This window comes from Actinopolyspora mortivallis (genome assembly GCF_003001495.1).
Lineage (GTDB): Bacteria > Actinomycetota > Actinomycetes > Mycobacteriales > Pseudonocardiaceae > Actinopolyspora > Actinopolyspora mortivallis_A.
Map to the genome: position 1 here is coordinate 1 of NZ_PVSR01000014.1, position 57,671 is coordinate 57,671.

General features: G+C 69.7%; 45 protein-coding genes (1 of these 45 running past the window's edge). 17 read left to right on the plus strand and 28 right to left on the minus strand.

The features are described 5' to 3' along the window. Positions 1-99 precede the first annotated feature (99 nt). On the minus strand, positions 100-900 hold the full coding sequence (locus CEP50_RS10105) for an ABC transporter permease (protein WP_106113694.1): 801 nt from the start codon (positions 898-900) through the stop codon (positions 100-102). 2 nt (positions 901-902) lie between these two features. Then, positions 903-1,931 (minus strand): ATP-binding cassette domain-containing protein, encoded by a 1,029-nt coding sequence (locus CEP50_RS10110; RefSeq protein ID WP_106113695.1) that lies wholly within the window; start codon positions 1,929-1,931, stop codon positions 903-905. A 210-nt stretch (positions 1,932-2,141) separates the two neighbouring features. Between CEP50_RS10110 and CEP50_RS10115 the strand changes: the two genes are divergently transcribed. Beyond that, positions 2,142-3,986, plus strand: a complete 1,845-nt coding sequence (locus CEP50_RS10115) for an acyl-CoA dehydrogenase (RefSeq protein ID WP_106113696.1) — start codon at positions 2,142-2,144, stop codon at positions 3,984-3,986. Positions 3,987-4,217: 231 nt separating this feature from the next. Here CEP50_RS10115 and CEP50_RS10120 read toward each other — a convergent pair whose 3' ends face one another. From CEP50_RS10120 to CEP50_RS10140, 5 genes are all read right to left on the minus strand, one after another. Next, complete coding sequence (locus tag CEP50_RS10120) at positions 4,218-6,392, minus strand: VanW family protein (RefSeq protein WP_258175138.1); 2,175 nt, start codon at positions 6,390-6,392, stop codon at positions 4,218-4,220. 263 nt (positions 6,393-6,655) lie between these two features. Then, on the minus strand, positions 6,656-6,976 hold the full coding sequence (locus tag CEP50_RS10125) for a GroES family chaperonin (RefSeq protein ID WP_019856183.1): 321 nt from the start codon (positions 6,974-6,976) through the stop codon (positions 6,656-6,658). Positions 6,977-7,103: 127 nt separating this feature from the next. Next, on the minus strand, positions 7,104-8,981 hold the full coding sequence (locus CEP50_RS10130; protein ID WP_106113698.1) for an NHL domain-containing thioredoxin family protein: 1,878 nt from the start codon (positions 8,979-8,981) through the stop codon (positions 7,104-7,106). A gap of 355 nt (positions 8,982-9,336) precedes the next feature. Then, positions 9,337-9,540: a hypothetical protein gene (locus tag CEP50_RS10135; protein WP_106113699.1), complete on the minus strand. Its 204-nt coding sequence runs from the start codon at positions 9,538-9,540 to the stop codon at positions 9,337-9,339. 570 nt (positions 9,541-10,110) lie between these two features. Beyond that, a complete protein-coding gene (locus CEP50_RS10140; protein ID WP_106113700.1) occupies positions 10,111-11,388 on the minus strand; it encodes an acetyl-CoA C-acetyltransferase in 1,278 nt (425 codons plus the stop codon). 124 nt (positions 11,389-11,512) lie between these two features. On the opposite strand from CEP50_RS10140, the gene CEP50_RS10145 reads away from it, so the two are divergent. The 5 genes from CEP50_RS10145 to purL all read left to right on the plus strand — a co-directional run bounded on the left by CEP50_RS10145 (position 11,513) and on the right by purL (position 17,190). Further along, positions 11,513-12,853, plus strand: coding sequence for a 3-oxoacyl-ACP reductase (locus CEP50_RS10145; protein WP_106113701.1), 1,341 nt, complete (start codon positions 11,513-11,515; stop codon positions 12,851-12,853). A gap of 52 nt (positions 12,854-12,905) precedes the next feature. Beyond that, the gene (locus CEP50_RS10150) at positions 12,906-13,772 is read left to right on the plus strand and encodes a MaoC/PaaZ C-terminal domain-containing protein (RefSeq protein WP_106113702.1); all 867 of its coding nucleotides are present in this window, start codon (positions 12,906-12,908) and stop codon (positions 13,770-13,772) included. Positions 13,773-13,958: 186 nt separating this feature from the next. Next, positions 13,959-14,198, plus strand: coding sequence for a phosphoribosylformylglycinamidine synthase subunit PurS (gene purS / locus CEP50_RS10155; RefSeq protein ID WP_026449390.1), 240 nt, complete (start codon positions 13,959-13,961; stop codon positions 14,196-14,198). Next, positions 14,195-14,881 carry a phosphoribosylformylglycinamidine synthase subunit PurQ gene (gene purQ, locus CEP50_RS10160; protein WP_106113703.1) on the plus strand — a complete coding sequence of 229 codons (687 nt, stop codon included), beginning with the start codon at positions 14,195-14,197 and terminating at the stop codon, positions 14,879-14,881. Before purS ends, purQ begins: the two co-directional genes overlap by 4 nt. After that, the gene (purL, locus tag CEP50_RS10165; RefSeq protein ID WP_106113704.1) at positions 14,878-17,190 is read left to right on the plus strand and encodes a phosphoribosylformylglycinamidine synthase subunit PurL; all 2,313 of its coding nucleotides are present in this window, start codon (positions 14,878-14,880) and stop codon (positions 17,188-17,190) included. Before purQ ends, purL begins: the two co-directional genes overlap by 4 nt. Positions 17,191-17,317: 127 nt before the next feature. Here the strand turns inward: purL and CEP50_RS10170 are convergent, their stop codons facing one another. Then, on the minus strand, positions 17,318-18,139 hold the full coding sequence (locus tag CEP50_RS10170; RefSeq protein ID WP_181188318.1) for a lysozyme: 822 nt from the start codon (positions 18,137-18,139) through the stop codon (positions 17,318-17,320). Positions 18,140-18,510: 371 nt separating this feature from the next. On the opposite strand from CEP50_RS10170, the gene CEP50_RS10175 reads away from it, so the two are divergent. Further along, positions 18,511-20,700 (plus strand): putative bifunctional diguanylate cyclase/phosphodiesterase, encoded by a 2,190-nt coding sequence (locus CEP50_RS10175; protein WP_106113705.1) that lies wholly within the window; start codon positions 18,511-18,513, stop codon positions 20,698-20,700. A 139-nt stretch (positions 20,701-20,839) separates the two neighbouring features. Here CEP50_RS10175 and CEP50_RS10180 read toward each other — a convergent pair whose 3' ends face one another. Then, positions 20,840-21,697: a GGDEF domain-containing protein gene (locus CEP50_RS10180; RefSeq protein WP_106113706.1), complete on the minus strand. Its 858-nt coding sequence runs from the start codon at positions 21,695-21,697 to the stop codon at positions 20,840-20,842. Positions 21,698-21,990: 293 nt separating this feature from the next. Here CEP50_RS10180 and CEP50_RS10185 point away from each other — a divergent pair, with 293 nt between their 5' ends. Beyond that, positions 21,991-23,313 (plus strand): glycosyltransferase family 87 protein, encoded by a 1,323-nt coding sequence (locus tag CEP50_RS10185; protein ID WP_106113707.1) that lies wholly within the window; start codon positions 21,991-21,993, stop codon positions 23,311-23,313. A 206-nt stretch (positions 23,314-23,519) separates the two neighbouring features. Here the strand turns inward: CEP50_RS10185 and CEP50_RS10190 are convergent, their stop codons facing one another. Further along, positions 23,520-24,959, minus strand: a complete 1,440-nt coding sequence (locus tag CEP50_RS10190) for a hypothetical protein (RefSeq protein ID WP_146134787.1) — start codon at positions 24,957-24,959, stop codon at positions 23,520-23,522. Between the two features lie 207 nt (positions 24,960-25,166). After that, complete coding sequence (locus tag CEP50_RS10195) at positions 25,167-26,210, minus strand: hypothetical protein (RefSeq protein ID WP_106113709.1); 1,044 nt, start codon at positions 26,208-26,210, stop codon at positions 25,167-25,169. A gap of 429 nt (positions 26,211-26,639) precedes the next feature. Between CEP50_RS10195 and CEP50_RS10200 the strand changes: the two genes are divergently transcribed. Continuing rightward, complete coding sequence (locus CEP50_RS10200) at positions 26,640-27,797, plus strand: AI-2E family transporter (protein WP_106113710.1); 1,158 nt, start codon at positions 26,640-26,642, stop codon at positions 27,795-27,797. A gap of 47 nt (positions 27,798-27,844) precedes the next feature. Here the strand turns inward: CEP50_RS10200 and CEP50_RS10205 are convergent, their stop codons facing one another. Further along, on the minus strand, positions 27,845-29,041 hold the full coding sequence (locus CEP50_RS10205; protein ID WP_106113711.1) for a GGDEF domain-containing protein: 1,197 nt from the start codon (positions 29,039-29,041) through the stop codon (positions 27,845-27,847). Between the two features lie 429 nt (positions 29,042-29,470). On the opposite strand from CEP50_RS10205, the gene macS reads away from it, so the two are divergent. Both macS and CEP50_RS10215 read left to right on the plus strand, forming a co-directional pair. Further along, positions 29,471-30,784, plus strand: coding sequence for a MacS family sensor histidine kinase (gene macS, locus CEP50_RS10210; RefSeq protein ID WP_106113712.1), 1,314 nt, complete (start codon positions 29,471-29,473; stop codon positions 30,782-30,784). Next, positions 30,781-31,455, plus strand: coding sequence for a response regulator (locus CEP50_RS10215; RefSeq protein WP_019856165.1), 675 nt, complete (start codon positions 30,781-30,783; stop codon positions 31,453-31,455). The genes macS and CEP50_RS10215 overlap by 4 nt, the downstream gene beginning before the upstream one ends. Before the next feature lie 39 nt (positions 31,456-31,494). Here the strand turns inward: CEP50_RS10215 and ptsP are convergent, their stop codons facing one another. After that, positions 31,495-33,132 (minus strand): phosphoenolpyruvate--protein phosphotransferase, encoded by a 1,638-nt coding sequence (gene ptsP, locus CEP50_RS10220; protein ID WP_106113713.1) that lies wholly within the window; start codon positions 33,130-33,132, stop codon positions 31,495-31,497. Positions 33,133-33,366: 234 nt separating this feature from the next. Between ptsP and CEP50_RS19865 the strand changes: the two genes are divergently transcribed. Further along, entirely contained in the window at positions 33,367-33,657 is a 291-nt protein-coding gene (locus CEP50_RS19865) for a hypothetical protein (RefSeq protein WP_146134788.1), read from the plus strand. Positions 33,658-33,911: 254 nt separating this feature from the next. Here CEP50_RS19865 and CEP50_RS10225 read toward each other — a convergent pair whose 3' ends face one another. Then, positions 33,912-34,277: a glutaredoxin family protein gene (locus tag CEP50_RS10225; protein ID WP_106113714.1), complete on the minus strand. Its 366-nt coding sequence runs from the start codon at positions 34,275-34,277 to the stop codon at positions 33,912-33,914. A gap of 93 nt (positions 34,278-34,370) precedes the next feature. Then, positions 34,371-36,530 carry an MMPL family transporter gene (locus CEP50_RS10230; RefSeq protein WP_106113715.1) on the minus strand — a complete coding sequence of 720 codons (2,160 nt, stop codon included), beginning with the start codon at positions 36,528-36,530 and terminating at the stop codon, positions 34,371-34,373. Positions 36,531-36,652: 122 nt separating this feature from the next. Between CEP50_RS10230 and CEP50_RS10235 the strand changes: the two genes are divergently transcribed. Further along, positions 36,653-37,399 (plus strand): TetR/AcrR family transcriptional regulator, encoded by a 747-nt coding sequence (locus tag CEP50_RS10235; RefSeq protein WP_106113716.1) that lies wholly within the window; start codon positions 36,653-36,655, stop codon positions 37,397-37,399. Positions 37,400-37,439: 40 nt separating this feature from the next. Here CEP50_RS10235 and CEP50_RS10240 read toward each other — a convergent pair whose 3' ends face one another. The 11 genes from CEP50_RS10240 to CEP50_RS10285 form a co-directional block, all read right to left on the minus strand. Next, positions 37,440-38,264, minus strand: a complete 825-nt coding sequence (locus CEP50_RS10240; RefSeq protein ID WP_106113717.1) for an ESX secretion-associated protein EspG — start codon at positions 38,262-38,264, stop codon at positions 37,440-37,442. 88 nt (positions 38,265-38,352) lie between these two features. After that, positions 38,353-39,717 carry a hypothetical protein gene (locus tag CEP50_RS10245; RefSeq protein WP_258175139.1) on the minus strand — a complete coding sequence of 455 codons (1,365 nt, stop codon included), beginning with the start codon at positions 39,715-39,717 and terminating at the stop codon, positions 38,353-38,355. Between the two features lie 18 nt (positions 39,718-39,735). After that, complete coding sequence (locus CEP50_RS10250) at positions 39,736-40,302, minus strand: DUF3558 domain-containing protein (RefSeq protein WP_219905422.1); 567 nt, start codon at positions 40,300-40,302, stop codon at positions 39,736-39,738. 60 nt (positions 40,303-40,362) lie between these two features. After that, positions 40,363-40,695, minus strand: a complete 333-nt coding sequence (locus CEP50_RS19870) for a hypothetical protein (protein WP_146134789.1) — start codon at positions 40,693-40,695, stop codon at positions 40,363-40,365. Between the two features lie 364 nt (positions 40,696-41,059). After that, complete coding sequence (locus tag CEP50_RS10255; protein WP_106113719.1) at positions 41,060-41,521, minus strand: DUF4333 domain-containing protein; 462 nt, start codon at positions 41,519-41,521, stop codon at positions 41,060-41,062. Between the two features lie 11 nt (positions 41,522-41,532). Then, positions 41,533-42,207 (minus strand): hypothetical protein, encoded by a 675-nt coding sequence (locus CEP50_RS10260; protein WP_146134790.1) that lies wholly within the window; start codon positions 42,205-42,207, stop codon positions 41,533-41,535. A gap of 21 nt (positions 42,208-42,228) precedes the next feature. Next, positions 42,229-42,882 (minus strand): hypothetical protein, encoded by a 654-nt coding sequence (locus CEP50_RS10265; RefSeq protein ID WP_106113721.1) that lies wholly within the window; start codon positions 42,880-42,882, stop codon positions 42,229-42,231. Next, positions 42,879-43,970, minus strand: a complete 1,092-nt coding sequence (locus CEP50_RS10270; RefSeq protein ID WP_146134791.1) for a hypothetical protein — start codon at positions 43,968-43,970, stop codon at positions 42,879-42,881. Before CEP50_RS10270 ends, CEP50_RS10265 begins: the two co-directional genes overlap by 4 nt. Before the next feature lie 608 nt (positions 43,971-44,578). Continuing rightward, on the minus strand, positions 44,579-46,540 hold the full coding sequence (locus tag CEP50_RS10275; protein WP_106113723.1) for an acyl-CoA dehydrogenase family protein: 1,962 nt from the start codon (positions 46,538-46,540) through the stop codon (positions 44,579-44,581). 150 nt (positions 46,541-46,690) lie between these two features. Continuing rightward, complete coding sequence (locus tag CEP50_RS10280) at positions 46,691-47,761, minus strand: hypothetical protein (protein WP_106113724.1); 1,071 nt, start codon at positions 47,759-47,761, stop codon at positions 46,691-46,693. A 157-nt stretch (positions 47,762-47,918) separates the two neighbouring features. After that, entirely contained in the window at positions 47,919-50,834 is a 2,916-nt protein-coding gene (locus tag CEP50_RS10285; protein ID WP_106113725.1) for a leucine--tRNA ligase, read from the minus strand. A gap of 462 nt (positions 50,835-51,296) precedes the next feature. Between CEP50_RS10285 and CEP50_RS10290 the strand changes: the two genes are divergently transcribed. After that, positions 51,297-51,824, plus strand: coding sequence for an SdpI family protein (locus tag CEP50_RS10290; RefSeq protein WP_106113726.1), 528 nt, complete (start codon positions 51,297-51,299; stop codon positions 51,822-51,824). Positions 51,825-51,858: 34 nt separating this feature from the next. Here CEP50_RS10290 and CEP50_RS10295 read toward each other — a convergent pair whose 3' ends face one another. Continuing rightward, the gene (locus CEP50_RS10295) at positions 51,859-52,431 is read right to left on the minus strand and encodes a YqgE/AlgH family protein (RefSeq protein ID WP_106113727.1); all 573 of its coding nucleotides are present in this window, start codon (positions 52,429-52,431) and stop codon (positions 51,859-51,861) included. 103 nt (positions 52,432-52,534) lie between these two features. Then, positions 52,535-53,974 (minus strand): CCA tRNA nucleotidyltransferase, encoded by a 1,440-nt coding sequence (locus tag CEP50_RS10300; protein WP_106113745.1) that lies wholly within the window; start codon positions 53,972-53,974, stop codon positions 52,535-52,537. Positions 53,975-54,299: 325 nt separating this feature from the next. Between CEP50_RS10300 and CEP50_RS10310 the strand changes: the two genes are divergently transcribed. The 3 genes from CEP50_RS10310 to murJ form a co-directional block, all read left to right on the plus strand. Then, positions 54,300-54,833 (plus strand): NUDIX hydrolase, encoded by a 534-nt coding sequence (locus tag CEP50_RS10310; protein ID WP_181188319.1) that lies wholly within the window; start codon positions 54,300-54,302, stop codon positions 54,831-54,833. Continuing rightward, positions 54,830-57,262, plus strand: a complete 2,433-nt coding sequence (locus tag CEP50_RS10315) for a DUF6049 family protein (protein WP_106113730.1) — start codon at positions 54,830-54,832, stop codon at positions 57,260-57,262. Before CEP50_RS10310 ends, CEP50_RS10315 begins: the two co-directional genes overlap by 4 nt. Positions 57,263-57,440: 178 nt before the next feature. Continuing rightward, a protein-coding gene (murJ, locus tag CEP50_RS10320; protein WP_106113746.1) for a murein biosynthesis integral membrane protein MurJ crosses the window boundary here: on the plus strand, positions 57,441-57,671 show its 5' end (the start). It continues 1,653 nt past the right edge of the window; 231 of the gene's 1,884 nt are visible here — the first part of the coding sequence; the start codon lies at positions 57,441-57,443; its stop codon lies beyond the right edge, outside the window.

The following is a 57,671-nucleotide window of genomic DNA, read 5'->3' on the forward strand; positions in this document are numbered from 1 at the left end:
ACCCCCACCCCACCACAAAACACCAGGACAACGCGGAAACTTCCGCCCGCCGACGGCGAATCCGGCCTCACCCCGTCCCCTGAGGACGAAAGCTCGCGTTCACCGACTCGCCACCTTGCGATAGCGCGCCACCGCCAGCGGGAGGAACACCAGGACGATCGCCACCGAGGAACCGACCGAGTACACCAGGGCGTGTTCGGCGGGCCAGCTCGTCGGCGGCGGCATCCCCACCCGCACCGGGTTGCCGAACAAGGCGCGGAGCACGTCGGCGTTGACCGTGATCGGGTTCCACTGTGCGAAGACCCGCAGTGGGGTCGGCATCGCCTCGGCGGACACGAAGGCCGAGGAGATGAAGGTGACCGGGAACAGCCAGAGCAGCCCCGCGCTCTGTGCCACCTCGACACTGCGGGAGATCAGTCCCACGAACGCGCCCACCCAGGACATGGCGAAGGCGAACAGCAGCAGAACCAGATAGGCCAGCACCACCTCGGACAGTTCGCCCCGCAGCCGCCATCCGACCAGCAACCCGCACAGCGACATGATGATCACCGACAACACGCTGACGGCGAGGTCGGAGACGGTCCTTCCCAGCAGTACGGCCACTCTGGACATGGGAAGGGCACGGAACCGTTCGACGACGCCCCGCTGGAGGTCGTTGGCCAGACCGACCACGGTGAACGAGGAGTTGAAAGCCACCGTCTGTGTGAAGATCCCGGCTATCAGGAACTCCCTGTAGCGCTCCCCGCCCAACGATCCGCCGAACACGAAGGCGAACAGCAGCACGAACATGATCGGCTGCACCGTTCCTTCGAGCAACCAGTCCGGGTTGCGCTTTATGTTGAGCAGGTTGCGCCGGGCGATCACTCCGCTGTCCCGCAGGCTCCTCGGAACCCTCGACATGGTCACCGCCCTCCCGCGGCACGGCTGGGGGTCCCCGCCGTCCCGTCGTCGTCCGCGCTCTCCTCGGCTCGCCCGGAGTCCTCGGTGACCCGACCGGTCAGGGTGAGGAACACGTCGTCCAGCGTGGGACGGTGCAGTCCGACGTCCTGGACCTCCACCTCCAGGGCGTCCAGACGGCGGACGGCGGCGATCAGCGCTCTCGATCCGGTCTCGACCGCGACCCGTGCGCGCAGACTCCGCTCGTCCACCGCGACCTCCCCCGATCCGACCCCTTCGAGCGCGGAGACGAGGGCGGGGAGGTCCCGGGCCCGGGCGGCCACCACGTCGAGCCGTTCCCCTCCGAGCAGGGACTTGAGTTCCTCCGAGCTTCCCTCGGCGATGACCCTGCCGTGGTCGATGACGACGATGTCGTCGGCGAGCGCGTCGGCCTCCTCCAGGTACTGGGTGGTCAGCAGCACCGTGGTGCCGTCCCCGACGAGTTCGGAGACCACCTGCCAGGTCTCCATGCGTCCTCGGGGGTCCAGGCCGGTGGTGGGTTCGTCGAGGATCACCACGGAGGGTCGGGAGACGAGTGCCGCCGCCAGATCCAGTCTCCGCCGCATTCCCCCCGAGTAGCCCTTCGCCGGCCGGTCGGCGGCCTCGCGCAGCCGAAAGTGTTCCAGCAGATCGCGTGCGCGCTCGCGCGCACGCGCGTGGGACATGTCGTGCAGCCTGGCGACCATGTGGAGGTTCTCGTAACCGGTGAGGTTGTGGTCCACCGCCGAGTACTGTCCGGACAGTCCGATCGAGCGGCGGACCGCGTGGGGCTCGGAGCGCACGTCGTGTCCGGCCACCCGGGCTTCGCCCGCGTCGGCGCGCAGCAGGGTGGCCAGGATGCGCACGGCCGTGGTCTTGCCCGCCCCGTTGGGTCCGAGCACTCCGAGCACCTGGCCTCGTTCGGCCCGCAGGTCCAACCCGTCCAGGGCACGATGGGGCCCGAAGTTCTTGACGAGTCCTTCGGTGCTGATCGCTGGGGGTGACGCCGCCGTCATCGCGCCTCCGCCGGTGTCTCGTCGTGGGGAACCGTGTTCGGAGTCACCGACACTACTCCGCTCGATGACAGCTCGATGCGCTGCGTGGTTTCCGCTCGGCAACACTGTTTTCTTGGCACAAGTTACCGATAGGTAATATACTTGGGTTACCGATGAGTAAGGGCGTGGTGCTTGGCCCGCCCGCACGATTCAGCACGAGGGAGCCACGCCATGGGCCACTACAAGAGCAACATCCGCGACCTCGAATTCAACCTCTTCGAGCTGTTCGAAGTGCAGAAGTACCTGGGCACGGGAGCTTTCGAACAAGCCGACGAGGACTCAGCTCGCGGCGTGCTCACCGAACTGAACACCCTCGCCACCGGGCCGCTGGCCGAATCCTTCGAGGAGGGGGACCGGAACCCGGCCCACTTCGACCCGAAGACGCATTCGGTCACCCTGCCCGAAGGGTTCAAACAGTCCTACCAGCAGGTCATGGAAGGCGAGTGGTGGCGCCTCGGCCTGCCGGACGAGCTGGGTGGCTACGGCATCCCGCCCTCCGTCCAGTGGGCCGCCGCCGAACTGATGCTCGGCTCCAACCCGGCCATCTTCATGTACATGGCCGGCCCGAGCTTCGCCACCATCCTCTGGAACAACGGCACCGAGCAGCAGCGCCGCTGGGCCGAGCTCATGATCGACCGCGGCTGGGGCGCGACCATGGTGCTGACCGAACCCGACGCGGGCTCCGACGTCGGCGCGGGCCGCACCAAGGCCGTCAAGCAGGAGGACGGAAGCTGGCACCTCGACGGGGTCAAGCGCTTCATCACCTCGGCCGACCAGGACATGACCGAGAACATCATGCACCTGGTGCTCGCCCGCCCCGAAGGACCGGGAATCGAGCCCAAGCCGGGCACCAAGGGGCTGAGCCTGTTCCTCGTGCCGAAGTACCACTTCGACGACGAGACCGGCGAGCCCGGCGAGCGCAACGGCGCCTTCGTGACCAACGTCGAGCACAAGATGGGGCTCAACGTCTCGGCCACCTGCGAACTGACCTTCGGCCAGCACGGCACCCCCGCCAAGGGCTGGCTGCTCGGTGAGGTGCACGACGGCATCGCGCAGATGTTCCAGGTGATCGAGTACGCGCGGATGATGGTGGGCACCAAGGCCATCGGCACCCTGTCCACCGGCTACCTGAACGCCCTGGAGTACGCCAAGGAGCGCGTGCAGAGCGCCGACATGACCCGGGCCGCGGACAAGACCGCCCCGCGCGTGACCATCACCCACCACCCGGACGTGCGCCGCATCCTGATGCTGCAGAAGGCCTACGCGGAAGGACTCCGCGCGGTCTACTGCTACACCTCCACCTACCAGGACCGCATCGCCCAGGCCAAGGCCTCCGGCGAGGACGCCACCCTCTACGACCAGGTGAACGACCTGCTGCTGCCCATCGTCAAGGGCGTGGGCTCGGAGCGGGCCTACGAGATGCTCACGCTGTCGCTGCAGACCCTCGGCGGTTCCGGGTACCTGCAGGACTACCCGATCGAGCAGTACATCCGCGACGCCAAGATCGACAGCCTCTACGAGGGCACCACGGCGATCCAGGCCCAGGACTTCTTCTTCCGCAAGATCGTGAAGAACAACGGGCAGGCGATCGGTCACGTCGCCAACGAGATCCAGCAGACCCTGGGCGCCTCCGACGCCGACGACCGGCTGAAGGAGGAGCGGGAGCTGCTCAGCCAGGCCCTGGACGACGCCCAGGCCATGCTCGGCACGATGATCGGGTTCGCCACCTCCGCCCAGGAGGACCTCACCGAGATCTACAAGGTCGGTCAGCAGGCGGTGACGCTGCTGATGAGCATGGGCGACCTGATGATCGGGTGGCTGCTGCTGCGTCAGGCCGAGCAGGCGCTGCGTTCCCTCGACAAGGGCGTCTCCGGCAAGGACGAGGCGTTCTACAACGGCAAGGTGGCCGTGGCCCGCTTCTTCGCCAAGAACGTGCTTCCGGAGCTCTCCGCCAAGCGCAGGATCGTCGAGTCCACGGACAACTCCCTGATGGAGGTCGACGAGTCCGCGTTCTGAGCGGTTCCACCCGACGACTCCTGCCGGACGTCGACGCCGCCCCTTCCCGGAGCACCGGGGAGGGGCGGCGTTCTGTTTCCGCTCGGGAACAACCCCGGCCGGGACCGGGAGCAACGGGCCGTTCGGGGCACGGGCCACCGGCACCGGGCCGCTCTCCGCGACGGTGGCCCCCGAACCTCGGAGGAACGGGGGCGCGCAAGGCCCCGACGGCGGTTTCCGGGTGGGCCCTCGCTACTGCTCGGCGTCCTCCGCGCACTTCACGATCGGCTGGGCCTCGTACACCGTCTTCTGTTTGGTTCGGGTGACCTCACCGGTCTTCAGGTTCTTGCGAATCCTGGTGTCGTGCACCGTGAAGCCCTTCTTCCCCTCGGTGGGGATGCACTCCTCCCCGGCGGGGATCACTTTCTCCTCGGGCTCGACCACATCGGTCTTGTCGCTGGTCTTGGACTTGACCTCGTACTGTTTGGTCCCCCAGAAGGTGACCGTGATCGAATCCGGGGTCCAGTCGGTGGTGATCAGGATTCCGCTGTCGGAGACGTTCTTGAACTTGACGTCGATGACGCTGGTGCCGTCCGGCCGCTGGAAGACCGTGGCCTCCCGCCCCATCGGGTAGCGACTGATGTAGTAGCTGTGCGCGGAGTGCTCGACGTCCTTCATCCCCGCGAAGTAGGAGGCGTTGTACAGCGTCGTCGCGAACTGGGAGATACCGCCGCCCACCGCCTCGGAGGGTCGGCCGTTCTTGATGATGCCCGAGGCGATGTAGCCCTGCTCCTTCTGACGGGTCCCGGTGTGGCCGTTGAGGCTGAACGTCTCCCCCGGTTTGACGAGCGCCCCGTCGACCTCCTCGGCGACCCTGCGGATGTTCACCCCGGAGTCCTTGCTGAACCCCCCCGTGGTGAAGGTGCTCACCTTCTCCTTGATCCCCAGGGACTCGGCCTGCTCGGTGGTCAACTCCGCCGGGACGTCCTTGTAGACCGCCTCGACCGTGTCCGAGCCGGACTCGGTCAGCTTCTCGTCCAACGGCGCGAGGGTCTTCTTCCAGTCGACCGCCCGTCCCTTCTTCGAGGGCTGGACCACGGGCTTGCCGTCCTCGAACTCGAAGGAGGCGCTCTCGGCCTCCTTCAGGGTCGACTTCAGCTGCGGGCGGGCCACCTCCTCGACACTGGGGATGTCCAGGTGCCACTTCAACCCGCCCGAGTCGTTCGGCTCGAAGCGGAGCGCGGCGGCGATGTCGGTCGGGGAGAGCGTGGCCTGCACCCCGTCACCGTTGATGGTCACCGGTCCGGAGACGGCGGGCTTGGCCACGTTCTCCATGGCCCGGCGCACACCGTCCCGGGTGGTGCTGACCTCCCGGGTGGTGAAGGGCAGCTCCACCGGATCCGTGCTCGCCCACTCGCGGACGACCACGTCCATCGCCCTGTCGATGTTCACGTCCCGCCCGGTCACGGGATAGACCGCGACGGGTTCGGCGCCGTCGAACCGCACGGTTCCCTCCACGGGGTCACGGTGCAGGTCGGAACGCGCCCCCTCCAGCTCCGCGCGGAGCTTCTCGCGGTCCACGTTGCTCACCGGAGGAACCTCACGGGACACGAAGAAGGAGGTCAGCCGGGTTATCGGGTTGAGCGGCTGTGAACCGGCCCGGTCCAGGGTCGCCTCCCAGTCCATCGACAGCCCGGCCGCCTTCGGGTCGATGCTGCTGCTGGCCTTGCCGACCCGCAGCTCGACGGGTTCGCTCAGCCCGGAGTCCAGTTCCGAACGCAGCTTGCGCTCGGCGGCGGCCCGGTCGAGCCCGCCGACGTCGACCCCGGCCACCGTGGTCCCCCGAGGCACCGCGCCGCTGCTGAAGGCCAGGTCCCCGAGGTAGAGCAGCACGAGCACTCCGAGGGTGAACCCGGCGGTCACCAGGGTGCGTAACAGCACCTTCCGGTTCCCCAGGCCCCCTGCCGAGGAAGCAGCTCCGTCGCCGCCGTTCCGGGGAGCCCAGGCCATGCCGAAGGGAGGTTCCCCGGCGCGGTCACCGGCGGAGCCGTCGTGCGGACCACCCGGCCACTCGGTGGGCGTGTGCTCGGGCAGGGACTGGGTGGCCATCGACACCGGCGCGCCGGGGAGTGGTTCGTTCACCACCGGGATGGACTCGGTGCGTTCGCCGTCCTGCTCCTCGACGACGGCGGGGATGACGTCGGTACGCTCACCGTCGGCCTCGGAGGTGGAGCCGGTCGGCACGTCGAGGGACCGCGTGGAGTCGGACTCCCCCTCGGTCGGGGCGGACCCGTCGAGCCGCGGCGGTTCCATGCGGGGGTCGGTGGACCGTTCCGAGAGTTCGGTGTGCTCCGGGGCACCCCGGTCGTCCCTCCCGGACTCGGCGGAGACCGTCGTCCCCTCGTCCTCGGCGGGCCCGGAAGCCACGCCGTCACTGAGATCACCGGAAAGGAAACGGATACGTTCGGTGGGTTCTTCCGCTCGCCGATCCCGATCAGCTTCGGGACGTTCGTGGTCTTCCGGCACCGCGTCCTCTTCTCCTCGGTCGTGCGGTGGGGTCGGCGACGAGCAGCAGCCAGCCGACCACCATCACCGGTACAGCCCGGCTGCTGGGGCATTCCACTGCTTTCCGAGCCGATCCTACGTGCGGCGGGCCGCACGCCGGCCGCATCGAACCGGGCGCACCTCGCTCAAAGGTACAGGCCCGTGCCCTGCTCGGTTCTCTCGGAGGCCACGGCGTGCAGGTCACGCTCGCGAAGGACGACGTAGATCTCTCCCTGGACCTCGACCTCGTACTGCTCCTCGGGATTGAACAGCACCTGGTCGCCGGCCTGGACACTCCGCACGTGACTGCCCACGCCGAAGACCTCTCCCCACAGCAGCCTCTTGGCCACCTGGGCGGTCGCCGGGATGACGATGCCGCCGCTACTGCGACGTTCACCGGACTCTTCGGAGACCCGGACCATGACCCGGTCATGCAGCATCTGGATCTCAAGCTTGGCATCGGTCACCCGGAAAGTTTACGCGTTCCGTCGAGTCCGTCCGGAACGCAGGGCTGAACCGTGCCCGGCGCGTGGGACCCCGGCCTCCCGGAGGAAGCCGGGGTCGACGGGTTCACCACGGTGCGTATCCGCACGGTCACCCCGCGTCCATGCCACCCATCACCAGTGGGAGCCTGGCGGCCCCGTCCGGGGTGAGGCGGATCGGAACACCCCAGTCCTGCCTGGTCAACCGGCAGGCCGGGTGCTCGACCCCGGAGTCGTCGTCGCAGCTGGCCGCCTGGGCCACCACGTGCAGCACGCCGTGCTCGAACCCCTCGGCCAGCACCAGCCTCCTGGTGAGCTCGGTGCCGTCGCCCTCCCCGGACACCAGCAGCCCCTCGGGGGAGGAACTGACCTCCAGGCGGGTGGAGGGGCCGTAGCGCTCGTCCAGTTTCTGCCCCGGCGGGGGTTGGAACACCACGGTCAGCTCCACCTCTCCCGGAGCGATCTCGGTGGCCGGGCGGCTCACGCGATGGGCGGCTCCCTCGACCAGTTGGGCGGTCACCCCGGGAGGAACCGGACGCTCCAGGCGGTGCGCGGTACTGGCCACCACCACGAGTTCCCCCTCCACCGTGATCGCCCCGGAGGGTTCGGCGACCTCTCTCGCCAGGGTGGACATCACCCCGGCCTCCGGGTCGTAGCGCCGCACGGCCCCGTTGTAGGTGTCACAGACCGCCACGGTGCCGTCGGGCAGCATCGCCACTCCGAGGGGGTGCTGCAACAGCGCCTCCGCCGCCGGCCCGTCGGCGTGCCCGAAGTCGAACAGCCCCCTGCCCACGGCGGTGTGCACCTCGAAACCCCGTTCCCCGGGGCGTATCCAGCGCAGCGCCGAGGTCTCCGCGTCGACGAGCCAGAGGCGGGGCTCACCCCGCTCCTCGGCGGCCTCGTCCACGGCGAGCCCGGAGGTCTGGGCGAAGAAGGCCTCCTCGACCGGCCCGTCGCGCAGTCCCTCCACCGTGGTTCCGGCGAATCCGGCGACGGTCCCCGCGACGGGGTCGAACAGGCCGAGGGTGTGGTTACCGGCCATCGCGATCACCACCCCACCGGCCGGTTCCCACCAGGCCACGTCCCAGGGGCTGGTCAGGGCGGTCTCCGCGGCGGGGCCGCCCCGGGCCTCGTCACGCCACTGCGCTCCGGTTCCCGCCACGGTGGTGACCGCGCCGTCGGCCAACCGCACTCCGCGCAGCAGGTGGTTGACCGTGTCCGCCACGACCACGTCGTAACCCACCCGCTCGGCGACGTGCCGGGGCAGCAGGGTCATCCCGCCGGGCTCGCGGAAGGAGGCCGTGTCCGGGTCCCCGTCGGCGGCTCCGCGGGTCCCGCTGCCGATGCGACGCAGCAGTGTCTCCCCGTCGGGGGCGAACTCCACCAGGGAGTGGTGCGCCGAGTCGGCCACCAGCACGGTGCCGCCTTCGAGGCCGAGCGCCTTGCTCGGGTAGCGCAGGGTGGTGTCCGCCTGTCTGGGGGGCACGCGGGGGCCACCGCCCCGGTGCAACGTGCCGCGGCCCTCGTGCTCGGTCACCAGTTCGGAGATGATCCTGCGCAGTGCCTCGACGTGCCCTTCACCGGCGGCTTCGTGCACCACGTAGCCCTCGGGGTCGATCACCACCAGCGTCGGCCACGCCTTCACCGCGTAGTCGCGCCAGGTGGCCAGTTCCGGGTCGTCCAGCACCGGGTGGTCGACCTCGTAGCGTTCGACGGCGGCGGCGAGCGCCTCGGGGTCGGCCTCGTGCTCGAACTTGGGGGAGTGCACCCCGATGGTGACCAGCTCCTCGGCGAACTCGCGTTCCAGCGGCCGCAGTTCGTCGAGCACGTGCAGGCAGTTGACGCAGCAGAACGCCCAGAAGTCCAGCAGCACCACCTTGCCGCGCAACTCGGACAGTCGCAGCGGCTGGCCGCCGGTGTTCAACCATCCGCGTCCGGTCGGTTCCGGTGCGCGCACCCGGGCGCGCTTGGGCTTGTGCTCGCTACTCACACTCCGAGTCAACAACACCTCCGCCGGAGGGTGTTCCCGGCACCCGGGCGAGGAGGGTCACCTCTTCCCCGACACGGAACCTCTCGCGGGTCCCGGCGTCCGGTGTGCCCCTCGGCCCCACCCCGAGGAAGCGCCGTTTCCGGGAGTGGACGTGAGGCCACGGAAGGGTTTCCGCGACGCGTTCACCCGTGTTTCGGGAAACGGGAATTCGAAAACGTTCTGAGAACGTTTTCGGCGATTTCTCAGCAAGGAGGGTGTGCACCGACGTGGCGTGCTCCAGCACCGTGGAGCACGGCACGTCACCGTTCGGTGAAGGAACCCCGCCCGACCGCACACCACCTCGGCAGGGCTCTGTTCAGCGGCCTTCGGAGCGGGTCGAGTCCCCGTCGGCGCCCGCCGCCGTCTCCACGAGCTCCCCGGCGGAACGGGAGTTCTCGTGTCCGGCCGTCTCCGGAGGAACACGGGTTCCCTCGGGAGAAACCCGGCGATCACTCATGTAGAACATGCTCGCCGCGAGAACGGGCAGTAGCGCCCCCATCATCACGATCGCGGTGTTCATGGTGCCTCTCCTTAGAGCTGTCCGAGACCGACAGTGACTTCTTGATCACTTTCGGTGACAACGCTGGGGCTGCGACACCACCCCGCCGCACGGGGGATGCCGGTTATCGGACTCGTCGCTGTCGCGACGAAGAGACACCTCGTCCTATGGCGTGGAAACCACCCGTCGGGCGAGGGAGTTTCGAGGAGGTCCACCCGCCGAACGGCGAGCGGACGAAGGGTTTGGTGAACTCCGCGATGCTGCCAGGTCGGGGGTCCGACAGCATCGCGGAGTCACCCCGTTCATCGTGCCTGTACATCAAAGCGTTACACCGTCGACATGATGTGATCCGCCCCACATCTGGTTGTCGATGTGCAACGCCGGTCACGCCGCTTCCGAACATACGCCACCGCGCGCACCGAGGCACGTCCGGAGAGTAATCCGAAGTGGTGAGAACCGGAGCGTCACGTCGGCGGCGGGAGCGAAACGACCCGGGAGGAACAGCACCGTCCGGAACGGAAACCTCCCAGCGGGACCGGGACGCCGCGGACGGAAACACCACCCGCGGCACACGCGTCCTCCCGCGCCCGCTCACCTGCCGACGATCGCGGTGATCCCCTGCCCTCCGGCGGCGCAGATCGACACCAGTCCGCGCCCGGAACCGCGTTCGGACAGCAGCTTGGCCAGTGTGGCCACGATCCGGCCGCCCGTGGCCGCGAAGGGGTGCCCGGCAGCCAGCGAGGAACCCACCACGTTCAGCCGCTCGGGGTCCAGCTCCCCCAACGGCTCGGACCTGCCGAGCCTGCGGGAACAGAACTCGGGGTCCTTCCACGCCTCGATCGTGCACAGCACCTGGGCCGCGAAGGCCTCGTGGACCTCGTAGAAGTCGAAGTGGTCGAGTGTGAGCCCGGCACGGTCCAGCAGCTTCGGCACCGCGTAGACCGGAGCCATCAGCAGCCCCTCGTCACCGCTGACGTAGTCCACGGCCTCGGTGGCGAAGTCCTCCAGGTAGGCGAGCACGGGCAGCCTGTGGTGGGCGGCCCACTCCTCACTGGCCAGCAGCACCGTGGCGGCACCGTCCGACAACGGGGTCGAGTTGCCCGCGGTCATGGTGGCCTGCTCACCACTGCCGAAAACGGGCTTGAGCTTGGCCAACTTCTCCGGAGTGGAGTCGGGACGCAGGTTCTGGTCCCGGGACAGCCCCTGGAACGGGGTGAGCAGATCGTCGAAGAAACCCCGTTCGTAGGCCGCGGCGAGCCGCTGGTGACTGCGGGCGGCCAACTCGTCCTGGGCGGCCCGGCTCACCTGCCATGAGGCGGCGGTCTTCGCCGCGTGCTCGCCCATGGACAGCCCGGTGCGCGGCTCGGCGTTGCGCGGTATTCCCGGTATCACGTGCCTCGGACGCACCCCGGCCAGCGCCCGCAGCCGACCGCCGAGGGTTCTGGCGTGGTTGGCGCGCAGCAGCACGCGGCGCAGCTCGTCGTTGAGCTCTATCGGCGCGTCGCTGGCCGAGTCCACCCCACCGGCGATACCGGACTCGATCTGCCCGAGCGCGATCTTGTTGGCGATCGAGACCACCGTCTCCAGGCCGGTCGCGCAGGCCATCTGCACGTCGTGGGCCGGGGTGCGCGAATCGAGCCCGGAGCCCAGCACCACCTCCCGGGCGAGGTTGAAGTCGCGGCTGTGCTTGAGCACCGCGCCCGCCGCGAACTCACCGACCCTGCTTCCGGAAAGCCCGTACCTGGCCACCAGGCCGTCGAGCGCCGCGGTGAGCATGTCCTGGTTGGACGCGTGCGCGTACGGCCCTCCCGAGCGGGCGAACGGGATCCGGTTCCCTCCGACGATGGCGACCCGGCGAGTTGTGGACATACCCGACTCCTTGGCACGGCTGGTCGACGGACTGCGGCACCCAACGGGTGCTGGCTAGCAACTTAACCTACCGACGGGTAGCTTATGCGTCGAGTACTGGACCACGCGCGTTGAGGAGTTCGTGATGGCGGATCCGTACAGCAAGCTCGTCACCTCCCGATTCGGACGGCAACTGACCGCCCGGCTCGGGCTGCCCACCCCCACCCCGTTGCGCAGGTACCGGCCGGGGGAGCCCGTGGTGTCCGGCCCCGTGCTCACCGGGGCGGCCGAGGGATCCCGCCTCGGGGACAGCATCGCCGAAACCCTCCGCGGGCTGCACGCCGAGGTGCGTCACACCCCTGGGGAGGACACCCGCTACGCCGCGCTGGTCTTCGACGCCACCGGCATCACGAGCAGCCCCGAACTCGGACAGCTGCACGACTTCTTCTCCCCCGTCATCCGGCGAACCGAGCGCTGCGCCCGGCTGATCGTGCTCGGCACCCCGCCCGAGGAGATCACCGACCCCGCCGAGCGGACCGCGCAACGCGCGCTGGAGGGCTTCGTGCGCACGGCGGGCAAGGAACTCCGCGGCGGAGCCACCGCACAGCTGGTCCACGTCTCCCGTGGCGGAGAACAGGCGGTGGACTCCACGCTGCGGTTCCTGCTGTCCGCCAAGTCGGCGTTCGTCTCCGGCCAGGTCATCCGTGTGGGAGCCACCCGGGCCCGCAAGCCCGAGGACGAACAGCACCCGCTGCGCGGCAGAACAGCCCTGGTCACCGGAGCCTCCCGGGGGATAGGGGCCTCGATCGCCGAGACACTCGCCCGCGACGGGGCCCACGTGGTGTGCCTGGACGTCCCCGCCCAGGGCGAGGACCTGGCGAAGGTGGCCAACCGGATCGGCGGCTCGGCACTACAGCTCGACATCACCGGGGAGAACGCGCCGCGACAGTTGATCGACCACGTCACCGAACGGCACGACGGCCTCGACGTCGTGGTGCACAACGCGGGCATCACCCGGGACAAGACCATCGCCCGGATGAGCCGGGACAAGTGGGACGCGGTGCTGTCGGTCAACCTCACCGCCCAGGAACGGATCAACAACGCGCTGCTGGAGGACTCCTCCCCGCTGCGCGCGGGCGGCAGGCTCGTCGGCGTGGCCTCGATCAGCGGCATCGCCGGCAACGTGGGGCAGGCCAACTACGCCACCTCCAAGGCCGGCGTCATCGGTCACGTGCAGGCGATGGCCGAACGGGCCGCCGAACGGGGCGTGACGATCAACGCGGTCGCCCCCGGGTTCATCGAAACCGCCATGACCGCCGCCGTCCCGCTGGCGATCCGGGAGGCCGGACGCAGGATGAACAGCCTCTCCCAGGGCGGGCTGCCCGTGGACGTGGCCGAGACCATCGCCTTCTACGCCGACCCCGGCTCCGACGGGGTGAACGGCAACGTCATCCGCGTGTGCGGACAGAGCCTGCTCGGGGCGTGAAAGCCCCGCCGAACCGAGGTCCCTCCCACCCCCGAGGAAAGGCAGAACAGCTGTGCCCACCACGGAACTCGACCGCCTGCCGGGACTCGGCCCGCTGTATCTCAGGGCCGCGGCCACGACGCCGTTGCGGCGCACCGACCCCTCGCGGGCGAGGCTGCCGGACACCGAGTACGTCCGTTCCGAGATCACGGTCGACCGGCAGCACCTCGCCGAGTACAACCGGATCTGCGGGTTCGACAACCGGGACGAACTGCCGCTCACCTATCCGCACATCACCGCGTTCCCCCTCGCCGTCACACTGATGACCGACCCGGGGTTCCCCTTCCCGCTCGTGGGGCTGGTGCACGTGGCCAACAGCATCACCCGGCACGAACCTCTGTCGGTGACCGACTCGTTGACCCAGCGGGTACGCCTGTCCGGGCTGCGTGCCCACCCCAAGGGCACCCAGTTCGACGTGGTCACCGAGACCCTCGTCGACGAACGAACGGTGTGGACCGAGACCAGCACCTACCTGCGCCGCGGGACGGGCGATCCGCAGGCCCCCGGAACCTCCGAACTCGCCGAACCCGAGACCACGGAACCGACCGCCCGCTGGAAACTGCCCCGTGACCTGGGGCGGCGCTACGCGACCGTCTCCGGCGACCGCAACCCCATCCACCTGAGCGCGGTCACCGCCAAGGCCTTCGGGTTCCCCCGGGCCATCGCGCACGGCATGTGGTCGGCCGCGCGCTGCCTGGCCGCCTTCGCGGGCCGGCTTCCGCGGTCCTGCACGGTGGACGTGGAGTTCGCCAAGCCGGTGCTGCTGCCCTCCCGGGTGGAGTTCACCGAGGAGGCGGGCGAACAACCGGGACGGCGGCTGTTCGCGCTGCGCTCCTCCTCCGGCAAAGCGCACCTGAGGGGCTCGCTGCGAACCCTGTGACCCGGGCACGGCGTCCCCCTCCCGACACCGCCGGGGAGGTCCCGGCGTGGCCCGAGGTGAGCCACGCCCCAGCACCTCCCCGGCCGTCGGGAAGGAACTCGCAGCTCAGTTACGCTTTGCCCGTAACGCCGACCATCCGCGCCGCGAAACGCGGAGCGGATCCGCACAGTTCCGGGAGCGACGCCCGTGGCCCGAGTCGTTGTCGACGTCATGCCGAAAGAGGAGATTCTCGACCCGCAGGGCCAGGCAGTGGCCAACGCGCTGCCTCGCCAGGGGTTCGAAGGAGTCTCACACGTCCGTCAGGGGAAGCACTTCGAGCTGGAGGTCGCCGACGATGTCGACGACGACACGCTCGAACGGATCGCGGAGAACTTCCTCGCCAACCCCGTGATCGAGGACTGGTCCGTGCGCCGGGTGGAATCATGAGCGCCGCCGGGGCCAGCATCGGGGTGATCACCTTCCCCGGGTCACTGGACGACGGCGACGCCAGGCGCGCGGTGCGCCGCGCCGGAGCCACCCCCGTGGCGCTGTGGCACGCCGACGCGGACCTGCACGGGGTGGACGCCGTGATCGTGCCCGGCGGGTTCAGCTACGGCGACTACCTGCGCTGCGGCGCGATCGCCAAGTTCGCCCCGGTGATGACCGAGGTGCTGCGCGCGGCCGAACACGGCATGCCGGTGCTCGGGGTGTGCAACGGGTTCCAGGTGCTGTGCGAGGCGGGGCTGCTGCCCGGGGCGCTGACCCGCAACGCGGGGCTGCACTACGTCTGCCGCGACCAGTGGCTGCGTGCCGAGAACACCACGAGCGTCTGGACCACGCGCTACGAACCCGGTGCCGAACTGCTGATCCCCGTCAAACACGGGGAGGGCCGCTACGTGGCCGAGGAGTCCACCCTCGACGAGCTGGAGGGGGAGGGCCGCGTGCTGTTCCGCTACGTGGAGGACAACCCGAACGGTTCGAGCCGGGACATCGCGGGCGTCACCGACGCCCGGGGCAGGGTCGCCGGGCTGATGCCCCACCCCGAGCACGCGATCGACCCGCTCACCGGCCCCACCGACGACGGCCTCGGCATGTTCCTGTCCGCCCTCGACACCCTGGTGCCAGCATGACCGAAACCACGCACGACACCGTCACGAGCCCCGAGCGAGTGGACAGCACCGAGTACGCGGCGCGGACGCCGGAACTCGCGCAGCCCTACCGCGAACTCGGGCTGGCCGAGGACGAGTACCAGCGGATCCGGCAGATACTGGGCCGCCGCCCCACCGAGGCCGAGCTGGCGATGTACTCGGTCATGTGGAGCGAGCACTGCTCCTACAAGTCCTCCAAGGTGCACCTGAGGTACTTCGGGGAGACGACCACCGAGGAGATGCGCGCCAAGATGCTGGCGGGCATCGGCGAGAACGCCGGTGTGATCGACATCGGGGACGGCTGGGCGGTCACCTTCAAGGTGGAGAGCCACAACCACCCCTCCTACGTCGAACCGCACCAGGGAGCGGCCACCGGGGTCGGGGGCATCGTCCGCGACATCATGGCCATGGGGGCGCGGCCGGTCGCGGTGGCCGACCCGCTGCGTTTCGGTCCCGCCGAGGCCGCCGACACCGCCCGGGTGCTTCCCGGGGTGGTCGAGGGGATCGGCGGCTACGGCAACTGCCTCGGGCTGCCCAACATCGGCGGCGAGGTCGTCTTCGACGAGTCCTACGCGCGCAACCCCCTGGTCAACGCCATGTGCGTGGGGGTGCTCAAATCCGACGAGTTGCAGCTCGCCCACGCCAGCGGGACGGGCAACAAGATCGTGCTCTTCGGTGCCCGCACCGGCCTGGACGGCATCGGAGGGGTCTCCGTACTGGCCTCGGAGAGCTTCAGCGGAGACGAGACCGGCAGCGGGCGCAAGAAGCTGCCCAGCGTGCAGGTCGGCGACCCCTTCACCGAGAAGGTGCTCATCGAGTGCTGCCTGGAGCTGTACCGCTCCGGTCTGGTGGTCGGTGTACAGGACCTCGGAGGGGCTGGGCTGTCCTGCGCCACCTCCGAGCTGGCCTCCGCCGGTGACGGCGGAATGTGGATCGACCTGGACGCGGTGCCGCTGCGCGCCGAGGGGATGACCCCCGCCGAGATCCTGTCCAGCGAGTCCCAGGAACGGATGTGCGCGGTCGTGCGCCCCTCCGACGTGGAGGCCTTCATGGAGGTCTGCCGCAAGTGGGACGTCACCGCCACCGTCATCGGCGAGGTCACCGACGGCGAGAACCTGCGGGTGGACTGGAGGGGCGAACGGGTCGTCGACGTCCCGCCGAGGACGGTGGCCGACGAGGGCCCGGTGTACCAGCGCCCGGTGCGCCGCCCCGCCGAACAGGACCGGCTCGTGGCCGACGATCCGGGCGCGCTCCCGCGCCCCGGCAGCGCCGGGGAACTGCGCGAGACGCTGCTGCGGATGGCGGCCTCCCCCAACCTGTGCTCCCGCGAGTGGGTGACCAGTCAGTACGACCACTACGTGCGCGGCAACACGGTGCTGGCCCAGCCCTCGGACGGCGGGGTGCTGCGCATCGACGAGGAGAGCGGACGCGGGATCGCCGTCGCCACCGACTGCAACGCCCGCTACACCCGCCTCGACCCCTACCAGGGGGCGCGGTTGGCGCTGGCCGAGGCCTACCGCAACGTCTCGGTGACCGGGTCGAAGCCGGTGGCGGTGACCAACTGCCTCAACTTCGGTTCCGCCGAGGACCCCGGGGTGATGTGGCAGTTCCAGCAGGCTGTGCGCGGACTGGCCGACGGCGCCGCCGAACTGGGCATCCCGGTGACCGGCGGCAACGTGAGCTTCTACAACCAGACCGGCGGCGACCCGATCCTGCCCACCCCGGTGGTCGGGGTGCTCGGTGTGATCGACGACGTCACCCGCAGGATCCCCACGGGGATCGGTGCCGCTCCGGGGGAGGCGCTGCTGCTGCTCGGCGAGACCCACGACGAGTTCGGCGGATCCGAGTGGAGCAGGGTGGTCCACGGCCACCTGGGCGGTACTCCGCCGCGCGTGGACCTCTCCCGGGAGAAGCTGCTCGGCGAGATCCTCGCCCTGGGCGCCCGCGACGGCCTGGTCTCGGCGGCACACGACCTCTCCGAGGGCGGTCTGGCCCAGGGGCTGGTGGAGATGGCGCTGATCGGGGAGACGGGAGCCCGGGTCGTGCTGCCCGAGGAGGCCGACCCGTTCGTGTGGCTGTTCTCCGAGTCCGCGGGACGTGCGGTGGTGTCGGTCCCGCGCGGGGAGGAACTGCGGTTCACCGAGCTCTGCTCCGCCCGGGGACTGCCGTGCACCAAGATCGGAGTGGTCGACACCGAGTCGCGGAGCCTGGACATCCAGGGAGTCGGTGAGCTGCCGCTGACCGAACTGCGGCAAGCCTGGGAGGGCACTCTGCCGGCGCTGTTCGGCTGAGCACCACCCCGGCACGCGGAGTTTCGCCGCGACGGTGGCCGTGTTCTCCACGAAGAGGACCGCCGGGAACACGGCCGCCGTCCGGTGTGTCGCGGCCCCGGGCGTCATCCGTGGGTTCCTCCACGGGTCAACGCCCCAACGCCAGTCTTTCGAGCTGCTCGTACGTGCCGTTGAACAGGTTCTTGTCCAGCGGTTTCGAGGTGTACTGCCAGAACGTGTGGTACCCCCAGTCGTGGGGCAGCTCTCCGATGAAGTCGTTGTACCTGGCGATCCACAACGGGTTCGTCGAGCTGAAGTCCCCGTCGACGCAGTCGTTCCACCAGCGCGTGCTGGTGTAGATGGTGGGGTACCTGCCGGTCAGTCTGTGGTAGGTGTCGCTGAAGTCCCGGATCCAGGCCGTCATCCGCCCCGGGGTCTTCCCGTAGCACTTCGGCCCGTACGGGTTGTACTCGATGTCCAGGGCACCGGGCAGTGTCCTGCCGTCGGCGGACCATCCGCCCCCGTTGCGGACGAAGTAGCGCGCCTGGGCCGCTCCGCTGGAGCGGTCGGGCAGGGCGAAGTGGTAGGCACCGCGGATCATGCCCACCCGGTAGGAGCCGGTGTACTGGTGGTTGAAGTCGGGGCTGGTGTAGCCGGTCCCCTCGGTGGCCTTCACGTAGGCGAACCGCATCCCCTGGTTCCACCAGTAATTCCAGTCGACCCTGTTCTGGTGTCCACTGACGTCCATGCCGTGGACCGAGGGTCTGTTCGACAGGTGCGGAGCCCGCCGCCCGGGCGTCGTCTCGTTCTCCCGGATCTGTGAGCCCATCGCGTGGTCGGAATCCGGCGCACGCCCCTGTGGGGCCTCGGCCGCGTACGCGGAGGGGCCGAACACCAGAACCACGCCGAAGATCAGTGATAATCCGTAGGTCAACAGGCCGGAGGTACCGAATCTACCCGAACGATGCATGCGCTTCCCCTTGGTACGTGCGTCGGAGCTTGCCGTGTGGTGCCTGAGCGCTCAGGCGGTTCCGCGGGTGGCTGCCGTTGTCGAACACCGATCGTGTGATCAAGGAAACGATCGTTTCACCGCTTCCGGTAGGTATCGTGTTACCTTCTGCCCACAATGAGGCAAAACGGACACCGCTCAAACGACAAAACTCGACCCGGTCGGGTGACATGAACATCGCTTTCGATCTTGGTCCGCGTCTCCTGCCAATCCACTTCCGGTAGCTACCCTGGGTGACAGCAGGTTCCGCGTTCGACCGAAGGGCGGCATCGACCGTATGCTCCCCGAGTACCTTGCGCGGGCGACTACGACGAGCGGAGGGCGCCGCAGGCATGACCGGCTGGACAGCGCCTGTATCGAGCGCTCATGACGTGACGGATGTGGACAGACGACACAAGCGGGAGTTCGCCGCGGCCTGGACCCGGGCACTGGTCGGCACCAGCTATGTGCCGATGACCGGGGCCGAGGTCGAGGAGCAGTTGGAAGGTTACACCGACCGCCTGGCCGAGGCGCTGCTCAGCTCTCCCCAGGACACCGAAGGCGCCCGCGCCGTCGGTGCCGATCTGGTGGCCATCCACTTCACCGGGGCCGAGTCCCTGGCCAAGACGATCGAGAGCGTCGGCGAGCACATGCTCCCGCTGTTCGGGCTCACCGAGACCCCGGAACTGCGCACCCGGGTCTCGGCCGTGCAGGCGGCGATCTGCGGCGGCTTCATGCAGGCCGCGCGCAAACGCACCCTGGACGAGCAGGAGGCGATCCGCCAGGCCGTCCTGGACGCCAGGGACTCCGTCGAGCAGGCCCTGCGCACCAGCGAGGCCCGCTTCCGCGCCATCTTCTCCGAAGCGGCCATCGGCATCGGCATCGCCGACACCGAGGGACTCATCCTGGAAGCCAACGCCTCGCTGCGCCGCATCCTCGGACGCAGCGCCGAGGAGATGCACGGCCTGCGGGTCTACGACCTCATGGACCCGCAGGACACCGACACCGTCTGGCAGGTCTACGAGGAACTCGTCCGCGGCGAGCGCGAGCAGTACCGCATGGAGAAACGGTTCACCCGCCCCGACGGGACCAAGTCCTGGACGGAACTGATCGTCTCCCTGGTACGCGACGAGAACGGTCTGCCCCTCTACCAGGTCGCCCTGATGGAGGACGTGACCGACCGCAAGATGTTGCAGGACCGGCTGCGCCACCAGGCCCTGCACGACCCGCTCACCGGACTGCCGAACCGCGCCCTGTTCCTCGAACGGATCACCGAGGCGCTGAACGAGGACGCCGGCTCGGAACAACCCAGGCGGGTGGCGCTGTGCTACATGGACCTGGACGGTTTCAAGGTCATCAACGACAGCCTCGGCCACCACGTCGGGGACGACCTGCTGGTCACCGTGGCCCAACGCCTGGCGGAGACCGTCCGGGGAGAGGACCGCCTCGTCGCCCGCATGGGCGGGGACGAGTTCGTGATCCTGATCGAGGGCTCCCGGGGAACCCAACAGGCCGTCGACATCGCCGAACAGGTGCTCGACACGCTGAGTTCCCCCATCAGGGTGGGTAACCAGGAGCTGTTCGTCTCGGCGAGCATCGGGATCCTGGAACGCCCCGTGACGGGTCAGACCCCGGCCGAGCTGATGCGCGACGCCGACGTCACGCTCTACTGGGCCAAGGCCGAGGGCAAGAACCAGTGGGCCCTGTTCGACACCGAGCGCAACGCCAGCGAGGTGGCCCAGTTCCGGCTGTCGGCCACCATGCCGGCGGCGTTGGAGCACAACGAGTTCTACGTCGACTACCAGCCGCTCGTGGGACTGGACCACTACCGGGTCTCCGGGGTGGAGGCGCTGGTGCGCTGGTGGCATCCCGAGCTGGGACGCCTGGGGCCCGACCGGTTCATCGGGCTGGCCGAGGAAACCGGCATGATCGTGTCCCTGGGACGCTGGGTGCTGCGCCAAGCGTGCAAGCAGGCCCGGCTCTGGCAGGACGAGTTCGGTTCCGCGGCCCCGTTCATGAGTGTCAACCTGGCGGTACGCCAGTCCCGGGACCCCAACCTCGTCTCCGACGTGGCCGAGATCCTGGACGAGACCGGGCTGGAACCGGGGATGCTCCAGCTGGAGCTGACCGAAAGCGCGATCATGAGCACGGCGGACGAGCCGCTGGAGGCCCTGCGCACACTCGCGCGGATGGGGGTGCGGATCGCGATCGACGACTTCGGCACCGGTTACTCCAACCTCGCCTACCTCCGGCACCTGCCGGTACACGAGCTCAAGATCGCCGGCTCCTTCATGGAGGGGGTGGGCGAGGACCAGAACCTCGACCCGGTCGACGCCAGGATCATCGGGACGGTGGTGGACCTGTCCCACGCCCTCGGACTGACGGTCACCGCGGAAGGGGTGGAGACGCGGGCCCAGGCGACACGTATGAGGGAGATCGGCTGCGAGACCGGCCAGGGATGGTTCTTCGCCAAACCCGGACCGCCGGAGGACGTCCGCACGCTGCTGGAGGCGCCGCAGGACGCCGAGTGGTGGAGGAAGTAACCCGTCGGGCCACAGTGGGACACGACACCGGATTCGCCGGATTCGTCGCGGGAACCCGCCTCGACGCGGACGGGGGAGCCGCCGGAACGGCGGTCACGCCTCGTCCGCTCCTCGGGGGCTCACCCCCGGCGAAACACCCTCACTCCTTGGCCCGTAGTTGCTGCTCGGCACGGTGGACCACCGAGTGCACCGAAGCCTTTCCGTCGCTGGTCACCCAGGAAACCCGCACACTCGGCCGCACCTGCCTGCCTTCCAGCCGCATCGGTCGGACCACCGCCCTGCGGGCTCCCTCCGCGATCTCGGCCCCGTTCCCACTGGGGTGTTCCACCACGAGGGCGAACTCGTCCCCGCCGAAACGGGCCACCGTGTGCTCGTCGCTGAGACTCTGGCGCAGCCGTCCCGCGATCACGGTCAGCAGTTCGTCCCCCTGGGCGAAACCGTGCTCCACGTTGAACTGTTCGAGCCTGCGCACGTCGACCAGCACCAGCGTGCTCACGGTGCCCCGGCACCGTGCCCGCGCCAGCGCCTGGTCCAGCCTGTCGAGCAGCAGCACGCGTCCGGGAAGGCCGGTCAGCGGATCCACCATCCCCCGGGAATGGGGGACGTCGGTGTCCACCGGTTGCAGGAACATCAGCACACGTTGTTGCGCGTACATGCGGACGGGCTGGTAATCCATCCACAGGTGTCCGCTCGGCTTGCCGTGCTGGGTGATGACCACGGGGGTGGACATGCGAGTACCGGTACGCAGCACCTGGCTGGTCAGATCCGACCAGTCCGGCAGGTGCGCACCCGTGCTGTCCTGCATCGCCCAACCACTGGGACGCGAGCCGGTGAGCAGATCGGTGCGGTCGAGTCGCATCAGATCCGCGGCGGCGTCGTTGGTGGCCAGCACCTGGCCACGCTCGTCGGTGAGCATGAATCCGGCGGTCAGTCCCATGATGAGTTCATCCCACACTCCGGTGAGCTGGGATGCGCCAGTGGCATAGACAACACTCATTCGGAGCTACCCTCCCCACCAGATGGAGCAGTGGTTGTGAGCCTCCCCTTGTGGCGGGATCAAATTCAAGAGTGCGACTACCACACGTCATGGTGTTTTTTCAGTGTGTCACTTACGTAGCGTCAACACATATGGCGAAAAGGACTCCGATTGATCGACTCACCCGCCCCGGACAACAGTTCGACAACGAGTCGATGAATACGGTGGGGAGCCTGGAGAAGGAGCTGACCTCCTAATCTGGTGTCGTTCCCGACAACCGACAACCAGGTCGTAGCCGACAGGACGGTTCAAGAGTGCAGCCCACCGCCCCTCCCCCGAACAGGGGATCCCTCATCGGAGTTCTCCGGCAACACCGCAAACTGATCATCGTGTTCGCCCTGTGCGAGTTCTGCGCGCTCGTCATGGTTTCGGCGATCAATCCGCACGGGCACATAGACGGGGAGGTGTACCAGCTCGGAGCCCGCGCCTGGCTCCAGGGAATGCCGATCTACCAGGACCTCCCACCGACCGAGTCCGGACTGCGACTTCCCTTCATCTACCCGCCGTTCGCGGCGTTCGTCTTCGCCCCACTGGCCGTGGTGTCCAAGACCAAAGCCGTCGCCGCGATCATGCTGGTCAGCCACCTGGCCCTGCTGAGCACGCTCTACGTGGTGCTCCGCGCCTGCCCCCTGGGGGAGCGCACCCGCCGACGCGCCCTGCTGTTCACCGCAGTGCTCCTGCCCCTGGCCACGGTCACCGAGCCGGTGCTCGAAACGCTCACCTACGCCCAGATCAACCTGGTGCTCATGGCGCTGGTCGCCGTCGACTCCCTGTGGCGCGTCGACGGCACCCGGAAACCGCCCTACCCGCGCGGCCTGCTGATCGGCATAGCCGCGGGGATCAAACTCACCCCCGCGGTCTTCCTGTTGCTTCCCCTGCTGCGCCGCGACGTGCGCACGATCCTCACCGCCGTGACCACCCTGCTCGGCACCGTCGCCCTCGGATTCCTGCTCGCCTTCGAGGACGCCGTCCACTTCTGGACCCGGCAGGTCTTCAGCAGCGGCAACGTGTCCTTCGGCCCCCAGTTCGAAGGGGACGCCTCCATCTACGCCGGCAACGTCTCCCTGCGCTCCCTGTTGGCCAAACTGGCCGTCCCCGAACCGTGGCAGACCCTGGGGCTGGGGGTGCTGGTGCTGCTGGCGGCGGCGCTGACCGTGTTCGGAATGTGGACCGCCCTGTACCCGCGCTCCGGCAGGCGCGACCTGCCCACCGCGCTCGTGCTCAACGCCGTGTTCGGCCTGCTGATCTCACCGATCTCCTGGTCCCACCACTGGGTGTGGATCGTTGCCGGCCTGATCCTGCTCTTCGAGAGGGGATACCGACACCGGAACCTGCCCCTGCTGCTGGCGACCACCCTCGCCGCGGAGCTCTACCTGATCGGACCGCACTGGTACGCCCCCCAAGGGGACGGCAAGGAACTGACCTGGAACTTCTTCGAACACCTGATCGGAAACGCCTATGTGTACCTCGGTGTGGGATTCCTGGTGTACCACGCCTATCTCGGCGTGATCGACCGCCGCAGCGGCCGCACCCCGGATCCCGACCCCACGGTCTCCGAGGTGGGACCGGCCCGCTGAGCTCTCACTCCCGTGGCCGCCCACGAAGGGTCCCCTCCTCGGAGGGCGATACCCCCGAACACGAAGAACGGGGCCGGCAAGCTCGTGGCTCGCCGGCCCCGTCCGTCCCGGGGTCCCGGTGACCGACAATCGCCGAAACGGTCACCCGCTCCCGGGAGGGGGACGTACCACCGGGGTGGTCGGACCCGGTCGTACGCGCCCCGCGGCTACGCCGCCGCGCTGGCGGCCCCGGCCCTGGGGGTCCCGTCGGCCCCGACCGCGGGCAGCGGCACCGTCATGCCCTCGAGGGCATCCACCTGCGGCGCCCGGTCCAGGATCGGAAGGGCCACACCGCCTTCCGGGGCACCCCGGCGCGCGGTCGTGGTCTCCCGGAACGGGTTGGACGTCACGACCTGACGCTCCGGCACGGCCGCGGCCAGTTCGTCGACCACCCGCGTGCTCACCTCGGAGAGTTCCGGCACCGGGGTGAACAGGACCTCCTCCGAGGTCCGGGTCATCTCGGCCCCACCCGAGTCCCGCACGGGAGCGAGGGCGACGGACCCGGCCCCGTCGGTGTTTCCGCCCAGGGTGTTCGCCTCGTCCTCGCCGGACAAGGAGATCCCGGTATCCGGGAGCCCCTCGGCACCGTCAGCCTCCTCGCCGGGGAACAGCAGCGCCGGGTCGGGCAGGGTGGGAAGCTCGTCGACCCGCTGGTGCACCTCACCGGGAAGATCGAGCGGAGCCTTCTCCTCGGAGACCGCACGCCGCTGCCCGGCACCGGTCGACACGGCCGAGCGAAGCACCCGTTCCGGAACGGCGCGCAGGTCCGGACCGGTTTCGAATCCCACCGTGGTGAGGTCCACCGCGGCGGTGTCCAGCATGCCTCCGGAACCCCGCCACATCGAGATGATGCCCTCGGCGGGTGAGGAGGCGAGAGCGCTCGCCCCTTCGTCGGGGAGAACCAGCGCGTGCCTGGCGGTCTCGGCGGACTCCGCCCCACTGTGCTCGGCAACGGGGCCGGCCTCGTGGGTCAGGGCGCCCGACCAGCTCACCGAACGGTGCGGACCGTCCGCCGGTCTCGCCTCCTCGGCGGCAGCCGCGTGCCTGGCCCGAGGGCGCTCGGCCGGAGCCGTCCAGGCGGAGACCCTGTCCTGGGGGACCGTGGAGGACACGGTCGAGCTCTCCGGGGCCGATCCCCACGCTTCCCCGCGCCCGGCGGAGAAGACGGAGTGTCCGGTCGGATCCGGAAGTTCCTGGGGTGGGATCCACTGTTCCTCACGGGGGAGGTCCGGGGCGAGTTCGTCCGTGATGCGTGGAATCCGCAGGGTGCGTTCGTTGTCCGCCTCCGCCGGAGCCTCCCGGATCGGGGCGATGCTGCCGACCAGGGTGTCGGCCTCGGACAGCCTGGAGACCCGTTCCCCGTCGCCGTCCAGCGCGGGCAGCACCAGGGTCTCCTCCGTGTCCGGGAAGAGCTCCCCGGCGAAGCACACGCCGCTTCGACTGGGGGTGCCGTCCCCCGCCGCCTCGGCCGGGGTCAGTGGCCCGCCGAAGGGGGAGGTCGGACGTTCCGGGCAGTTCTCGGAGGCCGACGCGACACCGGTGCCTGCCGCGAGCATTCCTCCGGTGACCAGCGCCGCCTGCACGCCTCGCCTGGCCCAACTCTGCATGAAACTCTCCTTTGGATTTCTCTTCCCACGTCACAGGGACACGCCCTGTGCGCAAGCCTTCCGGTGAATCAGGAAAAAGGTCCGGTGCGCCGATCGACGGATCGGCGGCTCCCGCTCAGTCGGGAGGGGACGTCGCCGCGTGTCGCTTCCCGTCACCTCGGTCCGTGTCCGGCACACACGAGGGGGAAGAAAGCGGCGGTGCGAGAATCAGTCGGGGGTGGTGCCCGGTTGGGGGCCCTCGGTGTCCACGGGGGGAGTGGTTCCGGAACCGGTCGCGGAGAGCGGCTTCGCGGTGACGGCGGGAGTGGCGGGTACCCAGCCGGTCAGTCCGATCCCGGAAGCCGAACCACCACTCGGGTTGGTGGTGTCGGTGCCGCAGGCGCAACCGCCGCCGCTGAAGGGGGGAAGATCGAGGGAGCGCTGCCTGTTGGCGGGTTCCTTCCGCACGGCAGGCTCGGGCAGGAGGTGTTCGGCTCCCGCAGTGGCGACGGAGGGGGAGCGGCTCGTCAGTGTCCGCGAGCGTGTCGAGTCCCTGTCGGCCTCGGGAGTCCGCTCGGTCGTCGGTTCCGTGTGGACGTCCGGTGTCCGTCGCGGCCGGGACGGTGCGGGGTGGGTGACCGTGTTTTGCGAGGAACGCTGGACCTCGTGGGAGTCAGTGGTCACCAGCGTGTCACGCACCCGTTCGAGTTCCCCTCCGACCGCTCCGGTCAGGGAGTCCTGCCCGCTCGTGCCGGAAACCACCGTGTCGGCGGCCCGGCGCACCGGATCGAGGACGGGCTCGGCGCCCCGCCGCACCGTCTCCACCCCGGAGGTGACGGAGTCGGTGACGGGATCGAGCACAGTGCTCACCCCGGAGTCGCCTTTCCCGGAACTCTCGGCGGAGGACGTGGCGCTTTGCCGACCGTCCGCGCTCGGGGACCCGGTTGCGTCGGAGTGCCGCGCGTCCTCCTCGGAGGTCGTCCCCGCGGCCTCCGCGCCGTCGTGGCGTTCCGTGGCTCCCGTCAGGGAGCGGACCAGCCCGGCCAGCGGACCGCTGTCGGCACGGCCTTCCTGTTGGGGGGAGGCCTGCCGCTGCGCCCGCGACGGTGTCCGGTCCGCGGTGTCCGACTCGGCCAATGAGGAGGCGTGGGCGGTCCCGAGCAGGCACGCCGCCGAGATCCCGGCCACCGTGCCACCCACCACGATCAGCGCGCGGTACAGCCACCGCCGTTGGCGGTCGGCCGCCGACGAGCACTGATCGTCAACGGACATGGGACTCAGCGGCCTCCTTCGGACAACGTCAACGCCGGAGCACCTCCGAAGGGACGGACGAGCGGCCCTGCCGGGCCGGTCCCACGGGGACCGGCCACCGGGCTCGGGCTCTTCCGCGTCGTCGCGATCTCCACGCCGAAGGCACTCCCAGCGAATCGCCGAGGATCACTCTTCCAAAGCGCCCCCGGACAACGCATCCGTTCCGCACTGACTTACTCACATCGTGTGATGTTGCCCGTGCCGGCAGGGCAGGGCGCCCCGCGGAAGCGAACGGGAGCACCGACCCGCCCACACGTTGGGACGCCGGTGGGTACCGAGCCTCCCCGGAGCCCGACCGACCGGGACGGATCCCACCGTGTGTCGGGACGGCGGCCCACTCGGCGAGATCGGCCCCACCATTCTCCGGCCGCGCACCGCTAGTGTGGCCCTGTGAGCGTCAGCAAGGTCACGAACTCCGACGAGATCGCCCGGATCCCCCCCGCGATACGTGTCACGGCGGCCCTCGGCTGGCGGCTGCTGGTCATCTTCGGAATGCTCTACGCCCTCGGCTGGGTCGTGGGCAAACTGTCGGTGGTGGTGATCCCCGTCGCGATCGCCCTGCTGTTCTCCGCGCTGCTGGCCCCCGCCGTCTCGGCGCTGGCCAGGATGCGGGTGCCACGGGGACTGGCCACGGCCGTCGTGCTCGTCGGTGGGTTGGCGGCCGTCGGCGGAATCCTGACCTTCGTCATCAACGCCTTCGTGGCCGGCCTGCCCGACCTGCAACGGCAACTGGTCGCGAGCCTGAACACCATCCGCGAGTGGCTGGCCAGCGGACCGCTGCACCTGGGCCAGGAACAGATCAACAACTACATCGACCAGGTAGGCACCTGGTTGGAGGACAACCAGCAACAGCTGACCAGCGGGGCGCTGTCCACGGCCACCACCGTGGGCAACTTCCTCACCGGCATGTTGCTGATGCTGTTCACCCTGATCTTCTTCCTGCACGACGGCAGGAGGATCTGGCTGTTCCTGCTGGGGCCGCTGCCCGAGGTGGCTCGTTCCCGTATCGACCTGGCCGGCACCCGGGGATTCGAGTCGCTGGTCGGCTACATCCGGGCCACCGGCCTGGTGGCGGTGGGGGACGCCCTCGGCATCGGGGTGGGGTTGGCGATCATCGGTGTGCCGCTGGTGGTGCCGCTGGCGGCCCTGGTGTTCCTCGCCTCGTTCGTCCCGATCGTCGGTGCGGTCGCCTCCGGTGCGGTGGCCGTCCTGGTGGCGCTGGTGGCCAAGGGACCGATAGCGGCCCTGCTGGTGCTCGCCGTGGTGCTCGGGGTGCAGCAGTTGGAGGGCAACGTGCTCCAGCCCCTGCTGATCGGCCGCGCCGTGCGGTTGCATCCGCTGGCGGTGGTGCTGTCGATCAGCGTCGGCGTGATCGTCGCCGGCATCATCGGGGCGCTGCTGGCCGTGCCGGTGCTGGCCATGGTCAACTCCGCCGTGCGCGCTCTCGCCGCCGGGGAGGTGGCGGCGAAGCCGCCGGAGGAGGAGTCCTCCTCCGGCACCGACACGAGCTCCGCCGACACCGGGGACGAGTCGCACCCGCAGACCTGACCGAGCCCGGGACCACGCCCCGAAGTCCCGGCGCCGGGGCGTGCCGATCAGGCCATGCTGACCGCGTTGCGTCCCCCTGCCTTGGCCGCGAGCAGCGCCGCGTCGGCGGCCACGAGCAGGTCCCCGAGCTCGTAGCCGAGCGTGCCGGTGCAGGCCACACCGATGCTGATGGTCAGGTTGTCGAGTTCGTGGGTCACCCCGGCGGTGTCCCGGGCCGGTACGGACAGGGCCGCGGTGGAGCGTCTGATCCGATGGGCGACCTCCCAGGCGGCCGCGGTGTCGGTCTCCGGAAGCAGCACGACGAACTCCTCCCCGCCGAACCGGCCCACCAGGTCCCCCTTGCGCACGCTGCCGCGCAGCATCAACGCGACCGAGGCCAGCGCGGCGTCACCCGCGAGATGCCCCAGTTCGTCGTTGACCCGTTTGAAGTGGTCCAGATCCAGCAACAGCACCGACACCGGGGCTTTCCGGGAGCGGGCCCGGACCAGTTCGGTCCGGGCGAACTTCTCCCAGTGCACGGCGTTCATCAGGCCGGTCTTGGCGTCGCGCTGGGCCGAGCGGCGCCACTGCGGAAGCTGCCCGGCCAGGTCCAGCAGCGCCATGGGCGGAGCCGCCAGCAGCGCGCTGACGGGGTCGTACTGCACGGCCACGGCCAGCAGCGCGCCGAGACTGACCGCGACCACCCCCAGCAGCACGTCTATGGGATCACCGAGGATCTCGGACCGGGATGCCTGCGGGCTGCGCAGCCACAACCCGACCGAAACGAGCACGGCACGCAGCAGGAGCAGGACGGTGCAGGAGGCCAGCAGGGCGAGCAGGGTCCACCGCGGGGTGTGCCATCCCAGCACCAGCCGCGCGGCAAAGGTGGCCAGCACGGTGGCCGCGTTGATGAACATCCACCGGTGCGGTTCCTCCCGCACGTCGAGCACTCCGTGCAGGGCCGGGCCGAGCAGCAACAGCACGAGCAGGTTCGGAGGCAGCAGCAACAGGCCCGCGACGAGGTAGCAGATGTGGATCGTCCAGGGATTGCGGCGCACCCCCTCACGCAGCTGGATGGACAGGGAGGTTCCGATGATCACCGCTCCTCCGGTGAGAGCGAGCATCCCGAACCTGTACAACTCCCATCCGGTGGGCGGATCGGTGGTGACGACCACCACGTAGATCGTCAACGCCGCCGCGAACTGCACGAGGAGCACGTAGCACAGGGCCGCGGGCCGCAGTTTCCACAGTGGCCATTCCCCCACTGGTTCCTCCCCTGGTTCTGCCGCGGGACTCGACACGGTCCCGGAGGAACGATTCCGTCCCCGGGAAAAACGCGCTCGTCCGGGCAAACAGTGTGCACAATCACCACAACCCTGCCAGCAAGATCCGTCACGTGGTGCTTTTCACCGACGCTCGCGGAGGTTGATCGCCGATGCGGGCTAATTCCGTCGAACGTTCGGGCGGCGGATTCCTCCGGTGTGCCGGATCCGTTCCCCCTCTCGACGGGGAAGCGGCTGTGTGCTCGGCCACGGTTCCGGCACGGAGGACGCTCACGGGTCGTGCCCGCGCCCCGTGCCGGGAGAGGATGTCCACACGGGAACCCTCGGGCGGCCGGGAGGTGGAACGGAAACCCCACCGCATCCGTCCACACGAGTGGCTCCTTGGCACATCACCGGAAAGGACTTCCGAAGTTGGTCAGCACGGGCGAGCGGAAAGCCGAGACGAGCGGGCGCGCGGAGGAGTCCCGGCGGCGGGTGGCTCCACGCCGGGTCGCCGGGCTGGTGACGAGCACACTCGTTCCGGAAGCCGCCGGCGACACCTCCTCCGGAGGCGAGGCCGTACCGGACGGCCGGATCCCCCTCTGGCGCGCGCACAACGGACTCAGGATCCTCACCCTGCTGTACGCCCTGGTGTGGTTCGTGGTGCTGGTGCCCGACTACCGCAGACCCGTGCTGGGGACGGCGATCCTGGTGGCGATGGTGCTGTGGACCGCCTTCACCTGCTGGCGCTACGGCAAGCCCTCCGGGCGGACCAACGCCATGGTGGCTCTCGACCAGGTCGTGACCATGGGTTTGTTCGCGCTGTGCTACTTCGTGCTCACCGACCGGCAAATGGACACGGGGCTACCCACCGTGGTCACCGTCTGGCACGCCTCGATGGTGACGGCGGCCGCGGTGCGGTGGGGAATGCCCGGCGGGGCCGTCAGCGGCGTCGCCGCCGCGGCCGCCAACTTCGCCATGCGCGGTTACATCGACCCCAACATGTGGATGGACACCGTGCTGCACATCGCGATCGGTCTGCTGCTGGGACTGGCCGCGGACACGGCCCGGCACTCCACGGAGCGGTTGGCGCGGGCGCTGCGGGCCGAGGCGGCCACGGCCGAGCGGGAACGGCTGGCCCGCGACATCCACGACAGCGTTCTCCAGGTGTTGGCCCGGGTGCGCAGCCGGGGCAGCCAACTGGGCGGGGAGGCCGCCGAGCTGGCGACCCTGGCCGGGGAACAGGAGACGGCACTACGCGCGCTGGTCTCCACCGGTCCCGCCGAGTCCGTGGGCGGCAGCACCGACCTGGCGGCACAGTTGCGCACCTTGGACAGTGAGCGGGTCAGCGTGTCGGTGCCGGCCACCCGGGTCGAACTGCCCGCGGCGAGCGTGTCCGCGCTGTTCTCGGTGACCCGGGAGGCGTTGCAGAACGTGGACAAACACGCCGGACCACGGGCGCACGCCTGGGTGCTGCTGGAGGACCTGGGCACGGAGGTGGTGCTCAGCATCCGCGACGACGGTCCGGGAATCCCCGAGGGACGGTTGGAGCAGGCCGCCGCCGACGGCCGAATGGGTGTCGCCCGGTCGATCCGTGGTCGCGTGGAGAGCCTGGGTGGGAGGATCACTCTGGACACGGCCGAGGGGGAGGGCACCGAGTGGGAGATCCATCTTCCCCGTGGCGAGCCGGAACACGGCCGGTCCGCGGGAGGGACACGTGGGCAGCATGGAGGAACGACGGCATGACTGGCTCGGACGTTTCGGTGATGGTGGTCGACGACCATCCGATATGGAGAGACGGTGTGGCGCGGGACCTCACCGAACGCGGGTTCCGGATCGGCGCCACCACGGGAGACGCGGTTTCCGCGCTGCGCATCGCGCGCACGGTGCGGCCGGACGTGGTGCTGATGGACCTCAACCTGGGGGACACCTCCGGGGTGGAGGCCACCAGGCAGATCACCCAGGAGATCTCCGGAACCCGGGTGCTGGTGCTCTCGGCCAGCGGGGAGCACGGTGACGTGCTGGAGGCGGTCAAGGCCGGTGCTTCCGGCTACCTGGTCAAGTCCGCCTCCGTGGAGGAACTGGTGGACGCGATCCGGCGCACCGCCGTGGGGGACGCGGTGTTCACCGCCGGTCTGGCCGGTCTGGTGCTGGGGGAGTACCGGCGCATGGCGGTCAACCCCGACGACTCCGAGCAGCAGCCTCCCCGGCTGACCGACCGGGAGACCGACGTGCTGCGCCAGGTGGCCAAGGGGCTGACCGCGCGGCAGATCGCGAACAAGCTGGTGATCTCCCACCGCACGGTGGAGAATCACGTGCAGTCCACCCTGCGCAAGCTCCAGCTGCACAACAGGGTGGAGCTGGCGCGGTACGCGATCGAGCACGGACTCGACCGGGACGGCACACCGGAGGAGTAGGTCCCCCGACGATCCCGGCCGGGATCGTCGGGCTCCGGGTCACTCCAGGGCTTCGCGGGTGGCGGCACGGGCCCGCCCGGGGTTCGGAGCCGCCAGGGCCGCTTCGGCGGCCCGTGCGCACTGCTGGTGCGTGCTCGCGGCCAGCGCCCCGCCCACGGCGGGTACGGCGGTGGCCACCATGGACAGGCTGCTGACTCCCAGTCCGACCAGGACACGCGCCAGCAGGGGGTCGGCGGCGGCCTCCCCGCACACACCGACGGGCCTGCCGGTGTCCGTTCCGGCCCGGCCGATCAGTTCGATCAGCCGCAGCAGGGCGGGCTGCCAGGGATCGTTCAGCTCGGCCAGCGCACCCAACTGACGGTCGGCGGCGAAGACGTACTGGGCCAGGTCGTTGGTACCGATGCTGACGAAGTCCACCGCCTCGACCAGCTCCCGGGCCGCCAGCGCCGCGGCGGGAACCTCGACCATCACCCCGGCCCGCCCGATGCCCACCGCCCTGGCGCGTTCGGTGAACCAGCCCGCCTCCTCGGCGGTGGCGACCATGGGAGCCATGACCGAGACCTCGGCACCCGAGTCGTCGGCGGCAGCCGCGATCGCCTCCAGCTGACGGTCCAACACCCCGGGGTTGTCGAAGGCGATCCGCAGTCCCCGCACACCCAGGGCCGGGTTCGGTTCCTCGGCGGTGTTCAGGAACCCGAGGGGTTTGTCGGCCCCGGCGTCGAGGGTCCGCACGACCACGGGCCTGCCCGCGAAGGGACGCAGAACCTCCGCGTAGGCGGCGCGCTGGGTGGCGACGTCCGGTTCGTCCGAGGCGGCCAGGTAGCAGAACTCGGTGCGGAAGAGTCCGACGCCCTCCGCACCCCGGGAGACCGCCGTGGTGGCATCGGCGGCGGCCCCGACGTTGGCGAGGATCTTGACGCGGTGTCCGTCCGAGGTCCCGCCGGTGCCGGTCCAGTCCGCTCCGGAGGCGCGCTCGGGGGACCGCACCTCGATCGGCTCGGTGGACAGGGCGACGTCCCCGGAGTCGCCGTCGACCTCGGCCGCCACGGCGGTGGTCTCGGCGAGCAGGCCCCGCACGGCGACCACGGCGGGGATGCCGAGCGAGCGGGCGAGGATGGCGGTGTGGCTGGTGGGGCCGCCCTCCTCGGTGACCAGGGCCAGCACCAGGTCGGGATCGAGGTCGGCCGTGTCGGCGGGGGCGAGGTCGCGGGCCAGCAGCACGCTCGGTTCGGTCAGGGTGGGCACGCCGGGGGGCAGCACCCCGAGCAGTTCGGCGATGATCCGGTCCCGCACGTCGTGGATGTCGCGCACCCGCTCGGCCAGGTACCCGCCGGTGGCCCGCAGGGACTCGGCGAACTCCTCGGCGGCTTCGAGTACGGCTCGGGGGGCGGGCAGGGAGCGCTGCCGTACGAGCTGTTCGGCGCGCGAGCTCAGCGAGGGGTCCATGGCCATGGCGGCCGTGGTTTCCAGGACGGCCTTCGCGTCCCCCTCGACCCCCGAGGCGCGGGTGAACAGGCCGGTGGCCACGGCTTCGGCTGCCGGTCCGATCCGCGCTGCCTCAGCGTCGTGGTCCTGGACGGCCGGGGTGGACGGGGGTTCGGGCAGGGGCTCGGCCACCCGCACGACGGGCCCGGCGGCCTGCCCGCCGCTGACACCGACACCACTCAATCGCAACATGGTCTAGACCATACCTTTCGCTCCGGGAACACCGCGATGCCCAGCGTTCCGCCCCGTGGGAGCCGGCGGGAACGACACGGGGATCACGGTGTGATTCGACCAGTGGACACTCCGCGCACGGAAGCCGGGAGAATTCCTACTTCACTCTTTCGGAGCAGAACAGTTCCGACAATAGGTAACTCCTGAGTAACAGCACGGATCCGCTTCCCCCTTCCTGACTAGCAGGCTGGGGGTATGACACAACGAAACGTGACACGAACACCGGACATCCGAGCACAGTTGCCGAGCGGTGAGGCCGCCGGAGGCGGACTCCCCCACCGGGCGGTGTGCGGCGGCGAACCCGTGGACACCAGCCTGGCCCCTCCGGAACGGCTCCCGGTCGGCCTGGGCAGGCTCTCCGCCGGCAGGCGGCGGAACCCGCGAACGCGTCGTGGAGGAACACGGGGACGCGCCCTGTTATCCCGCCACGACCCCACGAGCGGCCCCGGGAGGAGACACCCCTCCCAGCTGTTCGCGGAAGGGTGACCCACACCACTCCACGAGGCGGCCTGGGTCGCGATCTCGGGCTCATTACACCCCCATTCGGGGGTCATTCGGCCCGAAACCGCATCGTTTTCGGCCACCCAGGCGTCAGACTGGAGTGGTTGCTGTTCGTCGGTATCGCGCCACCGACGAGCACAACCGCTGGGGTCGGCCGTAAAGCCCCCCGTGCGGTCGGCCCCGGCCCAACCACGCAACGCGCGAACCCCGCTGAGCGGCACCGTGCCGCTCAGCGGACCTCACCGCTTCCTGTCCCGCAACCCGAGCGCTTTCAACGTCCCGTCCACCAGCCCCGGCTCGGACTCGGGCAACGCCTCGGGAGCGTGTTCGGCCGCGGCAGCGCGCACCTCGGCCGCGGACGGATTGACCCCCGACCAGGGACCGACGACCACGGTGGGAACCGTCTCGTTGCCGTCAGCCAGGGAACGCACGGTCGCGGCAGCCCGCTCGTCCCGCCAGATGTCTATCTCGGTGTACTCGACCCCGTACCTGCGCAGCCCGGAACGCAACCTGGTGCAGAACGGGCACCCCGGGCGGGCGTAGACGACCACACCCGCCCCGTCCGCCGTTCCCGAGCCCTCGGAGCGCTCGTCGTGCTCGGCCATGAACCACCTCCGTGGACGGATCCCCTCACGATGACGCACCCGGTCGCGGCGACGCCCTCCGGGGCCCCTCCGGCCGGGGAGGGTCTCCCGCACTCAGCGTGTGGACTCCGGCTCCGACCGTCGGGGGCCATCCGCCCCCCGCTCGACGGAGGCACCCCGCAGCGCCCGCCGTCTCCCGCCCGGAGACCACCACGAGACGTCGCCGAGCAGCCGCAGCAGCGCGGGCACCAGCACCATCCGCACCACGGTGGCGTCCAGCACCAGCGCCACGATCATGCCCACGCCGATGAACCGCATCATCGTCACCCCGGAGAAGGCGAACGCCCCGGTCACCACGATGAGCAGCAGCGCGGCCGCGGTGATCATCCTGCCGGTGCGGGCCAGGCCGGTGCGCACCGCCTCCGGGGTGCTCCGCCCCTCGGCACGAGCCTCGACCATCCGGGACAGCAGGAACACCTCGTAGTCGGTGGACAGTCCGAACACCACCGAGGCCATCAGCACGACGACGCCCACCGACATCGGTGCCGGGGTCACGTTGAGCAGTCCGGCCCCGTGTCCGTCGACGAAGATCCAGGTGAGTACCCCGAACGTGGCGGACAGGCTCAGTGCGCTGAGCACCACGGCCTTGATCGGCAGCACCACCGAACCGAACGCGAGGAACATCAGCACCAGGGTGGACCCGACCAGCAGAGCGGCCACCCACGGCAGGGTCTCGACCGTGTCCCGCAGGCTGTCCAGGTTCAGCGCCGTGGTCCCTCCCACCAGCACCTCGCTGTCCGGCGGCGGGGCGAGGGAGCGGATCTCGTCGACCGCCTCGTTGGCACGCTCCCCGAAGGGGTCGCCCTCCAGGGTGGCCTCCAGCACCACGACCCCCTCGGCGCTGCCCGCGGGACGCACCTGGCCGATCCCCCGGATCTCGGCCACCTCCCTCGAGTAGTTCCGCAGCTCCGGCGGACGCGGCGGCGTGTCCCCGCCGTCCACGACGACGCGGACGTTGTCACCGCTCATGGCGGGGAACTCGGAACGGAGTTTCTCGATGCCCTGCCTGGCCGGGTCGTCCTTGGGCAGCACCCGCTCGTCCGGGGTGCCGAAGGTGCTGCCGAGGAAGGGGGCGCCGAGCAACAGCAGCACGGCGATGATCGGGACCGCCGTGAGCAGCGGCCGTTTCATCACCGCCGAGGCGAAGCGGGACCAGCCACGCCCGGGAACGTGCGCGGCGTCGTGTCCCCCGCGGCGCCACGGCACGGCGAGCCCGTCCACCCGCCCGCCGAGCATCCCCAGGATCGCCGGCAGCACGGTCAGGGAGACCACGGCGGCCAGCGACACCGAGGACATCCCGCCGTAGGCGAGGGAACGCAGGAAGCTCTGCGGGAACAGCAGCAGGGTGCCCAGCGCCAGCACCAGCAGGGTGGCGGAGAAGGCCACGGTGCGTCCGGCGGTGCCGACGGTGTGGCGCACCGCCGTGCCCGTGTCCGCTCCGGTGGCCAGTTCCTCGCGGAAACGTCCGACGATGAACAGCCCGTAGTCGATGGCCAGGCCGAGGCCGAGCAGGCTGGCCACGTTGACGGCGAAGGTGTTGACGTCGGTGAGCAGCGAGATCAGGTGCAGCAGCCCGAACGAGCCGAACACGGCCATGCCTCCGACCAGCACGGGTAGGGCGGCGGCCACCACCCCGCCGAAGATGACCACCAGCAGCACCAGCACCACGGGCATGGACACCGCCTCGGCCATGGCCAGGTCGTGCTGGGACTGTCGGCTCATGGAGACCTGGATGGGCACGCTGCCGGCCACGTCCGTGTCGGCCCCGGCCACGTCGAGCTCGTCCCGGATCCGTTCGTAGGCCTCGATCCTGTCGTCCTCGTCCCCGGCGAGCTCGATGGTGGCCAGCCCGATGGTTCCGTCCTCGTTGACCAGGGCGGGGTTCGGGGTCCGCCAGTAGGAGGTGACCTGCTCGACGGCGGAGTCGGGCAGCGCGGAGAGCCGCTCGCGGACGCGTTCGCCGAAGGCGGGGTCGTCCACGTTCCCGCCGGGTCCGACGTCGTAGAGCACCACCACGTCGCCGCCGGAGTCCAGGGCTCCGTCCGCCAGCTCCTGGGCCCGGGCGGCCTCGCTGTTCGGGGATTCGTACCCGCCCTGACCGAAACGGTCGAACACCCCGAGTCCCCAGATCCCGCCCGCCACGACGGCGAGCAGGACGGTCACCAGCACGGGCAGTCGATGTCGGTGCGCGAAGCTTCCCCAGGAACCGAACACACGGACCTCCGAGGACGTCGTGGGACCGTACAGTGGCCACGGCCACCGAACCTTGAGTTAACGGCGTTTACCTCGCCCACTGTAGCGATGATCGCCGTTGAGAGCACTCGATGGAGTGACACATGGACGGAGTCGCTCGACGGGAGTCGTCCCGGTCCACCACGGAACCGGACATCCGCAGACGGGCACGCAACCTGCTGGTCCGCGAGGGGCAGGAGGCGGTCACGCTGCGCGCCATCGCACGCGAGATGGGCATCACCGCCCCGGCGCTGTACCGCTACTACTCCTCCCGGGAGGAACTGCTGTTCCGGCTGAGCGAGGACGTCTGCGCGGACCTGTCGGCGGAGCTGACCGCGAGTATGCGCAACGGCGGCAGCCACCTGGACAAGGTCTTCGCCGTGTGCCGGGGTTTCCGGCGCTGGGCACTGGAACACCCGCGCGAGTTCGCCCTGGTGTTCGCCACCCCCACCGGGGCGAACGCGGGGGAGAAGACGGCACCGGGCGAACGGGACGCCCGCGGGCACCCGGAACGGCACGACGAGCTGGGTCGGGTCTTCCTGAGGGTGGCGGGCCCGCTGATGGCCGAGGGCGTGGCGGACTCCCCTCCCGCGAGCCTGCCGGACGAGCTGCGGGCCGGTCTGGCGGACAGCCAGCGCGACCTGGCGGAGTCCTTCGCGGCCGAGGGCATCGAGATCCCCCGGGAGGCGCTCAGCGCCGAGGCGGTGTACCTGCTGCTGCGCTGGTGGGCACGGCTCTACGGCCAGGTGGCGCTGGAGGTCTTCGGGCAGTTCCCCTTCGACGTCAGCGAGGCCGGGCGGCTGTTCGAGTCGATGCTGGTGGAACTGGCCACGGAGTCGGGACTGCACTGAGGCCGAAACGGGCGCACCGCCCGCCGCAGGAGGGAATCCGTCACCGCTGGAGCGAGGCGCGGAGCTGGTTGGTCATCTCGTCGAGCTTGGCGGTGATCTTGCGCCCGTCGGCCGGGGCCAGAGTGAACCACTCGCGTCCGTCCCCACCGGTCCGGCGTTGGGTGAAGTAGGCACCCTCGTCGGTGGTGAAGACCTGCAACCCGAACGGCAGGGTGTGGACACGACGCACCCGGTTGTCGTAGAGGCGCAGGGTGATGAGCGCCTCCAGGTGACGCGTGCTGTTGAGCGCCCTGGCCAGCGCACGGGCGTCCTCACCCCGCACGCCGGCGGAGTTCAGGGCGGTGAGCGTGCTGCCGCCGGGTTCGGCGGCCATGTGCTTGCCCGCCCGGTCCAGCAGCTCGGTGGGCAGGCTCGCCGAACCGCCGGGGGCGGCCCGCGGGTCGCCGAGCAGCTGGACGGTGTTGCCGGCCGGACCTCCGTACTCGTGGCTGCTGAGCACGATGTCCTCCAGCGTCTCGTGGTCCCGCCCGTCGGCCTGGTAGGCCCGCAGGGTGCTGCGGCCGTGTTCGACGAGCACCGCGTTGAAGTTCTCGCCGTCGTTGTCGCGCACGGCCAGACCGAACGCCAGCGGGGGGTGGGACAGCAGGGTCCAGGCGTCCTCCAGGAAGGGGTGCACCTCGTCGGTGTCGATCAGTCCCTGCTGCTGGAGTTCCCGCCTTCCCGCGTCGTGGGCCGCGCGGCGCTGCTGTTCGTCGGTCACCTCCCGCGGTGCTCCCACACGCAGCATGGGGTGGGGGTGGGTGTCGTAGCGCTCGCACAGGTAGGCCGCCGCGAGCGGGCTGATCGAGATCCGGTTGCGCGTCATCGTTGTCCGCCGTGTCCGAGTTCGTGTCACGTCACCGAGCAGCGACCGCGCCGTTCGCGGGACGCGCGGTCGCCGGTGGGTACCGGGGTCAGGTGTCCTGTTCGTAGGGGGTGGCTCCGATCACGGGCGGGGCGACGCGTTGCATGTCGTTGGTGAACACGTCCTCGGTCTCCGTCAGCCAGCTGGGGCGTTCGTGCTCCTCGTCCTCACCGCCCTGCTGCTGGCCTCCCGCGACGGGGGCGCCGCGCATCATGCCGCCACCACGGCCCGCCGCGGCTCCGGCACCACCGGAGGCGGAGGTGTTGCCGCCGCCCTGGGGTCCGAACGAGCCGACACCGGCACGCCCACCGGGGGCGAGTTCCCCGCCGCGCGGGCCGAAACCCCCGGCACGTCCGCCCGCACCGACGCCCGTTCCGGCTCCCACGCCGGAGCCCGCACCGCCGCGCGGTACGGCGGCCCCGCCGCGTGCCCCTCCGCCGGAGGCGCCGGACGCACCGGGAGGGCCGTGGGGCGCGGGGGCCCAGCGCCCGTTGTACGGGTTCTGCCGCTGCCAGGTGCCGTCGGGGCCCTGGCGGTAGAGCGTGCCGTCCGGGCCGCGCACCGTGTCCGGAGGATGGGACCAGGCCGACCCGGTCCCGGCCGGGGGTGGGGTGCTGCCCGAACCGGAGCCGGAGGGGACGTAACCGCCGCCGCCCACGGTGCCCGCTCCGCCTGCCGCGCCGCTGCCGACGGAACCGCCGACCGCCGTGCCGCTCGGCGAGGGCGCCCACGCCGAGGCCGTACCGGCCGGAGCCGCGCTCCCGCCGAAGGAGGAGCCGCCCATGACCTCGCCCGCGCTGGTCCCGTAGGACGCCCGGGCGGTACCGGTCTCACCGGAGTCCCCGGGACGGTCGAACTGGGGGGCTCCCTGGGTGTTGCTCGCGGTCTGCGCGCTGTAGCGGGTGATCACCCGCTGGGCCTCGTCGTTGGTGGCCTGGAAGCGCTCCTGCTTCTCCTCGTAGTCGCTGGTCCAGCCGAAACCGGGGATGTCGGAGAGGCCGTGTTCCTCAGCCCAGTTCTTGGTCGGAGGGGTCATCTGCGTCGGACGTCCGTCCGGCAGCTTGCCGCCCTCCTGCGGCAGGGCGTAGAAGGTGTCGTGCTGGTGCTGGTTCTGGTCGGTCAGTGCCTTTTTGACTCTCCGAGACGTCTCCGCCGCGTTCTCCGCGATCGGCTTGATCTCGGAGATCGAGGCCCGGGCAGCTTCGGCGGCGCGTCCCTGGTGTGCTTCTCCCGCCTTCTTCAACGCGTTTTCGACCTGCTTCGCCAGACCGTCGAACCTCTCGGCGGCCTTCTCGAAGGCAAGGGCTCCGTGACTTTCAGCAGGAGGCAGGCTCGTGGCGTCGGGATCACCCGCCATGTCCGCGCGAAGTTGTAGCGCCTTGCTTATGTAGCACATCTTCGGAGTGGAAGACATCGTTTCCCCCGTTTCCTCTCACTCGGCATCAGGCCAGGAGGACACCGACAGTTCCAATGCTCGTTTCGCCCTGTCACAGGGATTTACCGCGCCCGTCTCTTCATTATTGAGACGAACCCTGGTCATAACTACTTGTTTTTGATTAACACCCAAGAAAATGTTGCAAGATCCAAGATTTTCTGAACTTATTTTGTTGGCCCGAACAGCGGGATACCCTTCGACATTAATTTTTTCAAAATCTTGATAGGTCGATCGATTGTCATAGTAAACTTGAATCGAGCGACCATCTATCGCAGTCAGAGATATCTTGCTTCCGCCATCATCTGGATCTTCCCAGACACACGCGTCAGGAAGACTCTCCTTGAGCCCGTTTGATTTCCTCTCCCCCTCAGGCTTCATTCCCAGCGAAGAAGCAGCACTGTCCGGCAACAAATCACACACATCAATGGCAGTGACATCCTTCGGATTGGCGATCTCCACTGTCGAAGAGTCCTGCGAGGTCGATGAACCAGCCATGGAAGGATCACCTGGCTCGGGCGACGGCTGGGCACCCGAACCACCACAAGCCGCCAGTACAGCGGACAATACTGTACCACCTATGGCAATAAAACTACGCCTGGATCCACTCTCCATACTCATAACTAATTAGCTTCGCCTTTCGATATTCCGACTACCAACGTCAGCGTTGTAATCCGATTCTCCATATTCTCCCAGAACAGCTTCGTATGCATCAATCTTCTCTTGAATCTTTTCATAAATATCCTTGGCAGATCTCCACAAGGATCCATCCGAATCAACCATCCGCTTTTGGAAAAATTCTCGCGCTTGATCAGTAGTCTGATCTTTGGCCGTAAGCTCACCCGGAACAATCGTCAATGATTCACGAGCAAGAGACTCGGCCTCGTCGCGGGCTCCTTTGAGCTCGTTGAGAGCTTCCCACAGCTTGGCCTTGTCAACCTCGAAGCCGTCCTGGGCCATGTCCTACCTCCCCCACACGCGGGTCATGGTCCGAAACCGAACCACATCCTGCCCGATCAGCACACCCCACGTCAGCGAGATCCCCCGATCACCACTGTGACGAGCACCACCCCACAGTGACCCGTCGACCACCCACCGAACACGCCGTCAGCACGACACTCAACACCACACCAGAAACCACGACGCCACCACGCCGAAGCCCGTTTCCCATGCTCGTCCCCACTCAGCTCCGCCTCTCCACGTTCCGGTCGCCCGCCTCCGCGGTGTCCTCGCTCGTCTCCTGCCGCTTCCACGCCGGTCAGGGGAGCGGAACCGAACACATGAGCCGCCCGGCGGCTCCGAAGACCGGCGGCTGCTCGCCTCGTTACTCGAGCTCGGGGGATCTCACCCGATAACGACCGGTGTCATCGACGATGACGACGGGAACCCGACGTTGTTCTCCCACTTTCATGGTCGCCGTGCAGTCGAATCGACTTCGAGGCTCCACCGGTTGACCACTCGGGCAGGAGACGCTTCTTACCCGGAAGGAGTACTCCTCGGTGAGGATGCGCTGCACCCCCTCTTCCACTGCCTGGTTGTCCAGCACGCGTGAGGGCTCCAGGGTGCTGGCGTACAGCACCGCCGCCGTTCCGAACACCAGGGTGGCCACCCCAGCCAGCACAGCGAGAATGACGGAGGGACGGGCTCCTCGTCGTCGCGGTGGCCCCGCCTGACCTGGCGCGTAGCCCGGATACCCGGGGTACTGCGGGAACTGGTAACCGCCGTTCGGCGGAGGATGGGGATATCCGTACCCCGCAGGGGGCGGCCCTTGCTGTGGGTGGTTCATGATCGGTCCTCTCAGGAAGAAGACTCGACGACACGGTCCATGACGGCACGGGCGACATCACACGGAGCGACATCGGGAAAGGCCGGGTTCAGCACGGAAACAGCCGCCTCTCCCTCGGAGAGCTCCGCTTCGGCCGCGCACTTGGGTGCGGTGGCCGTGGGGTTTCCCTCGCTGTCCCTCCGGAACACGGCCCGGCTCCTTTTGATCGCTCCCGGAGTTCCCGACCCGAACGTGGTCCGCTCGGGGGATTCGAGAGGTCGCAGAGTTCTCCCCCAGGAGACGTAGACACGTAACACACCGTCAGTGCCTTCGGCACTTGTCTGGTGGTTGGCGAACTTGCAGGTGAGTCCTTGTGGGGTACCTTCGTTGTCCTGGGGAGAAAGCACCACTGGCTCGTCCTCACCCGGTTCGGGAGGACGAACCCGTTCCGGCACGGCCTGCCACAGTCCCGAATCGCACGGATCGAAGGGCGCTCCGAGCTCCCGCGCGTCGCGCGGCGGATCGAGATCCCCCAGGACGACCGGTTGCGTCTGCTCGTTCGTCCCCTCGGCGCCCCCGGCGGAGTCCTCGGCGGTCTCCGTCGACCGCGTCGGGTCGGGGCCGGGACGGTCGCTGTCGCCGCACCCCCCACCCAGGAAAGCCACCGCGAGCAGACCGGCGACGACGCGCACAAACCTTGTTCCCATCGAACATCTCCCCGGAAGACGTCATTCGAGAATCGCGGACACACAGGTTTCGGCTATCGAGGAGTGCATGTTCTCCATGTGCGTGTAGTCGGGTTGCGAGTCGGTCTGGACACCACGCGGGTTCGCGGTCTCGAGTCGCACGAACAGCACACCTCCGGTGTCCGGAGAGGTACCCGTGGCGATCGTGTACCTCACGGAACGACTCGTCCCCCTGTCGAAGTCACGGACCCAGGCCGGATGACCGGAGACGTCGGTGCGCTCGTTTCCGTCCACCCTCCCGTAGCCGCGCATGGGCTGTGCCCACATGCTGAGCGTGACCGAGAACTTCTGGTCATTCTGCGGGCCGGACTGCTGGGTGACTATGTTGCAGGCCCTCGAACCGTCGTTCGAGATGTAACGGTAGTACTCGTTGCCCTCCCCCATGATCCGGCTCAACTCCTTCTCGGAAAAAGCCGAACACAGCATGTTCCCGGCGGTGCGCCTGTCCTCCATCCACACCTGCATGACGTACTTGTCCCCGGGCGGATTCGGCTCGTAGTCCAAGCACGCGGAGACCCGGTGCTCGGCACAGACGGACGGCAGAGCCTCACCGGTCACCTCGGTGCTACACCCGGAACCGAACAGAAGCAGCACCAACGCCCCCGCGACTCCGGTCATTCCCTTCCAGCGCTTCATGACTGAAGTTTCTCCAGCAGGGCCTCGGCGAACCGTTTGCTGTTCTCACACGTAGAAGTGGTCACCTTGATGCTCTGGGCGAGCACCTCCGAATCGGGATACCGCACGTTCACGTCGATACCGTACGGATCCTTCCTGAAGGGGAAAGTGATTTCGCACTCGTCCCGAGGACGTACGGAGAATCCGGGACGTCCCATGACGTCCACCGGCTCGTACTCGTCCCGGCCGCGAAGGTTCTCGGGAAGGTCCGTGACGACGAAATCCACCGACACGCGGCTCTCTACGGCTCCTCCCGTTCCCCCCTTGTCCTCCAGGGTACAGTTGGAGGGATCGAAGCGGTGCACTCGTGTCGAGGAAACCCTCCCCCCGACCGGGGGAACATTGTCCATCGCCCACTTCATGGCAACGCAGGGGGAGCGCATCCCCAGCAGGAGAGCCGGCTCGGTCATGTTCTCGTCGCGCCGCGGGGGGTCGATCCAGCGCCGCGCCGTCCTCCTCAGGTACTTCTTGCCGATTTCGCAGGTGTGCGACCGTATCTCCCGTTCCCGCTCCTCGTCCTCGACGTAACCGGAGAACCTCACGTCCAGCGCGATCGCACGCCCCCGGACAAGATCGCGGTAGTAGGAGCACGTGGTGACCATTCCGTCACTCTTCGAGATGGTTCTGTAGAACCTCGTGTCCTCCATGAGAACCAGCTGCGTGTCCTCCCGCAGCCCTCCCGCGAAGTCCCTCCCCACGTCGATCCCGAACACCCAGCTGGATCGACCGTTCTCGTAGTCCGACACACGAAGGGCGCACTCGTTCAACTTCGGTCCCGGTTCAAGGGAGTCCTCGGTGAAGCCGCTCAGTTCCGCGGCCGCTCGCGGATCGTGCAAAGCGCACGGGGACACCGGAAGAACCTCGGTGTCCAAACTGACCGACTCGTCCAGATCCCGTTCTTCCTCGAAAGGCAGACCACGCAGGTACTCGGGAACGTCCTCCCCTCCCGTCCCGGTCCGGTCCGACTCCGCGGGAAGAGCACAGGAGGAGAGCACGAGACCGGCCAGAAGAATCACTGCCGAACAACCACGGAGCCGTGATCCGTGCATGACTGTTTCCCTCGATTCCTCTCCGGAACAAGCGCATCGCTCGGCGGCACTTCCACGACCGGACGTGCCGCGTCGACGTCATCTCAGCCCACCGTCTCGGCCCGGCAGACCGCACACCCCTGGGCGAGGCCTCCTCGCGGAGCTCGCCGTGGACACACGCACCCTCGTGCACGGTTCGCGGTCCAAAGCCGGGGCATATCCTGCCCCGGACGCGCACTCGGTGTCAGCGGAATCGGGCCATCACTGTTATGACGATCAACACTCCTGCTGTGCTGGAGTTCCCGTTCGGACGAGCCGGGACGGGGCGGGCACGGTCCTCCCGAGGGGCAAGTGCGGAACCTCGAATCTCCCCACCCGCCCGGGACAGGGCGGCGGCTTCTCGACGAAGTCCACCCCTACTGGGTTCCGGAGGCCTTCGGTGTTGGCCGTCCCCGCCCGCGAACACCGCACCGTGCCGGGCGGCTCGTCCCGGGAGCGAGCGGCACGTCTATCCATATTGGCCAGTCTGTCCGTCATCGGAGGGCGCACCGCTCCGGATCCGGCGGCGACCGGAAAACGGCCGGTGCCCGCACCGGGACACCGGCCGTCGCCCCTCGGCGAACCCGTGTTCAGCCCAACCCGGGCTGCTCACCCGTGGCGATCGGCGCGGTCAACCACTGGCGGGGCGTGCCGAAGGCCTCCACCAGCCGCACCGCATGCGGACGCAGCCGCGCGCACAACGCGTTGACCGCCTGGACCACCGACTTGGCCCGCCCGGGGCTGAGTCGTTCGTGCTCCAGGAACCAGGCCCGGTCGTTCTCGATGTTGGACAGTGCGTACAGGTCGCACAGCCGCTCCAACATCCCGGCCGCCTCCGGGTCCGTACACCGGTCGATCCCGGCGACGAAGGCCTCCAGCACCACGCGGTCGATGTGTGCCCGCGCCGCCCGCAGCACGTGGTCCTGGGCCTCGTTGAACACCTCGAAGGGATCGGCCTCCCCGGAGCCGGCGCGGCGCAGCCTGCGCGCCACCCCGTCCAGCACGTGCCGCTCCCGCTCCTCGAACATCCGCAGCTGCCAACCCCGGTCGAACAGCACGTCCTCCTCGTCACGGTTGGGTGCGGCGTCCACCAGCCGCTGGACCAGCGACCGGGCCGCCGTCCGCTCGATCACCGTGCCCACGAACTGGTCGGCCACGTACCGCGCCATCCCCAGCGTGCCCAGCTCCTCGAAGCGGCCCCGGTAGTTCGTCAACAGCCCCTTGGCCACCAGTTGCAGCAGCACCGTGTTGTCCCCCTCGAAGGTGGTGAACACGTCGGTGTCCGCCTTCAACGTGGCCAGTTGGTTCTCCGTCAGGTACCCGGCCCCGCCGCAGGCCTCGCGGCACTCCTGGATGGTGCGGGTGGCGTGCCAGGTGGCCACCGCCTTGATCCCCGCCGCGCGGGACTCCAGCTCGCGCTGGGCCCGCCCGTCCGGGTCCCGCCCGGGGTCGGTGTGCAGGTCGTGCAGCGTGGAGACCAGCTCCTCCTGGGCGAAGTGCAGGGCGTAGGAGGTGGCCAGGGCCGGAAGCAGCCTGCGCTGCTGCGCCAGGTAGTCCAGCACCGGAGTCTCCTGCCCGGTGCCGGGGTTCTCGAACTGGCGCCGCGCGTCGGAGTAACGCAGCGCGATCTCCAGCGCCAGTTTGGTGGCCGAGCCGGCGGTGCCCGCCACCGACACCCGCCCGGTGATCAACGTGCCGAGCATGGTGAAGAACCGCTTGTTCACCCCGTCGATCGGGCTGCTGTAGGTACCGTCGGGGGAGACGTCCCCGTAGCGGTTCAGCAGCGCCTCGCGCGGCACCCGCACGTGGTCGAAGACGATCCGTCCGTTGTCCACCCCGTTCAGCCCGGCCTTGCGACCACAGTCCGACAGGGTCACCCCGGGAGCCGGATTACCCGCCTCGTCCCGGATCGGCACCAGCAGCGCGTGCACCCCGTGTCCCTCGGGCGAGCCGTCCGCACCCGGAGTGCGCAGCTGGGCGAACACCACCGCCAGCCGCCCGTGGCGGGCCGCGTTGCCGATGTAGTCCTTGCGGGCGGCCTCGTCGGGGGTGTGCACCACGAACTCGTCAGTCTCCGGGTCGAAGTCGGCCGTGGTGGCCAGCCGCTGCACGTCCGAGCCGTGCCCCGTCTCGGTCATGGCGAAACAGCCCGGCAGTGACACGTCCATGACGGAGCTCAGGTGGCGCCGGTGGTGCCGCTCGGTGCCCAGCGCCGTCAGCGCCCCGCCGAACAGGCCCCACTGCACACCGGCCTTGACCATCAGCGAGAGGTTGCCCGCCAGCATCTCCATGGCCACCACGGAGCCGCCGCGATCGCCGTGGCCCCCGTACTCGGTGGGGAATCCCAGGGCGGGAACCTCGCTGCCGCCCAGCCACCGCAGCTGCTCGAAGACCCGTTCCCGGTGCTGCTCGGTGTCCAGCCCGTCGCCCGGTGGCAGCCGCTCGGACTCCAGCAACTCCCGAACCCTCCGCCGCACCCCGGCCCAACGACCGTCCAGCACCCCCCGCAGCTCGGTGGGGTCGACACCGGCGGGAACCCTCGGAATCCGCATTACGTCCTCCAGCGCACTCGACCGGTGCCCGGAACGGACCTCCGGGCACCTCCGTGCGGACCAGTGTGCCGCCGACAGGGGAGTTGTTCCGGGCGGCGGACGGCCGGTTGTCGGTGAAACCCGCCACTCGCGGAGGACGAGCCCGAACGGTTATTCGGGGGCGCGTTCACCCCGGTGTCCGCGCCCGGACGGACGCACCGGCGGATGCCGGCGCACCAGCAGCATCCCGCACCCGAACACCAGCTGCGCCGCGAACACCACCGCTATCAGGTCCCCCTCGAGCTCCTCGAAGCCGCCCGTGCCGTAGCCCCGCAGTACCGCCGTGGTCACGGTCATCAGCATCCCAGCGAGAGAGAAGAGCGCCACCGCGCCGAGCAGGCAGCTCCCCACCCAGCGGAGCACGGCGGCCCACCGGGAACGCGGCCTCTCGTACGGAGGGACACGCGACCACAACGAGCGCACGAGCCGGAGCCCGTATCCCCCCAGCAGCAGGCAGAGAACACCGAGCGCCGGTTCGCTGTCGTACTCGCCACCCCCCAGCAGCGCGAAACCGGCCGCCCCGAACCACCCGACCCCCAGTCCCAGGAAGAGCGCGCTCAGCGGGAACACCACGCACAGCACCGACAGCCACAGCGCGGAGCGCTCCCGCTGCCCGGTGGCCGCCAAAAGCCGACTCCGCGCGAAGGACGGCCATCCACTCTCCCCGCGTTCCCGGGCCCGGTGTCGGCGCCGCAACACCACCACCACGGCGACGGCGACCGCACCCCAGAAGAACGCGACGGAGAACTCGTCACCGGGTGCGCCCCGGTCGGCGGCCAGCATGGTGGACCCTCCGACGAGTCCGCCGAGCATCCCGGCGAGCCCGACCACGAGGGAGCCCCAGAGCAACAGCGGGGACCGCTGCCGCACCAGCCGAAGCAGCACGCGGAAGATCCTGGCGGCCAGTCTTCCCGCGAACGCCCCGGCCCGCACACGGGGGTCCACCGCTCCGGACCCGCCCACGGCGGAGGAACCGTCCCGCCGTCCCCCCTCGGGGCTCGCGGTGGTGTGGATGTGCACGTCGCCGTGGATGTTTCCGGCCTGGACGACGTTGCCGACGTTGCTCGCGGAGATGCTGTTCGTCGTCGCGGAGGAGGACCGGTCCTCGGACGGCGCGGAGGGCCGGGCGCACTCCCGCCCCTCCTCCTCGTGCCGGAGAGATTCGCGCTCCTCGTGTTCCACGGCTGCCTTCCCGTCCGGTCGCCCGGGGAAACAGTGTCGACACGCAGTGTATCCCCTCAGGACGGTCGGCAGCGGGGTTTCCGGCGAGAACGTTCGGGGCTCCGGTGCGAGTGAGAGCACCGGAGCCCCGAAGGCGACGACCGAGCGGTGGGCGGGCTCAGCCGACCACGTTGACCAGTCGGTTGGGAACCACGATCACCTTGCGCGGCTCCGCGCCGCCCAGCAGCTCCTTGATCCTGCCGTCGGCCAGTGCCGCCGCGCGCAGCTCGTCCTGCTCGGCGGAGGCCGAGACGGTCATCTTCGAGCGCACCTTGCCGTTGAACTGGATGGGGTACTCGATCGTGTCCTCGACCAGGTAGTTCTCGTCGGCCACAGGGAACGGCCCGTGCACCAGGCTCTGCTCGTGGCCCAACCGGGACCACAGCTCCTCGGCCAGGTGCGGGGTCAGCGGCGCCACCAGCAGCACCATCGGTTCCATCACCGCACGCGGCGGTCCCACCGTACCGGAGTACGCCTTGGTCACCCGGTTGTTCAGCTCGATGAGCTTGGCCACCGCGGTGTTGAACTGGAGACCGTCGTAGTCCTCACGCACCCCGGCGATGGTCTTGTGCAGCGCGCGCAGCAGCTCCTCGTCCGGTTCCTCCTCGGTCACCCGGGCCTCGCCGGTGTTCTCGTCGACGACGTTGCGCCACAGTCGTTGCAGGAACCGGTGTGAGCCGATCACGTCCTTGGTGGACCACGGACGGGAGGCGTCCAGCGGCCCCATGGACATCTCGTACAGCCGCAGGGTGTCCACCCCGTAGGCGTCGGCCATCTCCTCCGGGGACACGGAGTTCTTCAGGCTCTTGCCCATCTTGCCGTACTCGCGGTTGACCTCCTCACCGGCGTAGAAGTACCTGCCGTCGCGTTCCTCCACCTCCTCGGCGGGAACGTAGACGCCGCGCGAGTCGGTGAAGGCGTAGGCCTGGATGTAGCCCTGGTTGTACAGCCGCCGGTAGGGCTCCTCGGCGGAGACGTGCCCCAGGTCGTAGAGCACCTTCTGCCAGAACCGCGCGTACAGCAGGTGCAGCACCGCGTGCTCCACCCCGCCGACGTAGAGGTCCAGCCCGCCCGGGTCGTCCGCGCCGTGGGTGTCGGGGCGCGGCCCCATCCAGTACCGCTCGTTGTCCGGGTCCACGAACCGCTCGTGGTTGTCCGGGTCGATGTAGCGCAGCTGGTACCAGCACGACCCGGCCCACTGGGGCATCACGTTGGTGTCGCGGTGGTAGTGCTTGAGCCCGTCGCCGAGGTCCAGCTCCACCTCGGCCCACTGCTCGGCCTTGGACAGCGGGGGTTCGGGCCTGCTGTCCGCGTCGTTCGGGTCGTAGGTGCGCGGCGAGTACTCGGCCACCTCGGGCAGCTCCACCGGAAGCTGGTCCTCCGGAAGCCCCAGCGGGGTGCCGTCCTCGTCGTAGACGATAGGGAAGGGCTCCCCCCAGTAGCGCTGCCGTGCGAACAGCCAGTCCCGGAGCTTGTACTGCACGCTGCCCCTGCCGTGGCCGTTCTCCTCCAGCCAGGAGACGATCTTCTTCTTGGCCTCGTCCACGGTCAGCCCGTCCAGGCTCAGTCCCGTGTCCTCGGAGGAGGAGTTGATCGTGGTCCCGTCGCCGGTGTAGGCCCCGCCCTGGAAGTCCTCCGGCGGGCGCACCGTGCGCACGATCGGCAGGCCGAACTCCTCGGCGAACTCCCAGTCGCGCTCGTCCTGACCGGGAACCGCCATGATCGCCCCGGTTCCGTAGCTCAGCAGCACGTAGTCGGCCACGAAGACGGGCACCGGCTGCCCGTTGACCGGGTTGACCGCGTACAGCCCGGTGAACACACCGGTCTTGTCCTTGTTCTCCTGCCGTTCCAGCTCGGACTTCGTCGAGGCGGTGTGCCGGTAGCCGGACACGGCCTCGGCGGGCCCGGCGTAGCCGCCGGTCCAACGCGGGTCCGTGCCCTCCGGCCAGGCGGCGAAGCCGTCCGGGTCGGCGACGATCCCGTCGGCCAGCGGGTGCTCGGGGGCCAGCACCATGTAGGTGGCGCCGAACAGGGTGTCCGGGCGGGTGGTGAACACCTCGATCGTCTCGTCCCGACCGACCACGGGGAAGCGGACCTCGGCACCCTGGGAACGTCCGATCCAGTTGCGCTGCATCGTCTTGACCTTCTCCGGCCACTCCAGCCGGTCCAGGTCGTCGACGAGGCGGTCGGCGTAGGCGGTGATCCGCATCATCCACTGCTTGAGGTTGCGCCGGAACACCGGGAAGTTGCCGCGCTCGCTCAGCCCCTCCGAGGTGACCTCCTCGTTGGCGACGACCGTCCCCAGCCCGGGGCACCAGTTCACCGGGGCCTCCGAGAGGTAGGCCAGGCGGTAGGAGTCGAGGACGCGACGCTGCTCCCGTCGGCTCAGCTCGTTCCACGGGGTGCCGTCCGGGGTGGCGCGGGTGCCGGAGGCGAACTCCTCCTCCAGCTCACTGATCGGGCGGGCCCGACCGCGTCCCCCGTCGGCCTCGGTGTCGTACCAGGCGTGGAAGATCTGCAGGAAGATCCACTGCGTCCACGTGTAGAAGTCGACGTCGGTGGTGGCCACCCGGCGCCGCTCGTCGTGGCCCAGCCCGAGACGCCGGATCTGGGTCAGGTAGCGCTCGATGTTGTTCTCGGTGGTGGTGCGCGGATGCGTGCCGGTCTGCATCGCGTACTGCTCGGCGGGCAGCCCGAAGGCGTCGAAGCCCATCGTGTGCAGCACGTTGCGCCCCAACATGCGGTGGTAGCGCGCGTAGACGTCGGTGCCGATGAACCCGAGCGGGTGGCCGACGTGCAGCCCGGACCCCGAGGGATAGGGGAACATGTCCTGCACGAACAGTTTCTCGGCGGCGGCGTGCTCCCCGCTCAGCGGCCCCACCGGATTCGCGGCGTGGTAGCTGCCGAGTTCCTCCCAGCGTCGCTGCCAGTCCCGCTCGATCTCGCCCGCCAGCCGTGCGGTGTAGCGGAAGGGAGGGGTGTCGTCGGTGCCCGTGCCTTCCGTGCTCTGAGAGTTCCGTTCCGCGCCACTCATCGTGTGCGTTTCCTTCCCTAGTTCGTCGCCCGGACTCGCCTCCGCACTCTCCGACGACCGTCCGGTGTTCCGCCCCGAAAGCCAAAAACCCCCCATCCCGGTCCGGGCATGAGGGGTCGCCGCGCCGAGGAACCTGTCGCCTCAGCGCGGCATGGCAAGAAGTCGGGTGTCGGCCACGTCACCAGGATAACCGGTGGGTAGCACGCCCGGTGGGGCCGGGATACCTCCCCCTGCGGGGTCAACCGCTCCGCATATGACAGCGCGCCCGGCGGAGCCGGGAGAGTCGCCACGCTGATCGAGCTACGCACGCGAGAAGGTTCGGGAACCCGGAACGGACTCTCGACGGACGACCCACCGGATCACGAGAAACCTCCACGGGCACCGGCTCCACTCGATGTGCTCCGGGGCACCCGTGTGTCGCGCCGCGGGCAGCGACGGAGGACGGGGTCGTAGTCTGGCGGGGTGGAGCTCGCATTCCTGATCACCCTGTGCGCGGTCCTGGTTCTGCTCGGAGCGGCCGCGGCGACCCTGGGCCTGCGGGGGCTGCGCGGCACGCTGCCGCGCAACCGTTACGTCGGGGTGCGCACCCCGGCCGCGTTGCGCAGTGAGGACGGTTTCCGCCTCGCCAACCGTGTGGCCGCTCCCCCCGTGCTCGCCGGGGCGGCGGCGGCCGTGGTCGCCGGTCCGCTCGCCGCGGCCCTGGGACCGGGCACGACGGGCTGGCTGGTCCTCGGCGTCGGAGCGTTCGGCGCGGTGGCGCTGATCCTGGCCGGGGGAGTTCTCGGGGCCCGGGCGGCCGAACTCCTGCCCGAGGACTCGGGGTGCTCGGTGTGCGCCGCCGGGGCGGGGGCGTCCGCGGAGGGGTCCGCCACCGCGGGTGGCGGCTGCGCCGCGGCCGGGATCTGCTCGGCGGCGGGAGGTTGCGCGGCCGCGCTCGGCACGCGGGACTCCGGCTCCCCGACCGAAAGCACCTCCCTCTCGGGGCGGTGATCCTTCCCCGGGCCGGACGGCTCAGCGGGGGTCCTCAGTTCAGCTGGACGTCACCGGGGTGGGTGGCCAGGAAGGCCAGCGGCGGCCCCTGCCGGCGCAGCACCCGTCCCCACAGGTCGGTGGCGGAGGCGGCGATCACGTCCTCGGGAAGAGCGGGGATCACGTGCCAGTCACCCCGGTCGATCTCGCTCTCCAGCTGCTGCTTCCCCCACCCGGCGTAGCCGGCGAAGAACCGGAGCCCCCGGGTGCGCGCGGCCAGCTCCCCCGGGTCGCCGTCGAGGTCGATCAGTCCCACCGGTCCGTCCACACCGACGATTCCCTCCGTACTCTCGGGGTCCACGCCGGTGCGCAGCGTGGCGAGACAGATGGCGGTGCGCTGGTCCACCGGCCCGCCCACGAACAGGGAACGTGGTTCGCTGGAGAACTCCCCCCACTTGGGCAGCACGTCCGCCACCGGTATCTCGCTCGGCCGGTTGAGCACCACCCCGAGCGTGCCCTCCTCGTGGTGGTGGATGACGAACACCACGGTGCGGCGGAAGTTCTCGTCGTACAGGGTCGGCGCCGCCACGAGCAGCGTTCCCGGTTTCACGTCCGCGTCGGATCCCACACCGGCATGATCTCACCCGTTCCCGGCTTTCGGGACCGCCGTAACGTGACCGGGTGTCGTACCGGGGGACGCACGCCCCACGGTCGTGTTCCCCCGGACGGGCTCACCCCAGCTCCTCAGGAGGTTCGACTCCCTGCTCGCGGGCCCAGCGGTACAGCTCGGCCACCGCCTGTTCGCGTCCCAGCGGCCCCTGGTCCAGTCGGAGCTCCTTGAGGTGCCGCCAGGCCTTGCCGACCAGCGGCCCCGGTTCGATGCCCAGCAACCGGATGATCTCGTTGCCGTCCAGGTCCGGCCGCACCCTGGCCAGGTCCTCCTCCTCGGCGATGCGCCGGATGCGCGCTTCGAGATCGTCGTAGGAGCGTTGCAGCGCGCGCGCCTTGCGCCGGTTCCTGGTGGTGCAGTCGGCCCGCACGAGCTTGTGCAGCCGCTGCAACAGGTGACCCGCGTCGTTGACGTAGCGCCGCACGGCCGAGTCGGTCCAGTTCCCCTCGCCGTAACCGTGGAAGCGCAGGTGCAGGTAGACGAGGTCGGAGACGTCGGAGACGATCTCCTTGGAGTAACGCAGTGCCCGCAGCCGTTTGCGGGCCATCTTGGCGCCGACCACCTCGTGGTGGTGGAAACTGACTCCGCCGCCCGGTTCGAAGCGACGCGTCGCGGGCTTGCCGATGTCGTGCAGCAGGGCCGCCAGCCGCAGCGTCAGGTCAGGCTCCCCGTCGGGGTCGGCGGCCCGTTCCAGCTCCACGGCCTGGTCCAGCACCACCAGCGAGTGCAGGTACACGTCCTTGTGCTGGTGGTGCTCGTCGATCTCCAGCCTCATGGCGGGAAGCTCGGGCAGCACGTGGTCGGCCAGCCCCGTGTCCACCAGCAGCTCCACCCCCTTGCGGGGGTACTGGCCGCACAGGAGCTTGGACAGCTCGGTCTGCACGCGTTCGGGGGTGATGCGTGCGATCTCGGCCGCCATCTCGCGCATCGCGGTGAGCACGCGCTGCGTGGGGTCGAAACCGAGTTGGGCGGCGAACCGCGCGGCGCGCATCATCCGCAGCGGGTCGTCGGCGAAGGACTCCTCGGGCGGGGCGGGGGTGTCCAGCCACTGCCGGATCACGTCCCGCAGGCCGCCGTGGGGGTCGACGAACTCGCGCCGGGAGAGCTCCACGGCCATCGCGTTGACGGTGAAGTCCCTGCGGAGCAGGTCCCCGTCGATCGAGTCGCCGAAGACCACCTCGGGGTTGCGGCTGGAGCGGTCGTAGGTGTCGGCGCGGAAGGTGGTGATCTCGACCGTGGTGCCCTTGCGGTAGGCGCCGACGGTTCCGAACTCGATCCCGGTGTCCCAGACGGTCTCGGCCCAGCCGTCGAGCAGCTCCAGCACCCGTTCGGGTCGTGCCTCGGTGGTGAAGTCCAGGTCCGCGCCGACCTGGCCCAGCAGCGCGTCCCGGACGCTGCCGCCCACGATGTAGAGCGAGAATCCCGCGGCGGCGAACAGCCGTGCCAGCTCCTCCACCACCGGTGCCCGGCGCAGCAGTTCCTCGATCGCGTTGCGCTGCACCGTGCGCGCGGCCTCGGCGTCGGAGACCGTCGCCCGCGCGGGGGGCTCGGAGGGGCCGTAGTCGGACTCGGCGGGGTCGAACACGGATGGGGCCACGGTGAACCAGGGTATCGACCGCCTCTCCCGCCCCGGTGACCGTCACCGTTCCGTCGCCGCCCGGTCGAGCGCGACCACCCGTGAACACGTTCCGCGACGATGCCAGGATCGGCGGTGTCCGGTCCGCTCCACGACCCGGGCGGGGGACGGGGTGGTCGTGCGACACGGCGGACGACGGTGCGTCGTCGACAACGACGGTTGACCGCCGAATCGCATTACCATCGGTCGTATGCCTCCCTCGCCCGGTGGTTCCGGCGGATCCAGACCGAAGCGTCGGAGCCCGCGCCGGCGACGCAGGTTGCGGACGGTGGACGAGACGTCGGCGGGCGGGCTGGTGGTCGACGCGTCGCAACGACACGCCGCCGTGATCGGGAGGTTGGACCGTCAACGACGACTGCTGTGGTCGCTGCCGAAGGGACACATCGAACCGGGGGAGACCCCCGAGGAGACCGCCGTCCGCGAGGTGGCCGAGGAGACCGGCATCATCGGACGGGTCATTCGCCCGATCGGGACAATCGACTACTGGTTCGTGGCCGACAACAGGAAGGTGCACAAGACCGTGCACCACTTCCTGCTCGTGGCCGTGGGCGGCGAGCTTTCCGACGAGGACGTGGAGGTCACCGAGGTGGCATGGGTGCCGCTGGGTGAGCTGGACGGGGTTCTGGCCTATGCCGACGAGCGCAGGCTCGTGCGGCACGCGATCGCGTTGTTCGGGCGCGGTCCGGACGACCTGGAGTTCGGCAGCTGGACGGAGCACGGATGAGCCCACGGCCGGGCAACGCGTTCCCCCGGGTCCCCGCGCGCGTGCGCACACCGCTGAGAACCGCGCTGGTTCTCGTGGTGGGGGCGCTGCTGACGGTGCTCACCCCCGTGGTGCCCCCGGCAGGCGCGCAGTCGGACGGACGGATCAGCATCGACGTGTCCTCGGTCACGCCCGAGGTGGTGCGCGAGGGTTCCGGGAAGACGCTCAGAATCAGCGGGGCGCTGTACAACACCGGCGGTCGGCCGGTCAGCGACCTGCAGATGCGGCTGGAGCGGGGCGAGCCGAGAGCCACACGCGCCAGCCTGGTCACGGCGCTGCGCGCGAACGCGACGACCTCCACCCGCACCCACTTCACCACGGTGGCCGAGCGCATCGGCCCCGGACAGCGCTCCCGGTTCGAGCTGCGCGTCGAGCTGACCGGCAACGGCCCGGACGGGCTGGGCGTCGACCGCCCCGGGGTGTACCCGCTGCTGCTGAACGTCAACGGGGACCTGGCCCCACGGCGCAGGGCCCGCGTGGCCACCGAGCGCTTCATGCTGCCCGTGCTCTCCCTGCCGGGGCGCTCGGCCACGCCGCCGGAGCAGAGCACGCGGATCACCACGCTGATCCCGCTGGTGGACCGCCCCCACCTGGCCCAGGAACAGCTGCCCGGGCGGCCGACGATCCTCACCGACGACCGGCTGGCCACCACGCTGGCCCCCGGGGGACGCCTGTTCGAACTGGTCCGCTCCGTCTCCGAGAAGGCTCCCGCCGACTCGAAGCTGGGCGAGGGGATCTGCCTGGTCATCGACCCCGACCTGATCGTCACGGCCCGGGCCATGGCCGGGGGGTACCAGGTGCGCGGCGAGGACGACGAGCTCGTCGCCGGAAGCGGCGCGGAAGCGGCGAAACGCTGGCTGGACGAGCTGCGGGACACCGTGCGGGGACGCTGTGTGATCGCCCTCCCCTACAGCGACGCGGACGTGGTCGCCCTCACCCGTGCTGGGCTGCCCGACCTGTTGCGGGGCTCGCTGGACGGCGGCGCGCTGGTGGAGCGTGAACTCGGTGTCCGGGTGCGCGAGGACGTGCTCTGGCCCGCCGACGGCGCGCTCGACGGTGCCACGGCCTCCCGGTTGGCCGACACGCCGGTGCGCACCGTGCTGATGCACCCCGAGTCGCTGGCGGCCCCCGCCGGCTCGTTGGAACCGGTGCGGGTGCGTACCGATGGCCGGGACTACACCCCCACGGCCCGGTTGGTCGACCCGCTGGTGGCCGACGCCCTGAACCCCGCCCGGGGACAGCAGGCGGGGGGCTCGACCGGAACCGCTCCCGTGGGGGACGGGACACCGTCGGTGCTCAACGGTCTCTCCGCGTTGGCCTTCCGCAGCACCGTGGCCACCGTGGACAGCACCACGCTCGTCGCCCCGCCCCGGCGGTGGGACCTGGACGGCGACGAGGTGGACGGTTTCCTGGACGGACTGAAGGCGCTGGACGAGGCGGGCTTCGTGCGCCCCGTGCCGCTTCCCGAGGAGTCCGCTGCGAAGCGGGACGAGGGCGGTTCCCCCTCGGGAACCTCCGCCTCGGCGGCGGGCGACTCCGCGTCCCCGGTCGCGCTGACCTACCCGGGGAGCAGCGCGCGGCGGGAGATTCCCCGCTCCGTGCTGGACGACCTGGCGGCGCAGAACTACAGGGTGGGCCAGTTGTTCGGTGCCTCCGAGCGGGAGCCCGCGCTGAACGTCGACCCGGCCAGCGTGACCACACCGCTGCGCAACGGACTGCTGCACGGTGCCTCCAGCGCCTGGCGCGGCAACGAGCGGGCCGCGGCCCGGTGGGTGGAGATCGCGGCCCGCACGGTGGAGGGGGTGCTGAACGGGGTCCACATCGCCGACTTCGACTGGCAGATCACCCTGACCTCCTCGAACAGCAAGATCCCGGTCACGGTGCGCAACGACCTCCCGGTCAACGTGCGGTTCAGGCTGCACGTGGACACCCCGCCGGGTGTGCGGGTGGACGACCTCGGGGTGCTCAGGGTGCCCGCGAACGGGAGCAGACCCTTCCTGCCGGAGACCACGGTCGAACGGTCGGGCAAGTTCACCGTCGACGTGACGCTGCGCACCGAGGGCGGCACCAAGCTCGGCCAGACCAGGCGGATGCGGGTGGACTCGAACGCCTACGGCACCGTTCCCGTGATCCTCACGGTCACGGGTGCCGCGCTGCTGGTGCTGCTGTCGGCGCGCCGCATCGTGCGCCGGTTCCGCTCCCGCGGCGACGGCGGAACCGACCCCTCGACGCCGGGGGAGAGCGAGGCCACAGCGGAGGAGGCCAACCCGGCCGGTCCCGAGGCGTCCTCCGGGCGGGAGATCCCCGACGGGGACGGCCCCCGGGCCGCCGACGAGGAGGCTCCCCCCGCCGAGGAACCGACCGCCGACGGTGATCCGCGGCGGGACTGAGAAGGTGACACGGCGGAACGTCCACGCACGGGCCCGCCTCTCCCGCACACGGCGGGCCCGGTGAGTCACCCCCTCGGCGACCTGCCTCCGGACGCGAGCGACTCCACGGGTGCCGCTCGGCTAACCTGGCCGGGTCGCACACGCACGGGGGCGCACACCGAACGAAGGATCTGAGTTGGTGAACGGAGACGAGCGCGCCGAGGCGCTCCGGCCCGGGGAGGCCGGCGCGGAAACGGCTCATCCCACCGAGCCGATTCCGCGGGTGGCCGGACCGGCGCCCACGCCACCGTTCGGCGGGGACGGCTCCTCCGGCGATCCGACCGAAACGACCCAACCGATCCCCGTGTTCGGCCGAGTGGTGGACGAGGCGCGCCCCGAACAACACACCGAGGTGATCCCCCAGGTGGCC

Coding starts and splice junctions, on each gene's coding strand:
- CEP50_RS10105 (WP_106113694.1), bottom strand. CDS start 900: ATGTCGAGGGTTCCGAGGAGCCTGCGGGACAGCGGAGTGATCGCCCGG.
- CEP50_RS10110 (WP_106113695.1), bottom strand. CDS start 1,931: ATGACGGCGGCGTCACCCCCAGCGATCAGCACCGAAGGACTCGTCAAG.
- CEP50_RS10115 (WP_106113696.1), top strand. CDS start 2,142: ATGGGCCACTACAAGAGCAACATCCGCGACCTCGAATTCAACCTCTTC.
- CEP50_RS10135 (WP_106113699.1), bottom strand. CDS start 9,540: ATGAACACCGCGATCGTGATGATGGGGGCGCTACTGCCCGTTCTCGCG.
- CEP50_RS10140 (WP_106113700.1), bottom strand. CDS start 11,388: ATGTCCACAACTCGCCGGGTCGCCATCGTCGGAGGGAACCGGATCCCG.
- CEP50_RS10145 (WP_106113701.1), top strand. CDS start 11,513: ATGGCGGATCCGTACAGCAAGCTCGTCACCTCCCGATTCGGACGGCAA.
- purQ (WP_106113703.1), top strand. CDS start 14,195: ATGAGCGCCGCCGGGGCCAGCATCGGGGTGATCACCTTCCCCGGGTCA.
- purL (WP_106113704.1), top strand. CDS start 14,878: ATGACCGAAACCACGCACGACACCGTCACGAGCCCCGAGCGAGTGGAC.
- CEP50_RS10170 (WP_181188318.1), bottom strand. CDS start 18,139: ATGCATCGTTCGGGTAGATTCGGTACCTCCGGCCTGTTGACCTACGGA.
- CEP50_RS10175 (WP_106113705.1), top strand. CDS start 18,511: ATGACCGGCTGGACAGCGCCTGTATCGAGCGCTCATGACGTGACGGAT.
- CEP50_RS10180 (WP_106113706.1), bottom strand. CDS start 21,697: ATGAGTGTTGTCTATGCCACTGGCGCATCCCAGCTCACCGGAGTGTGG.
- CEP50_RS10190 (WP_146134787.1), bottom strand. CDS start 24,959: ATGCAGAGTTGGGCCAGGCGAGGCGTGCAGGCGGCGCTGGTCACCGGA.
- CEP50_RS10195 (WP_106113709.1), bottom strand. CDS start 26,210: ATGTCCGTTGACGATCAGTGCTCGTCGGCGGCCGACCGCCAACGGCGG.
- CEP50_RS10215 (WP_019856165.1), top strand. CDS start 30,781: ATGACTGGCTCGGACGTTTCGGTGATGGTGGTCGACGACCATCCGATA.
- ptsP (WP_106113713.1), bottom strand. CDS start 33,132: ATGTTGCGATTGAGTGGTGTCGGTGTCAGCGGCGGGCAGGCCGCCGGG.
- CEP50_RS19865 (WP_146134788.1), top strand. CDS start 33,367: ATGACACAACGAAACGTGACACGAACACCGGACATCCGAGCACAGTTG.
- CEP50_RS10225 (WP_106113714.1), bottom strand. CDS start 34,277: ATGGCCGAGCACGACGAGCGCTCCGAGGGCTCGGGAACGGCGGACGGG.
- CEP50_RS10235 (WP_106113716.1), top strand. CDS start 36,653: ATGGACGGAGTCGCTCGACGGGAGTCGTCCCGGTCCACCACGGAACCG.
- CEP50_RS10240 (WP_106113717.1), bottom strand. CDS start 38,264: ATGACGCGCAACCGGATCTCGATCAGCCCGCTCGCGGCGGCCTACCTG.
- CEP50_RS10245 (WP_258175139.1), bottom strand. CDS start 39,717: ATGTCTTCCACTCCGAAGATGTGCTACATAAGCAAGGCGCTACAACTT.
- CEP50_RS19870 (WP_146134789.1), bottom strand. CDS start 40,695: ATGGCCCAGGACGGCTTCGAGGTTGACAAGGCCAAGCTGTGGGAAGCT.
- CEP50_RS10255 (WP_106113719.1), bottom strand. CDS start 41,521: ATGAACCACCCACAGCAAGGGCCGCCCCCTGCGGGGTACGGATATCCC.
- CEP50_RS10260 (WP_146134790.1), bottom strand. CDS start 42,207: ATGGGAACAAGGTTTGTGCGCGTCGTCGCCGGTCTGCTCGCGGTGGCT.
- CEP50_RS10265 (WP_106113721.1), bottom strand. CDS start 42,882: ATGAAGCGCTGGAAGGGAATGACCGGAGTCGCGGGGGCGTTGGTGCTG.
- CEP50_RS10270 (WP_146134791.1), bottom strand. CDS start 43,970: ATGCACGGATCACGGCTCCGTGGTTGTTCGGCAGTGATTCTTCTGGCC.
- CEP50_RS10275 (WP_106113723.1), bottom strand. CDS start 46,540: ATGCGGATTCCGAGGGTTCCCGCCGGTGTCGACCCCACCGAGCTGCGG.
- CEP50_RS10285 (WP_106113725.1), bottom strand. CDS start 50,834: ATGAGTGGCGCGGAACGGAACTCTCAGAGCACGGAAGGCACGGGCACC.
- CEP50_RS10310 (WP_181188319.1), top strand. CDS start 54,300: ATGCCTCCCTCGCCCGGTGGTTCCGGCGGATCCAGACCGAAGCGTCGG.
- CEP50_RS10315 (WP_106113730.1), top strand. CDS start 54,830: ATGAGCCCACGGCCGGGCAACGCGTTCCCCCGGGTCCCCGCGCGCGTG.